At 69.4% G+C, this 56,393-nt stretch carries 50 protein-coding genes, 1 tRNA gene and 1 pseudogene (2 of these 52 running past the window's edge); 19 read left to right on the plus strand and 33 right to left on the minus strand.

Features of this window, described 5'->3' with window-relative positions:
• The 3 genes in view from PQI23_RS04615 to PQI23_RS04625 are tightly spaced (at most 9 nt apart) and all read left to right on the plus strand, a layout consistent with a single transcriptional unit that may run on beyond the window.
• Nucleotides 1–831: the end of an NADPH-dependent 2,4-dienoyl-CoA reductase gene (locus PQI23_RS04615; RefSeq protein WP_339972003.1), read on the plus strand. 1,197 nt of this gene lie to the left of the window's left edge; the window shows 831 of its 2,028 coding nt (coding positions 1,198–2,028); the start codon falls outside the window, past its left edge; its stop codon occupies nt 829–831.
• Between the two features lie 9 nt (nt 832–840).
• Nucleotides 841–2,184 (plus strand): M20/M25/M40 family metallo-hydrolase, encoded by a 1,344-nt coding sequence (locus PQI23_RS04620; protein ID WP_339972005.1) that lies wholly within the window; start codon nt 841–843, stop codon nt 2,182–2,184.
• A complete protein-coding gene (locus tag PQI23_RS04625; RefSeq protein ID WP_339972007.1) occupies nt 2,181–3,644 on the plus strand; it encodes an MFS transporter in 1,464 nt (487 codons plus the stop codon). Before PQI23_RS04620 ends, PQI23_RS04625 begins: the two co-directional genes overlap by 4 nt.
• Here the strand turns inward: PQI23_RS04625 and PQI23_RS04630 are convergent.
• The 4 genes from PQI23_RS04630 to PQI23_RS04645 form a co-directional block, all read right to left on the minus strand.
• Nucleotides 3,641–4,210, minus strand: a complete 570-nt coding sequence (locus PQI23_RS04630; RefSeq protein ID WP_339972009.1) for a TetR/AcrR family transcriptional regulator — start codon at nt 4,208–4,210, stop codon at nt 3,641–3,643. The two genes, PQI23_RS04625 and PQI23_RS04630, sit on opposite strands and share 4 nt — an antisense overlap.
• 48 nt (nt 4,211–4,258) lie before the next feature.
• Nucleotides 4,259–5,140: an SDR family oxidoreductase gene (locus PQI23_RS04635; RefSeq protein WP_339972011.1), complete on the minus strand. Its 882-nt coding sequence runs from the start codon at nt 5,138–5,140 to the stop codon at nt 4,259–4,261.
• A 66-nt stretch (nt 5,141–5,206) separates the two neighbouring features.
• Nucleotides 5,207–5,473: a DUF7218 family protein gene (locus PQI23_RS04640; protein ID WP_339972013.1), complete on the minus strand. Its 267-nt coding sequence runs from the start codon at nt 5,471–5,473 to the stop codon at nt 5,207–5,209.
• A gap of 93 nt (nt 5,474–5,566) precedes the next feature.
• A complete protein-coding gene (locus PQI23_RS04645; RefSeq protein ID WP_339972015.1) occupies nt 5,567–7,090 on the minus strand; it encodes an FAD-dependent oxidoreductase in 1,524 nt (507 codons plus the stop codon).
• A 259-nt stretch (nt 7,091–7,349) separates the two neighbouring features.
• Between PQI23_RS04645 and PQI23_RS04650 the strand changes: the two genes are divergently transcribed.
• Nucleotides 7,350–8,192, plus strand: a complete 843-nt coding sequence (locus PQI23_RS04650; protein WP_339972017.1) for a sigma-70 family RNA polymerase sigma factor — start codon at nt 7,350–7,352, stop codon at nt 8,190–8,192.
• Here the strand turns inward: PQI23_RS04650 and PQI23_RS04655 are convergent.
• Nucleotides 8,124–9,167: a glycosyltransferase family 9 protein gene (locus PQI23_RS04655; protein ID WP_339972018.1), complete on the minus strand. Its 1,044-nt coding sequence runs from the start codon at nt 9,165–9,167 to the stop codon at nt 8,124–8,126. The two genes, PQI23_RS04650 and PQI23_RS04655, sit on opposite strands and share 69 nt — an antisense overlap.
• A 143-nt stretch (nt 9,168–9,310) precedes the next feature.
• Here PQI23_RS04655 and PQI23_RS04660 point away from each other — a divergent pair, with 143 nt between their 5' ends.
• From PQI23_RS04660 to PQI23_RS04690, 7 genes are all read left to right on the plus strand, one after another.
• The gene (locus tag PQI23_RS04660; RefSeq protein ID WP_339972020.1) at nt 9,311–9,859 is read left to right on the plus strand and encodes a D-glycero-alpha-D-manno-heptose-1,7-bisphosphate 7-phosphatase; all 549 of its coding nucleotides are present in this window, start codon (nt 9,311–9,313) and stop codon (nt 9,857–9,859) included.
• The gene (locus PQI23_RS04665) at nt 9,856–10,944 is read left to right on the plus strand and encodes a glycosyltransferase family 9 protein (RefSeq protein ID WP_339972022.1); all 1,089 of its coding nucleotides are present in this window, start codon (nt 9,856–9,858) and stop codon (nt 10,942–10,944) included. The genes PQI23_RS04660 and PQI23_RS04665 overlap by 4 nt, the downstream gene beginning before the upstream one ends.
• Nucleotides 10,944–11,951: a glycosyltransferase gene (locus tag PQI23_RS04670; RefSeq protein ID WP_339972331.1), complete on the plus strand. Its 1,008-nt coding sequence runs from the start codon at nt 10,944–10,946 to the stop codon at nt 11,949–11,951. Before PQI23_RS04665 ends, PQI23_RS04670 begins: the two co-directional genes overlap by 1 nt.
• A complete protein-coding gene (locus PQI23_RS04675) occupies nt 11,948–13,228 on the plus strand; it encodes a glycosyltransferase (protein ID WP_339972024.1) in 1,281 nt (426 codons plus the stop codon). The genes PQI23_RS04670 and PQI23_RS04675 overlap by 4 nt, the downstream gene beginning before the upstream one ends.
• Entirely contained in the window at nt 13,225–13,845 is a 621-nt protein-coding gene (locus PQI23_RS04680; protein WP_339972026.1) for a D-sedoheptulose-7-phosphate isomerase, read from the plus strand. Before PQI23_RS04675 ends, PQI23_RS04680 begins: the two co-directional genes overlap by 4 nt.
• A complete protein-coding gene (rfaE2, locus tag PQI23_RS04685) occupies nt 13,842–15,197 on the plus strand; it encodes a D-glycero-beta-D-manno-heptose 1-phosphate adenylyltransferase (protein WP_339972027.1) in 1,356 nt (451 codons plus the stop codon). Before PQI23_RS04680 ends, rfaE2 begins: the two co-directional genes overlap by 4 nt.
• Before the next feature lie 64 nt (nt 15,198–15,261).
• A complete protein-coding gene (locus PQI23_RS04690; RefSeq protein WP_339972029.1) occupies nt 15,262–15,972 on the plus strand; it encodes an SDR family oxidoreductase in 711 nt (236 codons plus the stop codon).
• A gap of 29 nt (nt 15,973–16,001) precedes the next feature.
• Here PQI23_RS04690 and PQI23_RS04695 read toward each other — a convergent pair whose 3' ends face one another.
• On the minus strand, nt 16,002–17,177 hold the full coding sequence (locus PQI23_RS04695) for a glycosyltransferase family 9 protein (RefSeq protein WP_339972031.1): 1,176 nt from the start codon (nt 17,175–17,177) through the stop codon (nt 16,002–16,004).
• A gap of 122 nt (nt 17,178–17,299) precedes the next feature.
• Here PQI23_RS04695 and PQI23_RS04700 point away from each other — a divergent pair, with 122 nt between their 5' ends.
• Complete coding sequence (locus PQI23_RS04700) at nt 17,300–18,760, plus strand: PfkB family carbohydrate kinase (RefSeq protein WP_339972033.1); 1,461 nt, start codon at nt 17,300–17,302, stop codon at nt 18,758–18,760.
• Between the two features lie 23 nt (nt 18,761–18,783).
• Nucleotides 18,784–19,911: a DUF2795 domain-containing protein gene (locus PQI23_RS04705; RefSeq protein ID WP_339972035.1), complete on the plus strand. Its 1,128-nt coding sequence runs from the start codon at nt 18,784–18,786 to the stop codon at nt 19,909–19,911.
• A gap of 24 nt (nt 19,912–19,935) precedes the next feature.
• Here PQI23_RS04705 and PQI23_RS04710 read toward each other — a convergent pair whose 3' ends face one another.
• The 5 genes from PQI23_RS04710 to PQI23_RS04730 form a co-directional block, all read right to left on the minus strand.
• On the minus strand, nt 19,936–20,949 hold the full coding sequence (locus PQI23_RS04710; RefSeq protein ID WP_339972037.1) for a DNA topoisomerase IB: 1,014 nt from the start codon (nt 20,947–20,949) through the stop codon (nt 19,936–19,938).
• Nucleotides 20,946–22,058, minus strand: a complete 1,113-nt coding sequence (locus PQI23_RS04715) for a carboxylate-amine ligase (protein ID WP_339972038.1) — start codon at nt 22,056–22,058, stop codon at nt 20,946–20,948. The genes PQI23_RS04710 and PQI23_RS04715 overlap by 4 nt, the downstream gene beginning before the upstream one ends.
• Nucleotides 22,059–22,060: 2 nt before the next feature.
• Entirely contained in the window at nt 22,061–22,294 is a 234-nt protein-coding gene (locus PQI23_RS04720; protein WP_339972040.1) for a hypothetical protein, read from the minus strand.
• A gap of 61 nt (nt 22,295–22,355) precedes the next feature.
• Nucleotides 22,356–22,820: an SRPBCC family protein gene (locus PQI23_RS04725; protein ID WP_339972042.1), complete on the minus strand. Its 465-nt coding sequence runs from the start codon at nt 22,818–22,820 to the stop codon at nt 22,356–22,358.
• 179 nt (nt 22,821–22,999) lie between these two features.
• Nucleotides 23,000–25,300: a bifunctional alpha,alpha-trehalose-phosphate synthase (UDP-forming)/trehalose-phosphatase gene (locus PQI23_RS04730; RefSeq protein WP_339972044.1), complete on the minus strand. Its 2,301-nt coding sequence runs from the start codon at nt 25,298–25,300 to the stop codon at nt 23,000–23,002.
• A 151-nt stretch (nt 25,301–25,451) separates the two neighbouring features.
• Here PQI23_RS04730 and PQI23_RS04735 point away from each other — a divergent pair, with 151 nt between their 5' ends.
• The 3 genes from PQI23_RS04735 to PQI23_RS04745 are packed head-to-tail and all read left to right on the plus strand — an operon-like array spanning nt 25,452 to nt 29,976.
• Nucleotides 25,452–26,438, plus strand: coding sequence for an AAA family ATPase (locus tag PQI23_RS04735; protein WP_339972046.1), 987 nt, complete (start codon nt 25,452–25,454; stop codon nt 26,436–26,438).
• Between the two features lie 35 nt (nt 26,439–26,473).
• Nucleotides 26,474–27,574 carry a DUF58 domain-containing protein gene (locus PQI23_RS04740; protein ID WP_339972048.1) on the plus strand — a complete coding sequence of 367 codons (1,101 nt, stop codon included), beginning with the start codon at nt 26,474–26,476 and terminating at the stop codon, nt 27,572–27,574.
• A complete protein-coding gene (locus tag PQI23_RS04745; protein WP_339972050.1) occupies nt 27,571–29,976 on the plus strand; it encodes a transglutaminaseTgpA domain-containing protein in 2,406 nt (801 codons plus the stop codon). The genes PQI23_RS04740 and PQI23_RS04745 overlap by 4 nt, the downstream gene beginning before the upstream one ends.
• Nucleotides 29,977–29,995: 19 nt before the next feature.
• Here PQI23_RS04745 and PQI23_RS04750 read toward each other — a convergent pair whose 3' ends face one another.
• The 13 genes from PQI23_RS04750 to PQI23_RS04810 all read right to left on the minus strand — a co-directional run bounded on the left by PQI23_RS04750 (nt 29,996) and on the right by PQI23_RS04810 (nt 44,833).
• The gene (locus tag PQI23_RS04750) at nt 29,996–30,343 is read right to left on the minus strand and encodes a TraR/DksA family transcriptional regulator (RefSeq protein WP_339972052.1); all 348 of its coding nucleotides are present in this window, start codon (nt 30,341–30,343) and stop codon (nt 29,996–29,998) included.
• Nucleotides 30,340–32,604 (minus strand): heavy metal translocating P-type ATPase, encoded by a 2,265-nt coding sequence (locus tag PQI23_RS04755; protein WP_339972054.1) that lies wholly within the window; start codon nt 32,602–32,604, stop codon nt 30,340–30,342. Before PQI23_RS04755 ends, PQI23_RS04750 begins: the two co-directional genes overlap by 4 nt.
• The gene (locus PQI23_RS04760; protein WP_339972056.1) at nt 32,601–32,744 is read right to left on the minus strand and encodes a hypothetical protein; all 144 of its coding nucleotides are present in this window, start codon (nt 32,742–32,744) and stop codon (nt 32,601–32,603) included. The genes PQI23_RS04755 and PQI23_RS04760 overlap by 4 nt, the downstream gene beginning before the upstream one ends.
• 17 nt (nt 32,745–32,761) lie before the next feature.
• Entirely contained in the window at nt 32,762–32,971 is a 210-nt protein-coding gene (locus PQI23_RS04765) for a heavy-metal-associated domain-containing protein (protein ID WP_339972332.1), read from the minus strand.
• A gap of 193 nt (nt 32,972–33,164) precedes the next feature.
• Nucleotides 33,165–33,241 (minus strand) — tRNA-Pro (locus PQI23_RS04770).
• A 271-nt stretch (nt 33,242–33,512) separates the two neighbouring features.
• A complete protein-coding gene (locus PQI23_RS04775; protein WP_339972058.1) occupies nt 33,513–34,148 on the minus strand; it encodes a CG0192-related protein in 636 nt (211 codons plus the stop codon).
• A gap of 135 nt (nt 34,149–34,283) precedes the next feature.
• The gene (gene typA / locus PQI23_RS04780; RefSeq protein ID WP_339972060.1) at nt 34,284–36,188 is read right to left on the minus strand and encodes a translational GTPase TypA; all 1,905 of its coding nucleotides are present in this window, start codon (nt 36,186–36,188) and stop codon (nt 34,284–34,286) included.
• Nucleotides 36,189–36,292: 104 nt separating this feature from the next.
• Nucleotides 36,293–37,564: an imidazolonepropionase gene (gene hutI, locus PQI23_RS04785; RefSeq protein WP_339972062.1), complete on the minus strand. Its 1,272-nt coding sequence runs from the start codon at nt 37,562–37,564 to the stop codon at nt 36,293–36,295.
• A gap of 4 nt (nt 37,565–37,568) precedes the next feature.
• On the minus strand, nt 37,569–39,266 hold the full coding sequence (gene hutU, locus PQI23_RS04790) for a urocanate hydratase (RefSeq protein WP_339972064.1): 1,698 nt from the start codon (nt 39,264–39,266) through the stop codon (nt 37,569–37,571).
• Nucleotides 39,267–39,409: 143 nt separating this feature from the next.
• Entirely contained in the window at nt 39,410–41,125 is a 1,716-nt protein-coding gene (locus PQI23_RS04795; protein WP_339972066.1) for an ABC transporter ATP-binding protein, read from the minus strand.
• An 11-nt stretch (nt 41,126–41,136) separates the two neighbouring features.
• Nucleotides 41,137–42,120, minus strand: a complete 984-nt coding sequence (locus PQI23_RS04800; protein WP_339972068.1) for an ABC transporter permease — start codon at nt 42,118–42,120, stop codon at nt 41,137–41,139.
• On the minus strand, nt 42,113–43,039 hold the full coding sequence (locus PQI23_RS04805; RefSeq protein ID WP_339972070.1) for an ABC transporter permease: 927 nt from the start codon (nt 43,037–43,039) through the stop codon (nt 42,113–42,115). The genes PQI23_RS04800 and PQI23_RS04805 overlap by 8 nt, the downstream gene beginning before the upstream one ends.
• Nucleotides 43,040–43,219: 180 nt before the next feature.
• A complete protein-coding gene (locus tag PQI23_RS04810) occupies nt 43,220–44,833 on the minus strand; it encodes a peptide ABC transporter substrate-binding protein (RefSeq protein WP_339972072.1) in 1,614 nt (537 codons plus the stop codon).
• Between the two features lie 239 nt (nt 44,834–45,072).
• On the opposite strand from PQI23_RS04810, the gene PQI23_RS04815 reads away from it, so the two are divergent.
• Nucleotides 45,073–45,864 (plus strand): CPBP family intramembrane glutamic endopeptidase, encoded by a 792-nt coding sequence (locus PQI23_RS04815; RefSeq protein WP_339972074.1) that lies wholly within the window; start codon nt 45,073–45,075, stop codon nt 45,862–45,864.
• Between the two features lie 25 nt (nt 45,865–45,889).
• Here the strand turns inward: PQI23_RS04815 and PQI23_RS04820 are convergent, their stop codons facing one another.
• The 4 genes from PQI23_RS04820 to PQI23_RS04835 are packed head-to-tail and all read right to left on the minus strand — an operon-like array spanning nt 45,890 to nt 48,859.
• Nucleotides 45,890–46,600: a hypothetical protein gene (locus tag PQI23_RS04820; RefSeq protein ID WP_339972076.1), complete on the minus strand. Its 711-nt coding sequence runs from the start codon at nt 46,598–46,600 to the stop codon at nt 45,890–45,892.
• Nucleotides 46,601–46,609: 9 nt separating this feature from the next.
• Nucleotides 46,610–47,557 (minus strand): homocysteine S-methyltransferase family protein, encoded by a 948-nt coding sequence (locus tag PQI23_RS04825; RefSeq protein WP_339972078.1) that lies wholly within the window; start codon nt 47,555–47,557, stop codon nt 46,610–46,612.
• Entirely contained in the window at nt 47,554–48,348 is a 795-nt protein-coding gene (locus PQI23_RS04830) for a phosphotransferase (RefSeq protein WP_339972080.1), read from the minus strand. The genes PQI23_RS04825 and PQI23_RS04830 overlap by 4 nt, the downstream gene beginning before the upstream one ends.
• Nucleotides 48,349–48,388: 40 nt before the next feature.
• Nucleotides 48,389–48,859: a MarR family winged helix-turn-helix transcriptional regulator gene (locus PQI23_RS04835; protein ID WP_339972082.1), complete on the minus strand. Its 471-nt coding sequence runs from the start codon at nt 48,857–48,859 to the stop codon at nt 48,389–48,391.
• Nucleotides 48,860–48,910: 51 nt separating this feature from the next.
• Here PQI23_RS04835 and PQI23_RS04840 point away from each other — a divergent pair, with 51 nt between their 5' ends.
• Entirely contained in the window at nt 48,911–50,149 is a 1,239-nt protein-coding gene (locus PQI23_RS04840) for a multidrug effflux MFS transporter (protein ID WP_339972084.1), read from the plus strand.
• Nucleotides 50,150–50,215: 66 nt separating this feature from the next.
• On the opposite strand, the gene PQI23_RS04845 is transcribed toward PQI23_RS04840, so the two are convergent.
• Together PQI23_RS04845 and PQI23_RS04850 are read right to left on the minus strand one after the other, a co-directional pair.
• Nucleotides 50,216–50,956 (minus strand): GTP pyrophosphokinase, encoded by a 741-nt coding sequence (locus PQI23_RS04845; protein ID WP_445238404.1) that lies wholly within the window; start codon nt 50,954–50,956, stop codon nt 50,216–50,218.
• Between the two features lie 68 nt (nt 50,957–51,024).
• Nucleotides 51,025–51,258 carry a DUF4287 domain-containing protein gene (locus tag PQI23_RS04850; RefSeq protein WP_445238401.1) on the minus strand — a complete coding sequence of 78 codons (234 nt, stop codon included), beginning with the start codon at nt 51,256–51,258 and terminating at the stop codon, nt 51,025–51,027.
• 140 nt (nt 51,259–51,398) lie between these two features.
• On the opposite strand from PQI23_RS04850, the gene PQI23_RS04855 reads away from it, so the two are divergent.
• Nucleotides 51,399–52,880 (plus strand): peptide MFS transporter, encoded by a 1,482-nt coding sequence (locus PQI23_RS04855; protein WP_445238405.1) that lies wholly within the window; start codon nt 51,399–51,401, stop codon nt 52,878–52,880.
• Nucleotides 52,881–52,908: 28 nt separating this feature from the next.
• Here PQI23_RS04855 and PQI23_RS04865 read toward each other — a convergent pair.
• From PQI23_RS04865 to ychF, 3 genes and pseudogenes are all read right to left on the minus strand, one after another.
• A pseudogene (locus tag PQI23_RS04865) lies at nt 52,909–53,672 on the minus strand (SDR family NAD(P)-dependent oxidoreductase).
• Nucleotides 53,673–53,933: 261 nt separating this feature from the next.
• Entirely contained in the window at nt 53,934–55,418 is a 1,485-nt protein-coding gene (locus PQI23_RS04870; RefSeq protein WP_339972094.1) for an ApeA N-terminal domain 1-containing protein, read from the minus strand.
• A 72-nt stretch (nt 55,419–55,490) separates the two neighbouring features.
• A protein-coding gene (ychF, locus tag PQI23_RS04875; RefSeq protein WP_339972096.1) for a redox-regulated ATPase YchF crosses the window boundary here: on the minus strand, nt 55,491–56,393 show its 3' portion. The gene runs 171 nt beyond the window's last position; only the last 903 of its 1,074 coding nucleotides appear in the window; the start codon falls outside the window, past its right edge — the gene reads right to left on this strand; it ends in the stop codon at nt 55,491–55,493.

Here is a 56,393-nt window from a genome sequence, read left to right on the forward strand (position 1 = left end):
GGCCACGATGTGACGCTCTTCGAGGCCGACGAACGCATCGGCGGCCAGCTCAACGTCGCACTGCAGGTGCCCGGCAAGAGCGAGTTCCGGGAGACGCTCCGGTACTTCACGGTGCGCATCGCAGAAACCGGAGTGGCGCTTCGGCTCGGCGAACGGGCCGACGCCGCGACGCTCGCTGCTGAGGGGTTCGACGAGATCGTGCTCGCGACCGGCGTGCTTCCGAGGCGGCCCGTGATCGAGGGGCTCGATCACCCGAAGGTGGTCGGCTATCTCGATGTGCTGCGCGATCGCGTTCCGGTGGGCGATCGCGTCGCGATCCTCGGCGCCGGCGGCATCGGCTTCGACGTCGCCGAGTTCCTCACCTCGGAGACGGACGAGGATCCCGCGGACGTCGCGGGCTTCCTCTCGTACTGGGGCGTCGACACCGAGTACCGCCGCCCTGGGGGCCTGACCGTCGCCGTCGACGCGCCTCCGAAGCGCTCCGTCGTGATGCTGCAGCGGAGCGCAGGCAAGCTCGGCGCCCGCCTCGGGAAGACGACCGGTTGGATCCATCGGACGGAGCTCGCGCGCCGCGGCGTGCGCATGGTGGCCGGCGCCGAGTACCGCAGCATCGACGACCGCGGCCTGCACGTGATGCTCGACGGCGATCCGGTCTCCCTCGACGTCGACACCGTGGTGCTGTGCACGGGCCAGGATCCGTCGCGCGGACTGCATGACGAACTCGAGGCGCTCGGCATTCGGACGCACCTGATCGGCGGCGCCGACATCGCGGCCGAGCTCGACGCGAAACGCGCCATCGATCAGGGCACCCGCCTCGCGGCGAGATTGTGAGATGACCCCATGACGAATCATTCGGAAGCGGCCGAGCGCCTGTCGCGCATGATCCGGATCCCCACCGTCTCCGCGGAGCTCGACGAACGCGGGAGCGCGCCCTTCGAGGATTTCGTCGCGCTGATCGACGAGCTGTATCCGAACGTGCAGCGCAGCCTCCAGCGCGAGCGCATCACCGAGTTCGGCCTGCTCTACCACTGGCATGGCGCGGACGACTCGCTCGACCCGGTCGTGCTGATGGCCCACTACGACGTCGTGCCCGTCGACGAGAGCGATGCCTGGACGCACCCGCCGTTCGAGGGGCGGATCGCCGACGGATTCGTCTACGGTCGAGGCGCTCTCGACGACAAAGGTCCGCTTCTCGTGATTCTCGAGGCCGTCGAAGCCCTGCTGGCGGAGGGTTTCGTCCCGGCCCGCGACGTGTACCTCTCCTTCGGCGGCAACGAGGAGACCTTCGGAGCAGCGGCGCGCACCATCGCCGACGCGTTCTCCGCGAGAGGAATCATCCCCTGGCTCGTGCTCGACGAGGGCGGCGCCGTCGTCGACGCGCCGCTGCCGTTCGTGAGGGGGCAGGCCGCGATGGTCGGCGTCGGGGAGAAGGGACCGCTGACGCTGCGGCTGAGCGCTCGAGGCGACGGCGGACACGCCTCTGCTCCCCCGTCGCTCACCGCGGTCACCCGCGTGGCCCGAGCCGTTGCGCGCCTGAGCCCGGCCGCGTTCGCCGCCCGCACTCCCGTCGGCGTGAGCCGCATGCTCGAGCGCCTCGTTCCGAGCACGCGGGGGCCCGCCCGTCTGCTCTACCGTCTCCTGGCTTCTCGGCCGGGTCTCACCGCCCGACTGTTCGCCCGCCTCGGAGGAGAGCCGGCCGCGATGGTGCGCACGACCGTCGCCGCGACCATGCTCGAAGGCGGCACCGCTTCGAACGTCCTCCCGTCGCGCGCGAGCGCCACCATCAATCTGCGCATCGCGCTCGGGGAGACCGTCGCGTCGACCGTGCAGCGCGTGCGGCGCCGAGTGGCCGACCGGAGGGTACAGATCGACGTGGTCGACGGGGAGGATCCGTCGCCCGAGTCGTCGACCGAGAACGCGCAGTTCGCGGCCATCGCCGAGGCCGTACGCGCCTCCCATCCCGCGGCTCGGACCGTGCCGTACGTCATGATGGCGGCGACCGATGCTCGGCACTTCCATCGCTTCGCCCCCGCCGTCTATCGATTCGCGCCGCTCTCCATGTCGTCCGAGCTCCGCGCGACGATCCACGGCGTCGACGAGCGCGTGGCCGTCGACGAGCTCGAGCGCGGCGCCCGGTTCCACCGCGCGCTGCTCGAGGCCCTCCCACCTCGGCACCGCGCATGACTCGCGTGCGACTCGGCGCACTCGCCGGCGTCGTGGGATTCCTCGCGTTCGTGGAGTTCACCAGCGGGTTCCTCCAGGGCTACTACACCCCGATGCTCTCGAACATCGCGCGGCATCTCGACGTGCCCGATGCCGATGTGAATTGGCTCGAGGGCTCCCAGCTCATGCTGTCAGCACTGGTCGTGCCGGTGCTCGCCAAACTCGGCGACATGGTCGGGCACAAGCGGATCCTGCTCTGGTCGACCGCGATCACCGCGGTCGCCACACTCGCTCTGCCGTTCACCGACACCTTCCCGCTCTTCCTCGCGGCCTGGACCCTGCAGGGCGTGTACGTCGTCTGGCTGCCGCTCGAGATCGCGCTCATCTGGTCCCGCACCCGCAACCGAGAGGGACGCTCGCTACTCACGGCGCGCGCCGCCGGGATTCTGGTCGCCGCCCTGGAGGCCGGAGCGATCTCCGGTGCGCTCATCGGCGGAGCGCTCATCGATGCGCTCCCGATCCTCGGCGTGCTCCTGGTGCCCGGCGTGCTCGTCGCGGTGTGCTTCTTCGTCATCGCATTCGGCGTGGACGAGTCGCCGGTGGCACTCGGCGGCCGACTCGACTTCATCGGGCTCATGCTGATCACGGTCGCGCTGCTGGCGTTCACGGGAGGGCTCGGCCTGCTGCGCGTGCAAGGCCCGACGCACCTGCTCCCCTGGGCCGTGGTGGTGCTGGGTCTGCTGCTCTTCGTGCCGTTCGCGCACTGGGAGCTGCGGCATCCCGACCCGCTCATCGATGTCCGCCTCTTCCGCTCACCGGCTCTCGCCCCGGTCTTCGTGACCGCGGCGCTCTTCGGCATGAGCGTGCTCGGCGCGCAGGCTCCCCTGTCGACCTTCATCCGCACCGACCCGACCACTGCGGGTTACGGGCTCGGCATCGGCGGGTTCCCGACCTCACTGGTGATCGGGATGTACCTCATCGCGATGGTCGCAGGCGCACTCCTCTATCCGCTCGCGTCGCGGGTCTTCTCGCCGCGAGGCGCACTGGCTTCGGCGGCGCTGCTCGTCGCCGTCGGATACTTCATGTTCCTCCCGTTCCACACGACGTACCCGCACATGATCATCAACATGATGATCGCCGGATTCGGATCGGGGGCTCTCGTCGCCGCGCTGCCCGCCGCGGCCGCTGCCGGTGCGCCGGACCGGCTCACGGGGGTCGCCACGGGCCTGACGAACTCGACGAAGACCGTGGGAGGCGCGGTCGCATCGGCGATCTTCGGCATCGCCCTCGTGCACGGCGCCGCCGAGGCCGCGGGCTCTGATGCCGGTGGCACCGCAGGCTCGTTCACCGGGTACGTCGTCGTGTGGTGCGTGTGCGGAGGGTCGGCACTCGCCGCGGCGATCGCGCTCCGGTTCATCGTGCCGCAGAGCGCGTTTCAGGATCGCGGCACGGTCACCGCCGCCGACCCCGCAACGCCCTAGCTCGCCGACGCGAGCAGTTCGTCCGCGGTCTCCAGCGCGCCTTCGAGCATCTCGTTCAGCGAGTGCCGGCCCGCACCCAGCGCCGCCCAGCGCCAGACCGTTCCGACCAGGGCCGCCGCGTACCCGGCTCCCACGACCTCCGCACGCAGCGGATCGGCGCCGTCGCGCAGCAGACGCATTTCGATCGCCGACGCGATCCTCAGCTGTCGCGAGGCGCGCCCCGCCGCGAGTTCTTCCTCCACCCCCATGTTGCGGCTCTCTGCGATGACCAGAGCGAGCGTTTCCGGCGGTTCACCCGCCGCGAAGACGCGGAGAGCGCCGGCGGTGTCTCGAGACGCGCCCCGTAAAGCCGTTTCGAGGACTGTGACGCGGGAATCGAAGACGAACCAGAGCATCTCCGACTTCGAGGTGAAGTAGTTGAAGAAGCTCGAGCGGCTGACTCCCGCGCGTCGAGTGATCTCGGATACCGACGTGGCCTCGTATCCGCGCTCCAGGAAGAGCTCGCACGCGGCGTCCGCAAGCATCTCTCGTGAGGATGCGTGCGGACGCCCGCGGCTTGGAGACATGCCCACCACTGTAGCGAACGGGCCCGCGCCCCGACCGAGCGAGTGGTGTCAGAGGTGCTTCCCTCCGGTCACCGGCAGCACCGCCCCCGAGACGTACGATGCGTCCTCAGAGGCGAGGTAGACGTACGCTCCCGCGAGTTCCGCAGGCTGGCCGGGGCGACCGAGCGGCGTGTCCTCCCCGAAATGCACCTGCTTCTCGTCCCATCCCGTCGCCGGGATGAGCGGAGTCCAGATCGGTCCGGGCGCGACCGCGTTGACGCGCACGCCGCGCTCGCCCTGCTGCTCGGCGAGCGCCTGCGTGAACGCGACGAGGCCGGCCTTGGTCATCGCGTAGTCGAGCAGATCCGGCGACGGATTGTAGGCCTGCACCGACGCTGAGACGATGACGCTGGAGCCGGGCTGGAGGTGCGGGGCCGCCTCGCGGAAGAGCAGGATCGGAGCCACGAGATTGGTCGAGAAGACATTCTCGATCGCGTCGCGCGTGATCTCGGCGTCCGGCTCGCGCTCGCGCTGGGTGGCGGCGTTCAGCACGAGAATGTCGAGCCCGCCGAGCTCCGAGACCGTTCGGCTGACCGCCTCGACGCAGTCGGTCTCCTGGCGCAGGTCGCCGGGGAGGAGCACGCCCTTCCGATTGGCCTGCTCGATCTGCTCGAGCGTCGCCTGCGCGTCCTCGTGCTCCTCGGGAAGGTACGCGATGGCGACGTCGGCGCCCTCGCGCGCGAACGCGATCGCCACCGCGCGCCCGATGCCCGAGTCACCGCCCGTGATGAGCGCGCGCATGCCTGCGAGCCGTCCGTTGCCCGTGTACGTATCCTCGCCGTGATCGGGCTCCGGCTGCATCGGCGCGGTGAGTCCGGGCTGCGATGCCTGCTCCTGCTGAGGCAGCGGAGCCTTCGGGTACTTCGTGCGCGGGTCCATGTTCGGGGTCATGCGTCCTCCTCGGTATTTCCGGTTCTGCGAAATGGTCGGCAGCCGTTCGCGGCCTCTGCGGAGCGCTCAGTGCGAGCGCAGCAGCTCGATGAGCTCGTTCTTGCGCATCTTCGAATAGCCCGAAAGCCCCAGCTCCTTCGCCCGGCTCTTGAGCTCGTCGACGGTGCGCTCTTCGTAGTCCTCGGCGTGGCCGCCGCGCTCGCCCACCTTCGAACGGCCGTCACGGGCGGCAGCATTCGAGATGCGCGCGGCCTTCTCGGCTGACGCCCCGTCATCGCGAAGCTTGTCGTACAGTTCGGGATCCTTCAGCTGCGGGGTCTTCGATTTCGGCATCGATTCGTCCTCTCCATCGGGTCATCCGTACGTCTCGACGGTACGCTCTCAGTGCACGAGGGTGCAGGGCCTCGACAGCTCCGCGGGCGATCGCTAGCCTTCGGCGCCCGCCCGATCGTCGCGCGCCTGCGCGAGATCCCGGACCGCCGGGCCCTCGAGCACCTCTCCCGCCGCCGAGAAGCGCGACGCGTGCAGCGGGCAGTCCCAGCTGCGCTCCGCCGGGTTCCAGTTCAGAATGCCTCCGAGGTGCGTGCAGACCGCTGACACGCGGCAGACTCTGCCGTCCACCCGCGACTCCGCAACCGGATGCGCACCTTCGCGCACGACTCGGCCCTCGCCCTCGGCGAGATCGACGGCACCCGACCCGCTCAGCACTGCCCGCGTCCAATCCCCCGCGACGTGCGCCGCCACCTTCGCGTTGACCCGCACCGCATCGGCGACACCGGCGACCCCCGGGCCGGCGTGGCGCATGGTCTTCGCCCAGTCGAGACGTCCACCCAGCATCTGCGAGACGATCGCGAGGCTCGCGGCCACGGCATTGGTCATACCCCATTTGTCGTACCCGGTCGCCGTGTAGATTCGGCCGTGCCCGCCGGCGAGTGGGCCCGCGTAGGGCAGGGATGCGTGCCGCTGGTAATCCTGAGCCGCCCACCAGCTCACGCGGGGGCCGGCGCCCAGCTGTTCCTGCGCCCACGCGTCGAGCTCTGCGAGCGTGCGCACCGTGTCGCCGCCGCGCCCGGTCGTATGGCCGCCTCCGCCCACCAGCACGAGCGTTTCTCCTCCGGTGCCCCGCGCGGTGCGCAGCGAACGGTCAGGGGCATCGATCGAGACGTGCATTCCGCGCGGAATCCGGTCTTCGGGAACGTCGTACGCGGTGACGAAGGATCGCGAGGGTTCGAGCCTCGCGAAGAAGAGTCCCCGATCGAGGAACGGCACTCCGGTCGCCAGCACGCACCGCTCTGCCGCCACGGTTCCCGCCGAGGTCTGCACCTCGAGCTCGTCGCCATTCTCCTCCACCCCCTGCACCCGCATACGTTCGTGGATCTCTCCTCCGCGCTCCAGCAGCTCGGCGGCGAGCGCGGCGAGCACGTCGATGGGCTGCAGCTGCACCTGCTGCTCGAGCGCGATGGCCCCCGCCGTGGCGAACGGGAGCCCGGTGTCGTCGGCCCATCGCGCATCGACGCCCGCGACCCGGCAGGCGTCGAGCTCGCGCTCGAGATCGTCGAGGCTCGCCTCATCGTTCGCGAAGGTGACCGCGTCCCGCCGATCGACCGGCAACCCGAGGCGTTCCAGCTCTCGGATCATCCAGGCCTGACCTTCACGGTTGGCCTCGGCGTACGCGCAGAGCGCATCGTCGCCCACGTGCTTCCGCACCTGGGAGTACACGCTTCCCTGCAGAAGGCTGAGCTTGCCGGAGGTGTGCCCCGTCGTCACGGCGCCCACGGTGCGGGCCTCGAGCACGGCGACGCGCTGACCGGCCCGGGCGAGAAGCACGGCGGTCACGAGTCCGGTGAGACCCGCACCGACGACGACCGAGTCAAAGCGGCGGCCGAACGGTGACGGATCGGCGGGAGAGACGGGAATGGTGGGGCCGGTGAGGTGCCACAGTGCAGTCATGCTGCCACGCTACGGAACCGGGCGAGTCGGGAGGCAGACCCTTGACAGCGGGGCGGGAAGCCCCGTCACTCCACCGGCGGGAGCCGCTCCTACCGCCGGAGCGAACAGCTGATGGTAGGCGAAGTGCTGCTCGGATGCAAGGTGCTGCCCGGGCGAGAGGCCCACCGAGATGCTGGTGCCGTAGTCGTTCGGGATGTCGCACGCGCGCGCCCGACGTTCAACGTCGGCCCCGGCCGTCGTCTCTCATTGGAGGAGGCCCATGCTCGCACCGAACCCCGCATTCGCGGCCACGACCGCTCCCGCCGCCGCGGGCGACCGCGACGATCGAGCCGCTGCCGACGAGGCGCGCAACGCTCACGCGATCGCGCTGCTGGCGGCCGCTCAGCGCGCCGATGCTGCGGGACGTCGACGTCTGCACCAGCGGGTCGTCGTCGAATACCTCGACCTCGCGCGTTCCATCGCGCGGCGGTACCGGGTACGGCAGCAGGACGCGGCCGATGTGATGCAGGTGGCGTGCATCGGGCTCGCCAAGGCCGTCGAGCGCTTCGACCCGGATCTCGGCGACGACCTCGTCTCATTCGCAGTTCCCACGATCGCCGGCGAGATCAAGCAGTATCTGCGCGACACGTCCTGGTTCGTGCGACCTCCGCGCAGACTGCAGGAGCTCGCGATCGAGGTACCCGCCGTCCGAGAGGTGCTCGAACAGGAACTGGGCAGGGCGCCCCGAGTCGCCGAACTCGCAGATGTGCTTCGACGTCCGCAGGCCCTCGTGGCGGAGGCCGTGCAGTGCCACTCGGCCAGGCAGGCGATCTCGCTGCACACGCCCATTCCCGGAGCCTCCGAGGACCTGACGCTCGCCGATTCGCTTCCATATCGCGAGACCGAGTTCAACCGAACAGAACTGGCGCTCACACTCGAGCGCGCAACGCGGACGCTCTCCGAGGAGGAGCGTCGGATCGTGCGCCTGCGGTTCGACGACCAGATGACGCAGGCGGAGATCGCACTCGAGTGCGGTGTCAGCCAGATGCAGGTGTCACGCCTGCTCTCGAGCATCCTCCAGCGCCTTCGCGCTGCGCTCAGCACCGACCTCGCCTGCCGGTAGACCCGATTCCGGCACTCGCATCACGCTCCGGGCGGCGGCGAGCACCTCCTCGGCTGTCACGGCGAGGAGCGCAGGATCGGGGTCGCTCGCGAACGCTTCACCGCGACGCATCGCGGCGCCCGTGAGCACGACGTGCGGCCCCGGGGGCGGCCCCCACTCCTCCGGCGGTGCCGGGCCGAAGATCACCACCGACGGCACGGCGTACGCGGAGGCGAGATGCCCCGCCCCGGTATCCGCGGTGACGACGAGCTGCGCTCGGGCGATGACGGCGGCGAACTCGGCGAGGCCGATCCTGCCCGCGAGCACGTCTTCATCCGGCAGCCCCGCCGCCTCCGCGACCGCAGCCGCCCGCGGCTGATCGCGCTCGTCGCCGGTGACCACAACGCGGTGCCCTGCGGAATGCAGACGCCGGGCCACTTCGGCGAACCGTTCCACGGGCCACTGACGCGAACCGTAGAACGCGCCGACGTGCACGACGACCGCGCCCGTCACCGGAGGCACCGCCTCGGGCACCGCGATACGCACCTCGTCGGGATCCCCCTCGGCGCCGAACGCCGACACCAGTCGCACCCAGCGCTCGCGCTCGAGCATGCCGTCGACCCAGTCGGGCCCGGGCTCGACCTCTGCGCCGGGGTCCGGGTCCGGATCATCGGGGAGCCGATGCGCGAAGCGCAGGCGCGCCTCGAGTGCTGCGATGACGTCGCGGCTCTCGGGGCCGTTCCCGTGCAGATTCACGGCGATATCGACACTGCCCGGCTCGAGCGGGAGCGGCGCATCGAGGCCGGGTGTCGGGAGGAGTTCATCGACCGCGTCGACGAGCCTGACGATCGGCGAGAGCCACCCCGGCGCCGCGAGCACGATCCTGTGCTCCGGAAATGCTCGGCGCAGAGCGCGCAGGGCCGGGACCGCGACCAGCAGATCCCCGAGCTTCAGCGTTCGGAGCGCGAGCAGCACAGGCCGATGCCGTCGGGTCATAGGTCGTTTCCCCTCTCGTGTGCTCCGGCCCGAGATCCCCTCGTCCACCCGAAGCATCTCCCACTGGACTACCGCAGTCGCAGGTGGGGCGCAAGGGGTCGGGCACTCGGTTTACTCCTGCTTCTTCGGGGCATGAGAGAGGTATGAATGAACCTGCAGTGCCCGTGCACGCTGTGCTGTTCGACCGCGACGACACTCTCATCGTGGACGTTCCGTACAACGGAGATCCGGAGGCGGTCGAGCCGATGCCGACGGCTCGCGCTGCGGTCGACCGCGTGCGCGCAGCCGGCATCCCGGTCGGGGTCATCAGCAATCAGTCGGGCATCGGGCGCGGGCTGCTGACCCGCGAACAGGTGCAGCGCGTGAACGACCGCGTCGAGCAGCTGCTCGGACCCTTCGACGTATGGCGCTTCTGCCCGCATGCTCCGCGCGACGGCTGCGAGTGCCGCAAGCCGCGGCCGGGAATGATCCTCTCGGCGGCGGCGGCCCTGTCGGTCGCCCCGGAGAACGTCGTGATGATCGGGGACATCGGTGCCGACGTCGATGCCGCCGAGGCCGCCGGAGCGCGCGGCATCCTCGTGCCCACTCGACTGACGCTGCAGCAGGAGCGTGACGATGCGACGACGGTCGCGGAGACCATCGACGCAGCGGTGGACATCGCGCTCGGGTACAGGTCGGAGGAGGCGCGATGAGGGGCCCGGTACTGGTGGCGCGCCTGGACAGCATGGGCGACGTGCTCGTCTCCGGGCCCGCGATCCGTGCCGTCGCTCGTCAGGCGGAGGTCGTGATGCTGTGCGGCCCCCTCGGCGTCGGCGGCGCAGCGCTGCTGCCCGGCATCAGCCGCACGATCGTGTGGAAGGCCCCGTGGATCTCCGATCCCTGGCAGGAGGCGACTCGTTCGCACACGGAACAGCTCATCGAGAGCGTTCGCGAGTCCGGAGCCCGTGAGGCCGTCATCCTCACCTCGTTCCACCAGTCGCCGCTCCCCCTCGCGCTGCTCCTCAGACTGGCGGGTGTCGAGCGCATCACCGGGGCGTCGGTCGATCATCCCGGATCACTGCTCGACGTGCGCCTCCGACCCGGCGAAGATCTCAGCGAAGATCTTCCCGAACCGGAGCGCGCGCTCGCGATCGCGGAGGCGGCGGGGTTCCCGAGCGAAGATGACGGTCGGCTCGCCGTCGTGCCGACGCCCGATACCCGAGCGCTGACGGGGCGCGGTCCCTATGTCGCGCTGCATCCGGGCGCCGCGGTCCCCGCCCGCCGCTGGCCGGTGCAGCATTTCGCTCGCCTCGCGCAGATGCTCACGGATTCGGGGCGCACGGTCGTACTCACGGGGAGCGCGGGCGAGTCGGAGCTGACCGCCCGCATCCGCGCCGAGGCACCGGACGCCGTCGATCTCGCGGGAAGGTGCTCGACGCTCGAACTCGCCGGAGTGCTCTCGGGCGCGAGCGTGCTCGTCTCCGGCAACAGCGGCCCCGCGCACCTCGCGGCGGCGGTCGGCACGCCGATCGTGAGCCTGTTCTCACCGGTCGTGCCCGCCGTGAAGTGGGCGCCGTACGGCGTGCCGGTGCGATTGCTCGGCGACCAGAACGCGCCGTGCAAGGATTCGCGCGCCCGGGAGTGCCCGATCGCAGGGCACCCGTGCCTCGCCGGCGTGGCTCCCGAGGCCGCGCTCGCCGCCGTTGCAGATCTCGAGTCGCTGCGACGAGACGGCGCTCGACGTGCAGAACCACCGCGCGCGGCTCAGCCGGCGCGGGTCGGAGAGGAAGGACGATGATGAGGATATTGGTGTGGTACTTGCACGGAGGCTGGATGCAGGCCTTCCTGAGCGGATCGCATGAGTACCTCGTGCCCGCGGAGGCCGGGCGCGATATGCCGCCGCTCCCCGACGGCGCCCGGCGCGTCGACGCCGGTGGACTGGCCGACGACGACGTCGATCTGGTCGTGCTGCAGCGCACGGAGGAGCTCGAATGGGCGGAGTCCCTGCTCGGACGGCGGCTCGGACGTGACATTCCCGCGGTGTTCGTCGAGCACAATACGCCGAAGCACTCGCCGGTCGCGGAGCAGCACTTCCTGAGCGATCGCACCGACATCCCGATCGTGCACGTGACCCACTTCAACCGGCTCGTCTGGGACTGCGGGTCGGCTCCGACCGTCGTCATCGAGCACGGCATCCCGGATCCGGGACAGCAGTACACCGGCGTCGTCGATGCACTGGGGGTGGTGATCAACGAGCCCGTGCGCCGGGGCCGCGTCACCGGCACCGACCTGCTCACCGCGTTCGCGAGCGCCGGTCGGCTGGATTGCTTCGGGATCGCGACGGATCGGCTCCCCGGGGCGCTCGACCTCGGTCCCGACCGACTGCGCGTCGTCGGCGACCTTCCGACCGAGCACCTGCACGGCGAACTCGCGCAGCGCAGGGCGTACGTGCATCCGATGCGGTGGACCTCGCTCGGCCTCTCGCTGCTCGAGGCGATGTTCCTGGGGATGCCGGTGCTCGTGCTCGACGCCACCGAGGCGAGTCGCGCGGTGCCGCCCGAGGCGGGCGCCCTGTCGGCCGACCCCGCGGAACTGGTCGCCACTGCCGACATCCTGCTGCGCGACCCCGAGGAGGCGCGTCGCCGAGGCGCGATCGCCCGTGAGGCGGCCGTCGCGCGCTACGGCCTGCAGCGCTTCCTGGACGACTGGGATGCGGTGCTCGCGGACACGCACGACGCGCACGTGAAGCGAGCCCGGTCGCGCGTGAGCGCGCCGAATCTGATGACGGAAGGAGTCGCATCATGAAGATCGCCATGGTCTCGGAGCACGCCAACCCGCTGGCGACGCCGGGGAGCGTCGACGCGGGCGGGCAGAACGTGCACGTCGCCGCACTCTCGCGGGCGCTGGCGGAGCGCGGTCACCGGGTGACGGTCTACACCCGCCGCGACGACCCGACCACGCCGACCCGCGTCGCGCTCTGCCTGGGAGTCGATGTCGTGCATCTCACCGCCGGCCCCCAGAGCCACGTGCCGAAGGACGAGCTGCTGCCGCATCTTCCCGCGCTGTCGGAGGGACTCGCCGCGGCGTGGCGGTTCGATCGACCGGATGTCGTGCACAGCCACTTCTGGATGTCGGGCATCGCGGCGCTCGATGCAGCGGCGGAGCGCGGAACCGGGCATCCGCCGGTACTCCACACCTTCCACGCACTCGGCTCCGTGAAGCGACGGTTCCAGGGCGCGGCGGATACGAGCCCGCCGGAGCGGGAACGACTCGAGCCGCTCGTCGGGCAGCGCGTCGACACCGTGATCGCCACCTGCCCGGACGAGGTGTCGGAGCTGCGCGCACTCGACATCCCGAGCGACCGGATCGACATCGCGCCGTGCGGTGTCGATCTCGAGATGTTCCAGAACGTCAGTCGTCCGTCGACACCGCGAGGCGCCTTCCGAGTGCTCAGCCTCGGACGGCTCGTACCGCGCAAGGGCGTCGACATCGCGATCCGCGCGCTCGGACTGCTGCGGGAGCAGGGCATCGCCGATGTCGAACTGCACATCGTCGGAACCGGCGACGCCCCCGCGGGCGAGCACGGCCCCGATGCCGAGACCCGGCGTCTCGCCTCCCTCGCCGAGTCACTCGGGGTGAGCGAACAGGTGCGCTTCCTCGGCCGCGTCCCGCGGGAGGACGTACCCGCGCTCATCCGGGACGCCGATGCCGTCGTGTGCACTCCGTGGTACGAGCCCTTCGGCATCGTCCCTTTGGAGAGCATGGCGTGCGGCACACCGGTCGTCGCCGCGAACGTCGGCGGGCTCGGCGACACCGTCGTCGACGAGGTCACCGGGCTCCTCGTGCCGCCCCGGGACCCCGAAGCGGTTGCCGAGGCCTTCGGGCGGCTTCGCGCGGACTCCGCATTCGCCGCGGCGCTCGGAGCCGCGGGGCGTCTGCGCGTGGAAGCGCGCTACAGCTGGGAGCGCGTCGCCGCCCGCACGGAGCGCATCTACGAGCGCACGCTCCAGCAGCGCCTGCACCCCACCAGACCACGTACCGACAGCGCCTCGAGCGCTCACCTCGCGGAGGCCGCACTATGACGACGCCCACACTCACCCCGACCATCGACGTGGAACCGACGACGGCGAACGCCGTCACGGATCACTTCGACACGCTCGCGCAGACGCTGACGCAGGCGCGGCGGCACGCGGCCCACCTCGAGGCGTGGGGCAGGGAGCTCGCGAATCGGCTGGGGGTCGGACGCCGCCTGCTCGTCGCGGGCAACGGCGGCTCGGCTGCTGAGGCGCAGCACCTCACTGCTGAGCTCGTCGGGCGCTATCGCGAGGATCGCGGGGCGTACTCGGCGATCTCACTGCACGCGGAGACCTCGAGCGTCACGGCGATCGGCAACGACTACGGGTTCGACCAGGTGTTCGCGCGACAGGTGCGGGCGCACGCTCGCTCCGGTGACATCGTGCTGCTCCTCTCCACGAGCGGAGGCAGCCCGAACCTGCTCGAAGCCGCGCGCGCCGCGGAGGATTCGGGTGCGACGAGCTGGGCGCTCACCGGCCCGGGCCCGAATCCCCTCGCCCGACTCTGCGATGACGCGATCTGCCTGGACGGACTCTCGCCGCATGTCCAGGAGTGCCAACTCGCAGCGATTCACGCCATGTGCGAAGTGTTCGACGCGTGCGTCGGAAAGGAGCCCCAATCATGAAGATCGTCATCGTCGGCGACACCCTCCTCGATGAGGACATCGACGGAATCGCCGAGCGATTCCAGCCCGACGCGCCGGTGCCGGTGGTCGACGTGCATTCCCGCCGATCCCGCGCCGGTGGAGCCGGACTCGTCGCGCAGATGCTGCTCCACGACGGGCACGACGTGACCCTGGTCACCGCGCTCTCCGCGGATGCGCCCTCGGAGCGACTGCGCGAGCACCTCGACGGGATCCGCGTCGTCGCCGGGGTGCTCCCGGCGCCGACACCCGTCAAGACGCGGCTGCGCGCAGCGGGTCAACCCGTGGCGCGCATCGACGACGGGTGCGGCGATCCGGTGCTGCCCCACGTCACCCGAGAGATGCTCACCGCCATCGCCGAGGCCGACGCGATCATCGTCTCCGACTACGGTCGAGCCCTCACCGCGCACCCCGAGATCCGCGTCGCCCTGCACCGGCGCGGCACCCGGGTGCCGCTGGTCTGGGATCCGCACCCGCGCGGAGCCGACCCCGTACCGTCCGCGCGGCTCGTGACCCCGAACCTCTCCGAAGCGGCGAAGGCCGCGGGCACTCCCGCCGACGCGGCGTCGGCGGCCGACGCCGCTGCTCGTCTGCGCGAGCGCTGGGGATGCGTCGCCATCTCGGTGACGCTCGGATCCGAGGGGGCGCTCCTGCTCGATGCCGATCATGCACCGGCGCTGATCCCCGCACGTCCGGTCGACGCGGCGGACGCCTGCGGAGCGGGTGATCGGTTCGCGGCTTCGGCGCTGCTCGCGCTCGCCGCCGGAGCTCCGCTCCCCGAGGCGGTGCGCAGCGGCGTCGACGCGGCCGGTGATTTCCTCGCCGCCGGGGGTGTCGCAGCGCTCGGAGCCACGGGCCTCCCGCGCGCCCGTGCCACCGGCGCAGACGCCTTCGCGGTCGCCGAGCAGGTGCGCAGCACGGGCGGGACCGTCGTGGCCACGGGAGGCTGCTTCGACCTGCTGCACGCGGGGCACGTCCGCACACTGACGGCCGCTCGCGGGCTCGGCGACTGCCTCATCGTGTGCCTCAACTCCGACGACTCGGTGCGCCGCCTCAAGGGCGCGGAGCGACCCCTCATCAGCGAGCACGACCGAGTCGAGCTGCTGACGGCGCTCGCCTGCGTCGATGCCGTCGTGGTGTTCGAGGAGGACGGGCCGCAAGCCGTCCTCGATCGCCTACGGCCCGATGTGTGGGTCAAGGGCGGCGATTACAGTGCGCAGTCGCTGCCCGAGACCGAGCTCGTCGAGTCCTGGGGCGGCCGGGTACTGACGCTCCCCTACCATCTCGGGCGATCCACGACCGCGCTCGCCGACGCCATTGCGCGGGTCGGCTGACTGCATCGCAGCGCCCTCCGTCCTGCTGAATCACCACATCTCTCCACCCCCGAAAGGACCCTCGATGACCCTCTCCACCACTCCCACACCGGTCGGCCGCGTGCTCATCACCGGCGGCAGCTCCGGCCTCGGCGCCGCAGTCGCGCACGCCGTCTCCGAGGCCGGGGGCACGCCGGCGATCATCGACCTGGACGTCAGTTCGTGGAATGAGCGCGGCGTCGCCCAAGCGGCCGACGTATCGGATCGCGGCCAGGTCGAGCGCGCCGTCGCCGCGATCGCTGAAGAGCTCGGCGGAATCGACGCGGTCGTCACCGCCGCCGGAATCGATCGATGCGGGCGACTGGAGGATGTCGCGGCCGAGGAGTGGGAGCGCGTCATCGGGGTCAACCTCCTCGGCACCGTCTCAACCGTGCGTGCTGCCCTGCCGCACATCGAACAGGTGCACGGTCGAATCGTCACGATCGCCTCCTCGCTGGCGCTGCGCGCGCTTCCCGAGGCGACGGCGTACTGCGCGTCGAAATTCGGCGTGCTCGGGTTCTCCCGCGCGCTCGCCGCGGAGACCGCTGGTCGCCTCGGTGTCACGACGCTCATCCCAGCAGGCATGCAGACGTCGTTCTTCGACGACCGCCCCGAGCAGTACCGGCCCGCCGCCGACGCACAGCTCAACGATCCGGCGAACGTCGCCCGCGCCGTGCTCTTCGCCCTGCAGCAGCCGGCGCGCTCCGAGGTACGCGAACTCGTGATTGCGCCGGAGGACGAACCGTCGTGGCCGTGATCGCGCTGCTCGGCCGCCCTGCGCGCTCGTCAGCGCGCGGGGAGGTCGAGCAGCGCGCGCGCGTCGGCGAGCACGGCCTCCGTGCTGACATCGGCTACGAACGAGACGTCGTGCTCGCACCTCGGCGCCGTCCAGCCCACCTGCGTACTATCCCGGCCGCACACCGGGCAGTTCGTCGTCCACGACAGCTGTGCACGGTGCTCGCCGCGGCCCAGCGGGCCGGCGTTGAGCATGTTGCCGCACCAGAACACCGACGCGGTGGTCGTGCCGACGGCCTGGGCGAGGTGGCGCGGCCCGCTGTCGTTCGCCACGCAGAGGTCGGCGGCGGCGAGCACTCCGGGCAGGTCGCCGAACGGCAGCTCCCCAGCCAGGTTGATGGGCGCCGCCGCACCCGCGGCGACGGCGGCGGCGACGACCGCGTCGGCGAGCGATCGCTCGGAGGCGTCCCCGATCACGGCGACGCGCACGCCCGAACGCGTCAGTTCCGCAGCGACCGCGCCGAAGCGCTCGGCGGGCCAGCGGCGCCGCGGGTCGGTTGCGCCGGGATGCACGACCACGGTCGGCCCGGAGGCGCCCCCCAGGCGTTCGCGCCCGCGGTCGACCTCCGCGGGGGTCACGGCCAGTCGCGGTTCGAGATCGACGGGCGGCGCTCCTACGAGGGCGACGACCTCGAGCCAGCGCATCACCTCGTGCTGGAAGTAGACGTACGGCAGCGAGCGATCGAGCTCGAGGGCGTCGTCCGTGCGCGTGCCGATCGTGCAGCGCGCACCGAGCTCGACCAGGAACGGGTTCGAGAATCTCCCGCCCCCGTGCAGCTGAGCGGCCAGGTCGTACCCCTCCTCCCGCTGGTCCGCGAGAAAGCGCTCGACCGCAGCGGGGTCGGCTGCGACGCCTTCCCGCTCGTGGACCCCCTCCGCGATGGGGAGTTCGACGACACGGTGCGGCGCCCCCGCGCGCCCCTCGAGCAGCCTCGCGGAGGGAGCACCGAGCAGCGTCACCTCGGCCTCGGGGTACGCCGCGGAGAGCGCAGTGATCGCCGGCAGCGCGAACAGCAGGTCGCCGATGCCGCCGCCCCGCAGCACCGCGATCTTGCGCACCCCCTCCAGCTGCTCGCGCGGCACCCCCACAACCGGTCGCCGCGCGCCCACCCCGCTCCCGTCGGCGAGCGGCGATTCATCGACGGTGCGGTACGGGTCATGCGGCATGTGCTGCTCCAGTTCACGAGTACGTATTCGACATCGGGCGCGCGCTGCGCCTCCTCTCCTTCTGCCCGCTTCCGACCGGTTTCAAACGGACCGGTCATCGATCCCCCAGAAAGGCGGTCGTGATGAACCCGCTCGACAGCATCTCTCGCATTCGAGCTCACCGGCCCCGCATCGCGGTGCTCGGCGACTTCCTGCTCGACCGGTGGTGGCACGGCACCGTCGACCGAGTGGCACGGGAGGCCCCGGCCCCGGTGGTCGAACTCGCCGGCGCGTCCGATCTCCCGGGCGGCGCCGCGAACACGGCGCGCAATCTCGCCGCGCTCGGCGCTCGCGTCCGAGCGTTCGGGGCGATCGGAGCCGATGAGCCCGGCGACCGCCTTCGCGAGCGCCTGTGCGAGGCGGAGGTCGACGTCGACGCCCTGCAGCGGGTCGAGGGAGCGCGCACGACGACGAAGGCGCGGGTATCGGTCGCCGATCAGGTGCTCATCAGGCTCGATGACACTCAGCGCGAGCCCTGGCCGGAGCCGGTGCGGCGGCGGCTGCTCGACGATCTGCGCGAGGCGCTGTCGGAGTGCGATGCGCTCGTGATCTGCGACTACGGCGCGGCGCTGCTCGACGAAGCGATGATCGCGGAACTCGCCGGCCTCCCACGCGCCGCGCTCCTCGTCGTCGACGCGCACGAGCCGGCTCGGTGGGCCGCCCTCCGACCCGACATCATCACTCCGAACGCCGGCGAGACGGAGCGGTTGCTCGGCGACCGTCTCGGCTCGGGCGAGGATCGCGTCGCCTCCGCGGTGTCGGCGCGCGACGCGCTGCACCGGCTGAGCGGGGCGACGTCGGTGGTCGTGACGCTCGACCGTACGGGGACGGTGCTGCTGACCGATGATGCTCCTCCCCATCGAACCCGCGCTCACGCGGCTCCCGAGCAGCAGGCGTCCGGAGCCGGGGATGTGTTCGTCTCCGCGCTCGCCGTGGCCCGGGCAGCCGGCTGCGGGCTCGCCGACGCGGTGGACCTCGCGCAGCTCGCGGCCGACATCGCCGTTGAGCGCACCGGAACGTGCCGATGCTCGCTCGACGAACTCGAACTCCGCGCATCGGCGGCTCCCGACCCGCAGATCTCGGTGGCGGATCTCGCCCAGCGTCTGGAGGTGCACCGCCGCGCCGGCGAGCGCATCGTCTTCACGAACGGGTGCTTCGACGTGCTCCACCGCGGTCACACGGCCTCGCTGAAACAGGCGCGAAGACTCGGCGACGTGCTCGTCGTCGCGCTGAACAGCGATGATTCCGCTCGGCGCCTGAAGGGCCCGGGTCGACCCGTGAACGGCATCCGCGACCGCGCGAACGTGCTGTCGGAGCTGTCGTGCGTCGATTACGTCACCGTGTTCGGCGACGACACCGCGTGCGCCACGATTCGGGAGCTTCGACCCGATGTCTACGCGAAGGGCGGCGATTACACTCCGGAGATGCTCGAGGAGTCCGCCGAGATACGGCGCATCGGGGGTGAGGTCGTGATCCTCGATTACGTGCCGGATCATTCGACGTCCGAGCTCATCGATCGCTTGCGCACGACGGCCGAGGCATGACGCCGCAGTCGAGAGGGACGCCCGTGGAGCGAGATGATCGCGTCCGCCGCGAGCGGCCGCACCGCAGCCGACGCGGCGCGGCGCACTGGGCGCGTCCGGCGCCGCAGCACACGGCCGCCGTCGACGTCCTGATCCCGACGGCGGATCGCGGCGCCGAACTCGCAGTCGCGCTCGCCGGCCTCGCGGCGCAGGACGACCCGCCGTTCCGCGTGGTCATCAGCGATCAGTCCGAGCAGCCGGTGGAGCACGTTCCCGCCGTGCGCGGCATCATCCGCGTGCTCCGGGCGCAGGGACGCAGTGTCGAGGTGCGACGGCATCTGCCCAAGCGGGGCCTGGCCGAGCAGCGGGACTTCCTCTTCAGCTGCGCGTCGTCGCCGCGAGTGCTGTTCCTCGACGACGATGTGTGGCTCGAGCCCGGAGCGCTGGCCCGGCTCGACGCCTCCCTGTCGGAGCAGCAGTGCGGGTTCGTCGGATACGGGGTGCAGGGGCTCTCGTTCCTGGACGACCCGCGACCCGACGAACTGGCCCCGTTCGAGCCCTGGCCGCCCGCGAGCGTGCACCCGGAGCGTGTGCGCCCCGACACCCCCGAGCACGATCGGTGGCCTCTGCACAACGCGGCGAATCTCGCGCACCTCGCCTCCCGGCTCGAACTCGACGACGACGATCGTCTCGCGTATCGGGTGGCGTGGATCGGGGCGTGCGTGCTGTTCGACGCCGACGCGCTGCGCGAAGCCGACGGTTTCGCCTTCTGGCGGGATCTGCCCGAGCACCACGTCGGCGAGGATCGCGTGGCGCAGTGGAAGGTGATGGAGCACCGCGGTGGTGCTGGCATCCTTCCGAGCGGCGCGGTGCACCTCGAGGCCCCCACGTCCATCGTCGATCGCCGCGTCGAGGCGAGCGACGAGCTGTTCCCGGAGTCGGGATCCGCCCGACCCGAGCCCCGAAGGAAAGGAGAACACATGTCAGAACCGCAGAACCCCATCGAGGTGCAGCGCTACCTCGGCGGTGTCGACTACCCCGCTGACCGCTCGACGCTGGTCGAGGCGGCGCGCGACTCCGGTGCCCCGGACGACGTCGTATCAGCGTTGGAGGGTCTTTCCGACACCACGTACGACGCGCCGACGGACGTCAGCGAGGCGCTCGGGCAGTGACCCCGCGCCCGGCGGGCTCCGCACTCATCGCGGTGCCCGCCGGGCCAGCAGGGCCAGCAGGCACTGCTCGTCGACGCTGAGGTGCGACTGAGGCCGCATCTTCCTTCGCGCCTTGCGGAGCCGCTCCCGAGCAGCGGGGTCCTCCGCGAGCGCGAGCACGCGGGGGTCGATGTACGACGACTTCGTGACGGCGGGAGTATTGCCGAGCCGCTCCGCTGCAGCGCGCACCGCCTCCCGGGCTGCAGACGCGGCGCGCGTCTGCGTGCGAAACGCATCCTCGTCGTGCTCGAGCAACGACGAGAGGGCGAGCCGGCTGCCGCCCCACGTGCGGAAGTCCTTGGCGGTGAACTCCTCGCCCATCACCCGCTTCACGTACGCGTTGACGTGCTTGCTCCGCACTTGGCGCGATACTCCGGTGTCTTCGAAGAAGCGGAACACCTCGTCACCGGGCAGCTCTTCGAGGCGCGCGATCAATCGGGCGACCCGGGGGTCGGCGACACGACGGGCGTGCCGCTTGCCGCTCTTCCCGACGAAGTCGAAACGCACGGAACTGCCCGTCGCATCGATGTGCTCCTCGCGGAGCGTCGTCACCCCGTAGCTGCCGTGCTTCGCCGCGTACTCCGCGTTGCCGACGCGGAAGAACTCGAGATCGATGAGCCGGATCACGCACGCGACCACGCGCTCCCTGCCGAGGCGCTTGCGGCGCAGGTCGCGATCGACGCGGGCGCGCAATTTGGGGAGCGCTGCGCCGAACCGTCCGAGCCGAGCGAACTTCTCGCGCTCCCGCCGCTGCCGAAAACGCGGGTGGTAGATCATCTGCGTCCGGCCCGCCGCGTCGATGCCGCGCGCCAAGACTTTGGCGGAGGGCCCCCGGGCGATCCGCACGTCCGTCCAGGCGGGCGGGATCGCGAGCGCCTCGATCCGCGCGATCTCCTTCGCGGCGGTCACTCGACGCCCATCGCGACGGTAGATGAAGCCGTCGCCGTCGACCTCCCGGGTGATCGGGCCGCCGCGGCGTCGGCGACCCGACCCGCTCATCGGGCCCCCTGCTCCCCGGCAGCGCGGTAGAGATCCAGCAAGCCGGCGATGCCCTGCTCGCGGAAGCTCGAGAGCTGCCGCTGCGCGGGTCCGCCGAAGGTGCGCAGATCGCTCAGGTACCGATCCACTCGGTCCGCGTCGCCGAAGCGTTCGAGCGATGGCTCCGCGTACGAGAACATCTGCTCGAGCAGTGCCGCGGCCGGCTGGGCGACGCCCTGGACGGGATCGATGACCGACGACGAGAGCCCGTCTCGCGCTGCCATCCATATCGCACCGTTGACGAGACCGGGAGTGGCCGGCTGCTCCTCGACGCCGCTCTCGGCGTCGGCGAGCACTCGATCGACCAGGCCGCGCACCAGGAGTGCGAACGACACCGCCGACTCCGGCGCGAGCTGGGCGTCCGCGATGCGGAGCTCGATCGTCGGAAATCGCTCGGAGAGCCGTGCGACCCAGGTGACGATGCCCGGGTCGATGAGCACTCCCGTGTCCACGAGTCGCGCGACCGTCCGCTCGTACTCGTCGCCGGAGGTGAACTCCGGCGGATACCCCGCGAGGGGCCACGACATGCTCTTGATGTGGCGCCAACTCGCGAGACCGGTCTCTTCACCGCACCAGATCGGCGAGTTCGCCGTGATCGCGAGGAGCGCGGGCGCCCACCGCGCCAACCCGCGCAGCGCGGTCACGCCGGCGTCGCGAGAGGGCACCGACACGTGCACGTGCGTGCCGGTCACGTACTGGTGCGCAGCGGCTGCGCGAAGCTCCGATCGGATCTCCCGATAGCGCGCCTTCGGAGTGACCGACCCCTCGTGCTCCCCTCCGACGGGGGGCAGGCCGGTGCCGGCGAGCACCGCGCCCTCCTCCTGGGCCGCGGCGCCCGCCACTGCACGGAAACTGCGCAGTGCATCATCGGCCTCCCCGGCCTCGGTGCACACCGGCGAGGCCGTCTCGAGCTGGCTGGAGAAGAATTCGCGGTCGGCTTCGCGACGCAATTCGGGGCGACGCTCAACGATCTGAGCGGCTCGATCGATGGGGGCGCCGCTCTCGGCGTCGAGAAGGAGGTACTCCTCCTCGACGCCGAAGCTGCGAATCTCTGACTCGGTACGGCTCACGCTCAGAGGGCCTCTCCGGCCTCGGCATCAGTCTCCGTGTCCTCGGCGCGCCGAGCGGGCGACGAGGCGACGTCCTCGCCGAGCTCCTCGAGCGCTTCCCGGGGATCATTCGTCGTCGTCTCTACCGCCTGCTCGTCGTCAGCCGTCACGAGCGGGCGATCCTCGTCGCGGTGATCGGTGACCGTCAGGTCCTCATCGCCGTCAATCTCGTCGGTCGGCTCCCAGATTTCGGCCATTGCCGTCCCCTTTCTTCAGTGGTGCGTGCAGCTGCGGAGGGTCCGCGGGGCTGCCGTAGTGTCAGACGTCGCTCGGGCGGTCGACCGAGCCGCGCCAGGCCCCCGACTCGAACCCGTTCGATTCGAGCAGACGGGCGAACTCCTTCAGGTCCTTGCCGACCTGTGCGTCGTCGAGCTGGAGAACAGCCCCGGCGCGCTCGACGAACCCCTCCGGCTCCCAGTCGAGCTGCAGGCGCACTCGCGTCTTGTTCTCGTCGAGCCGATGGAAGGTGACGACCCCGGCGTGCGAAGGACCCGAGACGCTGTTCCATGCGATGCGCTCATCGGGAACCTGCTCGGTGATCTTCGCGAGGAAGTCCCGCTCCACGCCGCCCACGGTGACCCGCCAGTTCAAGGTGGTCTCGTCCACCTGCTTCACCTCTTCGACACCTCCCATGAACGCCGGGAAGTCCTCGAACTGCGTCCACTGGTTGTAGACGGTGCGGACGGGAAGGTCGATATCGATGTCGCTGCTGACAGTATTCATTTCGGGTCACTCCTATCGTCGTGTCGAAGAATCGATCTGAGATGATCATCGATTCGTTCACGAGCGTATTGCGCTGCGCCGGATGCTGTCTGCGGGGTTGATTTCGCAGGCGCCCGTCACTATTCGCGGGCGCCGGCGCTGCTTCGAGCTCGCTCTGGAATCGGCCCCTTCCGCGCAGCTCAGTCGGAGCCGATGACGATGCCGGTGCGCAGTTCCACCAGGCGAGCGAGCACCGCCGCTACCGCCGCCGGATCGGGCACGCGCTCGGCGGCGGCCGTGTCGCCCTCGCCGACCTTGATGCCGAGATCGTCGGGCCCGAGCACGGCGAACGCGTCCTCATCGGTGACGTCATCGCCCAGGAACAGGACGGGGCCCGCGGGCAGCGCCTCGCGAATGCTCTGGAGCACCGTTCCCTTGTCGGAGGCGCGCACCGAGAACTCGCGCACCTGCTTACCCTCGCGCACGTGCAGCCCTTCGGCGACGCCGAACTCGACCGCTGCGGCCAGCAGCTCGCGCCCGTACTCGGGATCGGCGACCTCTCGCGTGTGCACGGCGACGCCGAACGGCTTGCGCTCGAGCCGCACCCCGGCCTCCGATCCGAGCACTCGTTCGAAGCGACGAGTGATGCGATTCAGGCGTTCCGTCTCCTCATCGGTGGGCTCGCCGGAACCGCCTCCCCCGGCGATTCCCGAGACGTCGAAGCCGGTCAACTCGGACCCGTGCGAGCCGGAGATGATCCAGCCCTCGCTTCCCGTTCCGGTATCGGCGAGACCGCCCAGCGAGCGTCCGGTCAGCAGCGCCACGCGCACGCCGGGCGCGGCGCTCAGCATCTCCAGCGCCTGGCGCGCCCGCGGCAGCATGCGCGCATCCTGCGGGCGCGGCACGATCGGGGCGATGGTGCCGTCGAAGTCCGTCGCCACGAGCAGGGATGAGGCGGTTGCGATGCGGCGCAGACGGTCGCCCACGCTGCGCGGAACGAAGGCCTGCGGTACGAGCGACACCGGTCCGGTCGCGCCCTCCGGTGTGCCACTGGCCTGGGCGGCCGCCCGGGTCTCGGAGATCGAGGTCATCGACCCGAGGAACCCTGCGGCCCAGTGCTCGACGTCGTTGTCGTGAACGGCGCGTCGGAGGCCGTGCATGCGACGCCGCTGCTCCTCCTGCGGCATGTGCGTCGCACGCAGGAAGGCCGCCTTGAGCCCCTCGATGTCGTGCGGGTTGACCAGCAGCGCGTCCTTCAGCTCGTCGGCGGCACCGGCGAACTCGCTCAGCACCAATACCCCCTGCTCGTCCTCGCGGCAGGCGACATACTCCTTCGCCACGAGGTTCATGCCGTCGCGGAGCGGCGTCACGAGCAGCACGTCGGCGGCGAGATAGAGCGCCACCATCTCCTCGCGCGAGTAGCCGCGGTGCAGGTAGACCAGCGGCGAGTGGCCGATCGTGCCGTGCTCGCCGTTCAGGCGCCCGACTGTGAGTTCGACCTCGTTGCGCAGCTGGCGGTATGCGTCGACCTGCTCCCGACTCGGGCTCGCCACCTGCACCAGCACGATCTCCGACGCGTCGATCTCGTCATCGGCGAGCAACTCGTCGAACGCCTTCAGACGGTGCCGGATCCCCTTGGTGTAATCGAGCCGATCGACTCCCAGCATGACCGTCTTCGGGTCTCCGAGCTCGGCGCGGATCTCGCGGGCGCGCTGCTGCGTCTCGGGGCGCCGAGCCACTTCGGCGAACGCGGCCGCATCGATCGAGATCGGGAACTCCTGCGCGAGCACCGTGCGCCCCGGGGCGTCGGCGGTCGCGGGCAGCACCATCGTGTTGCCGAGGGCCTGCGTGTGCGTGTACCGCTCGGCGATGGTGCGGAAGCTGATCGCGTCGGGAACGCGCTGGAAGCCGATCACGTCGGCGCCGAGCAGCCCCTGAATGATGCTGCGACGCCACGGCAGCTGCTCGAACAGCCCTCTCGGCGGGAACGGAATGTGCAGGAAGAACCCGATGGTGAGGTCGGGGCGGAGCTCGCGCAGCATGGCGGGAACGAGCTGCAACTGATAGTCGTGGATCCACGCGACGGCGCCCTGCGCGGCCGTCTCGGCGACGCGCTCCGCGAACCGGCGATTGACCTTCACATACCGATCCCACCACTGCCGGTGATACTCCGGCGATGCGATCACGTCGTGGTACAACGGCCACAGCGTGCCGTTCGAGAACCCCTCGTAGTAGCGCTCCACGTCGTCGCGCGACAGATCGACCGGCTCGAGCCGCATGCGCCCGATCTCGAACGGCTCGATGTGCTCGTCGGCGCTGCCCGCCCACCCGACCCACACGCACCCGAGCTGCTCGACGATCGGTTCGACCGCGGTGACGAGGCCCCCGGGCGAGGTGCGCCACGAGGTCGTCCCATCCGCCGCGATCACCCGGTCCACGGGCAATCGGTTCGACACCATCACGAGCTCGCGCCCTCCGGTCAAATCCTTCATTCCGGTCATCGCACCTCCCAGCGGCTTCACTCGAAGTCTAGTCAGCCCCGTCACGAGTCGCTGCCCCTTGACGAGCCCGGGGCGCGCAACACAGCAATCCCCGGGTTGATGTGGCAAGCTTCGAGTGACTGCGAAGCGAAGAAGGGCAGACACGATGTCGATGACCGAACTGTCTCACGAACCGGTTCCGGCCGCTCACGCCCTCGACGTGCAGCCCAGCGCACTCGCAACGCGCATCGGCGACGCACTCTCGCAGGTCATCCAGGGCCAGCGAGACGTCATCGAGACCGTGATCACCACGGTGCTCGCGGGCGGCCATCTCCTGCTCGAAGATGTGCCGGGCGTGGGCAAGACGACGCTGGCGACGGCCCTCGCCCGATCCATCAGTGCGGATTCGCGCCGCATCCAGTTCACATCCGACATGCTGCCCACCGACGTGACCGGGCTGTCGGTGTACGACCAGGAGACCCGCCGCTTCCAGTTCCACCCGGGCCCGATCTTCGCGAACATCGTGATCGGCGACGAGGTGAATCGTGCGACGCCGAAGACGCAGTCGGCTCTGCTCGAGGCCATGGAGGAACGGTCGGTCACCGTCGACGGGAGCACTCACCGCCTCCCCGGGCTGTTCGTCGTGGTCGCGACGCAGAATCCGGCGGACATGGAGGGAACCTTCGCGCTTCCCGAAGCGCAACGAGATCGGTTCATGACGCGCATCTCGCTCGGGTACCCCGACCCCGCATCCGAGCTGCGCATGCTGCTCTCGAAAGCGGACCAGGATCCCCGAGACGCCGCCACTGCCGTCGCGTCGGTCGAGGAGGTGCGCGCTGCGCAGCGGGCAGCAGCGAGCGTGCACCTCTCCACGGAGGTGGGCGGCTACATCGTCGACCTGATCAACTCCACGCGTTCGCACGCCGGAATCGCGCTCGGTGCGAGCCCCCGCGCCTCCGTGCACCTGAGCCGCATGAGCCGCGCCCGCGCCGCCGTGCTCGGCCGCGACTTCGTCTCCCCCGACGACGTGGCGAGACTCGCGACGACCGTGCTCTCGCACCGTCTCGTGCCGCACGGCCGGTTCGCCCGCGCGGACGAAGCCGCTCGGGCCGCGACCGGAATCGTCGAGGAGATCGTCGCTCGAACGCCGCTGCGCTGATGCACGGCACGGGGCGGACCTCTTCGGAGTGGTCGATGACGCTGACACCCCGCGGATGGGCGTGCACAGTGGCCGCCTTCGCACTTGCGGTGGGGTGGTACGCGATCGGCCTGCGCGACATCTGGTACATCGCCTGGCTGCTCGCCGCGCTGGTCGTCGTCGCGCTCATCGGCGCCGCCGTCGGCGGCCGTCTCGCCCGATTCGCGGTCGGCGTGCGGCTCGATGAGCCCGCGCCTTTCGTCGATTCGACCGTGGACTGCACCGCATCCGTCACGCACCGGCTTCCGGGCTCTGCGCGCGGGCGCGCGGTCTGGAGCTCCGACGGAAGGCGCACCTCGATGACCATTGCGTTCGACCGCGGGGCGCCTACGATCAGTGTCTTCGAGTGGACGGCGTCAGAGCGAGGTCCCCATGACATCGGTATCGCCGCGATCGGACTCGTCGATCCCCTGGGCCTCGTGCGCTTCGATGCGTACGTCGCTGCCACCGCCACGACGCTGGTACTGCCGCGCCCGCTCACCGGGCTCGCCGCCTCCCTCGACGCGGAATCCGCCTCCCGTCATGGGGACGACACGGGCGCGGCCGCGAACGGCACCGGCGAGGGCACCATCGGTGGAGGCGCATTGCGCGAGTACCGGCGCGGAGATGCATCGCGGCAGATCAACTGGAAGCAGAGCGCTCGACAGGGAGAGTGGCTCGTGAACCTTCCGGAGCCCGCGACCCGCACGGAGCGCGCGCTCCGGCTCGACTGCGACGCCGATGCGTACCGGTCGCCCGCCGACTTCGAGACCGCGGTATCAGCGGCGGCGGCGGTCGTCGTGCACTGGGCGCAGTACGGGCACGTGATCGAGCTGCAGCTCGGAGGGGTGCTCGCCGCAGTGAGCGACTCGATCGACCCGCTGCTGCGCGCGCTCGCCGGCGCGCGGCTCGGACCCGGTGCTGCTGGCGAGTCGCCGCGGAACGCCTCCCCGGCGGCGCACCCGCTTCCCGCAGTCGTCGTCTCCGGCACGGTGCACCGGCGGCTCCGCGACGCCCTCGCAGCGTCTCCCCGCAGCGGCACGCTCTTCACGGTCGCGCCCGTGCCCGATGAGCTCCCGGGCGGCTGGCGCTCGGTCACGATTCCGGAGGCGTCATGAGCGCTGCTGCGGCCACGACAGGCGGACAGCGCCAGAGCGACGCGGTGGATCGCGCTCCCGCGATCCGGATCTTCGCCGCGGGAGGCCTGCTCCTGGTGCTGTGGGTCCTCGCGCTGGCCGCTCTGACCCCGGTCTTCGTCTGGGGAGCCTGGTGGCCCTCCGCCCTCGGCATCGTCGCGGTGACCATCGTGGCCGCATGCGCGATGCGAGCCCGCTCGCCGAGGCGACGAGTGCTGGCCGGCTTCGTCGGGTTCGCCGCGGGCCTGACCATGTGGCTGCTGCTACTGCTGTTCAGCGGCCGAATCGGCGACTGGGTCGGTGACCCTGTCGCAGTGTTCGAGCAGGTGCAGCTGCGCATCGTGGGGGGATCCGCTCCGCTCACCGTCGCCGGCCCGCTGACGGACCTGCTGCTCGCGATCGTGCTGCTCGTCGCCGCTGCGACGACGATGCTGCTCGTCGCAGCCGACCTGCCGGTGTTCGCAGGAGCGTTGGTCTCGCTGGTGCTGGTCGTGCCGTCCGCTGTGACCGGCGTCTCGATCGGAATGCCCGTATGGGCCGCGGCGCTCGCAGCCCTCGGACTGCTCGTCTGGGTCAGCGCGGGGACGCCGCGGTGGTACGGGGCTGCAGCCGGAGTCGTCGCGGGCGCACTCGCGATCGGCGGAATGGCGGTGACTCCGGCGACGCAGGATCGCATCTGGAACGATTCGCTCTTTCCCTCCCCCGTCTCCCGCACCGTGCCCGACGTCACGCTCGCCCTGGCCGAAGATCTCCGCGAGCGCAGCAGCGCGCCGGCGTTCAGCTTCACGAGCTCGGCTCCCGGACCGTTGCGGTTCACGCTCGCGACGCTCGCCGAGTTCGAGGGCGGGCAATGGCAGCCGCAGCAGGAGCTCGCCGCGGGCAGGCCCGATGTGACCCAGGCGCGGTCCGCAGCGACGCTTCCGCCGGAACCCTCGGAAGCGGCTCCCTCAGCGCCCGCACGCTCCGTCACCATCACCATCGACGGGTTGCTGAGCTCGTGGCTCCCGCTGCCTCAATCGACCACGCTCGTGCATCCGAGTCGAGACGACGACGAGTTCCGGGCGGAGCGATGGGTATGGTCTGCGGAGTCGAACACCGCGCAGACCGAGCGGGACATCACCCGGCGCGGTTACGAGTACACCGCTGCAGCGGCGCCGCTCGACGCCGGGCAGCTTCCGGCGGACGGACTCGCCTCACTGCCCGAAGAGGCGACGGCGCTCGTCACCGATGCGGATCCCGGCTCGGCGATCGCCAGGTACCTCGAGCTGCCCGAGGGCGTGCCCGAGGCGGTGTCGTCGGCCGCAGTCGAAGCCGCCGGGGGCCGCTCGAGTCGGCTCGCGGTGGGACGGGCGCTCCAGGACTGGTTCCGCAGCAGCGCGTTCACCTATGACGAGGCCGCGCCGTATCAGCCCGGCGCCGACCCCGGCGACCCGTACGCGGTGATGACCGAGTTCCTCGAGACCCGGAGCGGGTTCTGCGTCCACTACGCGGCGACCTTCGCGGTGATGGCGCGCGATCTCGGTGCGCCGACGCGTGTCGCCGTCGGGTACGCGACCCGGGCCGAACGGGACGAGAGAACGGTCGTGCTGGGCCGGGAGCTGCACGCCTGGCCCGAGATCTACGTCGACGACGTGGGGTGGGTCGCGTTCGAGCCGACGCCCGGTGGCGCCGGTCTGATCGCCGACGGCGACCGCCCCCAGCGTGCGGACCAGACCGACGCGCCCGATCCCGCTGCAGCACCGGATGACGAGTCGGCCGAGCTGCCGCAACCCGACGAAGCGCCCTCGGAGGATCCCGCCGACGCGGTGACGGAGGGGGCCGATCCCGCCGAGATCGCCGCAGCGCCCACCTCGGCCGTGGGCATGTGGGTCGTCTCGACTGCCGCCGCACTGCTCGTTCTACTGGTGATGTGCGTTCCCGCCGCGCGACGCGCGTGGCGGAGGCGGAGACGCATGAGAGCGATCGCCGTCTCGCCCGCCCCGGCGACTGCCGCTTGGGAGGAGCTGAAGGACGCTGTGCTCGATCTCGGCCTCGGTGCGTCATCCGGGGTACCTGTGGTGCCTCGTGCGCAGACCGCCGATGCGCTGCTCGAGCACTGGGAGCGGGCGGGCGCGCTCACCGGCGCCTCCGCTCTCGCCGCGCGCGAGATCGCGGCGGACATGACGGCGGAGCGCTACGGGGCTGCTGCTCCTGCGCGCGATCTGCGCGGCGACGGGGAACGCCGACTCGGGATCGAGCGTCGCCTCGTCACGTGCATGACGGCACTGCGCGCCGCAGCGACTTCCGCTCAACGCATTCGGGCCCGCTGGATGCCGCGGTCGGTGCTGCGCGAACGCGGCGCCGCGTCGGGCACGGTCGCTCGGAGGACGGCCGCGGCCGACTGATCCTTCGCCCTCGGCCTGCTCAGGGTGTGCACGCGACGCAGCGCTCGCGGAAGGGCCGCACCTCGAGCTGCCCGATCGGGATCGGCTCTCCGCAGGCGGCGCACGCCCCGTACCGCCCCGCTTCGAGGCGACGCAGTGCCTCGGCCGACTGTCGCGCGTCGTCGCGGGCGGACTCCAGCAGCCCGGCGAGCAGCGACCACCGCGCGGAGAGGGGCTCCCCATCGGGGTCGTGCTCGTCGTCGTCGACCGAGCTGCGGCGCGCGCTCGTGAGCGCCGCGATGTCGCGCTCCAGTTTCGTCGCGCGCCCATCGATGCGCACCTGCTCGGCGATCAGCAGATCGCGAATGCGACGTTCAGAGGCGGTCATCGAGTCACGCTCCGGAATCTGCGCAACCGGAGGCTGTTCCCGACGACGAAGACGGACGAGAACGCCATCGCCGCGCCGGCGAGCATCGGGTTGAGCATGCCCAGGGCCGCGACGGGGATCGCGGCGACGTTGTAAGCGAAGGCCCAGAACAGGTTCGTCTTGATCGTCGAGAGCGTCTTGCGCGAGAGCCGGATCGCGTCGACCGCGGATCTCAGGTCCCCACGGACGAGCGTGATGTCAGCGGCCTCGATTGCGACGTCGGTGCCCGTACCCATTGCGAGCCCCAGGTCGGCCTGCGCGAGGGCGGGAGCGTCATTCACGCCGTCGCCGACCATCGCGACGACCTTGCCCTCGCTCTGCAGTCGAGCGACGACGTCGACCTTGTCCTGCGGCAGCACCTCGGCGATCACCTCGTCGATGCCGACCTCGGCGGCGATCTCACGGGCAACGGCCTCGTTGTCGCCGGTCAGCAGCACCGGGGACAGACCGAGGCGTTTCAGGTCGGCGATCGCCTCTGCACTGCTGGGCTTCACCGTGTCGGCGACCATCAGCACGCCGCGCGCCTGCCCGTCCCAGCCGACGGCGACGACCGTCTTGCCCTCGCGCTCACCACGCGCCTTCGCCTCCGCGATCTCGGCGGAGAGCTGCTGCGACCAATCGGCGAGCAGCGATTCGCGGCCGACCACCACCGCGGTGCCGTCGACGATGCCCTGCACCCCCGTGCCTTCGACATTGGCGAAACTCTCCGGTGCGGGCAACGGGCCGACCTCACCGGCAGCGCCTGTGGCGATGGCCTGCGCGATCGGGTGCTCGGAGGCGTTCTCCAGTGCGCCGGCGTAGCGCAGCAGCTCGGCCCGGTCGACACCGGGCTCGGTGATCACGTCGACCAGGGTCATCCTGCCGCTCGTGACGGTTCCGGTCTTGTCGAGCACCACGGTGTCGACCTTCCGGGTCGATTCCAATACCTCAGGGCCCTTGATGAGCACGCCCATCTGCGCGCCTCGGCCGGTCCCGACCAGCAGCGCGGTCGGGGTGGCGAGCCCGAGGGCGCAGGGGCAGGCGATCACGAGCACGGAAACTGCCGCGGTGAGTGCGGCTGCGGCCGGGAACCCGGCGCCGAGCCACGCGCCGAGCGCGGCGACGGCGATCACGATCACGATGGGCACGAAGACCCCCGAGATCCGGTCGGCCAGGCGCTGCACCTCGGCCTTCCCCGCCTGCGCGTCCTCGACGAGCTTCGCCATCTGCGCCAGCTGCGTATCCGAGCCCACACGAGTGGCCCGCACGACGAGGCGCCCGCCGGCGTTGACGGTCGCTCCGGTCACCGTGTCGCCCTCGACGACCTCGACGGGCACGGACTCGCCGGTGAGCATGGACGCGTCCACGGCGGAGGTGCCCGACACGATGACGCCGTCGGTGGCGATCTTCTCTCCCGGACGCACGACGAACTCATCGCCGACTGCCAGTTCCGACGTCGGGATCTTGACCTCGGCGCCATTGCGCAGCACGGAGACCTCTTTCGCCCCGAGTTCGAGCAGAGCGCGCAGCGCAGCGCCGGCCTGGCGCTTGGAGCGCTTCTCGAAGTAGCGGCCGGCGAGGATGAACATCGTCACCCCTGCACCGACCTCGAGGTAGATGTTTGCGGCGCCGTCCGAGGGAGCGATCGTGAATTCGAACGCGTGCGTCATCCCCGGCGTCCCTGCCGTGCCGAGGAACAGCGCGTACAGCGACCACAGGAACGCCGCCGCCGTGCCCATCGAGATGAGCGTGTCCATCGTGGCGGAGCCGTGCTTCAGGTTCGTCCATGCCGCCTTGTGGAACGGCCAGGCCGCCCACACGATCACCGGAGCGGCCAGTGCGAGGGAGGCCCACTGCCAGTACGTGAACTGCAGGGCGGGGATCATCGACATCGCGATCACGGGTACCGTGAGCACGATGGATCCGACGAGCCGCTGCCGCAGCGCGGTGAGCTCCGGATCAGCACCGTCTTCAGCTCCGGCCGTGGACGCACCGGTCGCGGGCTTCGGCTCCGGGAGCACGGCCGTGTACCCGGTCTTCTCGACCTCGCTGATCAGCAGCGCCGGGTCGTACCCCTCCGGAACGCTCACCCTCGCCTTCTCAGTGGCGTAGTTGACCGTCGCGGAGACCCCGTCGAGCTTGTTCAGCTTCTTCTCGATCCGATTCGCGCAGGAGGCGCAGGTCATCCCGCCGATCTCCAGTTCGATGCCGGCACCCGGCGCCGGCGATGTGTGCGTGCTCACTGCGCGCCCCTTCCTTCACCGTGCTGGTCCATCTGACTGTGCTCACGCCACGACTCCACGGCGCTGTCGGGAACGATGATTCCGGCCAGCCCGTAGGCCCCGCCGAACGCGACCGCCAGCGCGGCACCGTAAAGAGCCATACGGACTGGAGTTCTCATCAGACTCGCGCCGCCTGGTATCCGGCCTCTTCGACTGCCGCCAAGATCTGCGCGTCGTCGATCTCGCCGTCACCGGTCACGACGAGCCTCCCGGTCTGCGCGCTGACCTGCACGTCGGCGACACCGGCGACTTCGCCGACCTCTTCTCGGACAGACATCTCGCAGTGCCCGCATGTCATCCCGGTGACCTGGTACTCGCTCGCAGCCATCATGATTCCTTCCTCGTGCGTACCGATCTGGGTTCGCTATCAGAAACAACGGTATACCCCCTATGGGTATTCCAGCAACGGATTCAAGAGGGAATGGGAGTTAAGGGTGTCGATGCATTCTCGCTTCATATGCGCCCGGCGCCCTTCGGGAAACCGAAAAAGCCGCGGAAACCCTTGAGTTTCCGCGGCTTTGTGGTCGGGATGACAGGATTTGAACCTGCGACCCCGTCGTCCCGAACGACGTGCGCTACCAAGCTGCGCCACATCCCGATTGCGTTTTTCACGCAAGGAATACTCTAGCGGTTTCTCCCCGAAACACGAAAACGACGCCCCACGCCGCCCACCCCCGTCCGCCCATCGCGGCCCACCTTGCTCCCCTTGCGAGCGGGGTCACTTCCGGAGTGTGTCGCAGGGCGCACACCGTCTGACACCCTCCGAAAGTGACCCCGCTCCGGAAATGGGGCGGGGCAAGGCGGCAGGGCGGGACGGGTCGGCGGGACGGGTCGGCGGGACGGGGCGGGTCGGGGCGGGTCGGGCGGCGTCAGAGGCGCAGCGATGCCAGCAGCGCATCGACGGTGCCGGGCCACTCGCCTCGCAGGCTCAGGGTGCCTGCAGGATCATCGCCGGCCTCGACCGCCGCCACGCGGTGCAAGGCGAGCAGAGCGAACTCGGTCTCCGCGATCGACGCCGCGCCCTCCGAAGCCACCCGCACGGCGGCGAGCTCGGGAACCGGGCCAGACGTCGCCCCGCTGCCGTGCACGCGCACCGAGGGCTCGCGCTCGGCGGCGTTCCCCTCCGCGTCGTGCGTGAATTCGCGGCTGCCGCGCTCACCGCGGACGATCGCACCCGCAAGCACCGCGCGGAAGACCGGGTCGCCGATCGCGTCGTACGCCCAGCGCGTGCCGAGCACGCCGTGCTCCATGGTGCCGACGAGGAAGTCATCTCCGTCTTCGAGCCCCGCCCCGCGGTACGACAGCGGCACGTGATAGACCGTTTCATCCCCGGCCGTGAGGACGTGGCCCTCGAGGCCGACTTCACCCTCGGGGTCGTCGAAGCGGTAGGCGCCGATCGGGTCGAGCTGCCCGGGGTCGCCCGTGAACCACGGCTGCGCCGGCAGCCAGGCGGCGAGAAGTTCGTACTTCGACGGGCTCAAAGTGGTGCGGTGGATGATGGCCATGGTCCGATCCTACGACCGCTCCGCCGAAATGGTCGAGGCGCATCGAGGTTCGACCTCGCCCCTCGAGGCGCCCCGCACACGCAGAGGCCCCGGACCGCGCGAGTGCGCGAACCGGGGCCGTCAGAGCGAAGCGCGTTACTTCTGGTTCTTCGCCCGCGAGGCGGTGCGTGCGCGCATCGAAGCCGCGAGCTCGACCTTGCGGATGCGCACGTTCTCGGGCGTCACCTCAACGCATTCGTCTTCGCGCGCGAACTCGAGGCACTCCTCGAGCGTGAGTTTGCGAGGCGGCGTCATCGACTCGAAGGTATCCGCCGACGCCGAACGCATGTTCGTCAGCTTCTTCTCCTTGGTGATGTTCACGTCCATGTCTTCGGAGCGCGAGTTCTCACCGATGACCATGCCCTCGTAGACCTCTTCCGTGGGCTGCACGAAGAAGCTCATGCGCTCCTGCAGGTTGATGATCGCGAACGGAGTCGCCACACCGGCGCGGTCGGACACGATCGAGCCGTTGTTGCGGGTCGTGATCGTGCCGGCCCACTCGTCGTATCCGTGCGAGATCGCGTTCGCGATGCCCGTTCCGCGAGTGATAGTCATGAACTCCGAGCGGAACCCGATGAGGCCGCGCGACGGGACGATGAACTCCATGCGCACCCAGCCGGTGCCGTTGTTCACCATGTTCTCCATGCGGCCCTTGCGCGCCGCCAGCAGCTGCGTGATCGCGCCGAGGTGCTCTTCGGGCGTATCGATCGTGAGGTGCTCGTACGGCTCGTGCTTCTTGCCGTCGATCTCCTTCGTCACGACCTGCGGCTTGCCGACGGTCAGCTCGAAGCCCTCGCGGCGCATGTTCTCGACGAGGATCGCGAGCGCCAGCTCGCCGCGGCCCTGCACCTCCCAGGCGTCGGGGCGTCCCACATCGAGGACGCGCAGCGACACGTTGCCGATGAGCTCGCGGTCGAGGCGATCCTTGATCATGCGCGCAGTGAGCTTGTGCCCCTTCACCTTGCCGACGAGCGGCGAGGTGTTGGCGCCGATGGTCATGGAGATCGCGGGCTCGTCGACCGTGATGGTCGGCAGCGGGCGCACGTCCTCCGCGTCGGCGATGGTCTCGCCGATCGTGATGTCCTCGATGCCCGCGATCGCGACGATGTCGCCGGGACCGGCCTTCTCGGCGGGGTAACGGGTGAGCGCCTTGGTGAGCATGAGCTCGGTGACGCGCACGTTCTGCACGGTGCCGTCGTGCTTGACCCAGGCGACGGTCTCGCCCTTCTTGATCCACCCGTGGTGCACGCGCAGCAGCGCGATACGGCCGAGGAACGGCGAGGAGTCGAGGTTCGTGACGTGCGCCTGCAGCGGGAAGGTGTCGTCGAACTGCGGTGCGGGAACGCGCTCGAGGATGGTCTGGAACAGCGGCTCGAGATCCGGGTTGTTCGGCAGGTCGCCGTCAGCGGGGCGCTCGTGCGATGCGGCGCCGGCGCGGCCCGAGAGGTACACCGTGGGAACATCGAGCACGGCGTCGACGTCGATATCGGGGTGATCCTCGGAGAGGTCGGATGCGAGACCGAGCAGGAGATCCTGCGCCTCACCCTCGACCTCTTCGATGCGCGCATCGGGACGGTCGGTCTTGTTGACCGCGAGGATCACGGGGAGCTTCGACTCGAGCGCCTTGCGCAGCACGAAGCGGGTCTGGGGCAGCGGCCCTTCCGACGCGTCGACGAGCAGCACGACGCCGTCGACCATCGAGAGCGCGCGCTCCACCTCGCCGCCGAAGTCGGCGTGGCCGGGTGTGTCCACGACGTTGATGACGATGGGGCCGCCCGAGGCGTGCTTCCCCTCGTACGAGATGGCCGTGTTCTTGGCCAGGATGGTGATGCCCTTCTCGCGCTCGAGGTCGTTCGAGTCCATGACCCGATCGTCGACCTCGGCGTGCGCGTCGAAGGAATTGGTCTGACGCAGCATGGCGTCGACGAGCGTGGTCTTGCCGTGGTCGACGTGTGCGACGATGGCGACGTTGCGGAGGTCTTCGCGTGTGGCGAGAGCCATAAGTAGGTGAGTCCTAACGAGACGAGGGAGCGTCGGCACGGCGGGATGCCGGCCACGGAGCGGGATCGCCCCGCGGTGACGCCGAAAGACGCCGACGCACTATTCTAGCGGGTCTCTCCGTGAACGCTCGGCGAACCCTCGTGCACGATGCGTCGACCTGCGCGCCAGACGCCGTCCACAAGGGGCATGCCCGGCCGGTAGGCGAGGTGCGTCACCGACGGCGCCGCGAGCAGCTGCAGATCGGCGCGGGCGCCGGGTGCCAGACGACCGACGGCACGCTGCGGCACACCACGGGGGTCGCGCCAGCCGTCGCGATCCGCTCCGAGCGCGATCGCGCCGCCGAGCGTCGCCGCGCGCACCGCCTCCTGCACCGTGAGCCCCATCTGCAGCACCGCGGTGGCGACGCAGAACGCCATGGAGCTGGTGTACGACGTGCCCGGGTTCGCGTTCGACGCGATCGCGAGCACCGCCCCCGCGTCGAGCAGCGCCCGAGCTGGCGCGAGCGGCATGCGCGTGGAGAGATCGCACGCCGGCAGCACGGTCGCGACCGTTCCACGCGCGCCGGCGCGTCCGTCCCAGTCCCTCCACGACCCGGCGAGCGCCGAGACGTCATCGTCGCTCAGAAATCCGAGGTGGTCGACGCTCAGCGATCCGGCAGCCACCGCGAGCCGCACCCCGGGCCCGTGCCCCAGTTGATTGCCGTGCACGCGCGTCGCCAGACCGGCGTTCGCGGCCGCGGCGAGCACCCGCTCGGTCGCGGCCTCATCGAACGCGCCGGTCTCGCAGAACACGTCGACCGCGCTGACGTGCGGTGCGACCGCGTCGAGCATGGTGCCGGTCACGAGGTCGAGATACGCACCGGCGTCGGCTCCCGAGGGAACGACGTGCGCACCGAGGAACGTGACCGCGTCGACGTGCCGACCGGCGAGCACGGCGGCGCGCCGCTCATCGTGCACCGTGAGCCCGTAGCCCGTCTTCGTCTCGATCGTCGTGGTGCCGCCCCGACGCGCCTCGTCGACCAAGCGCTCGAGGTTCGCCTCGAGCACGGCGTCGGAGGCCTCGCGCGTCGCGTTCACCGTCACGTTGATGCCCCCGGCCGCGTAGGCCTCGCCCGCCATGCGCGCTTCGAACTCGGCGGTGCGGTCACCGGCGAAGACGAGGTGCGTGTGCGAGTCCACCCACCCCGGCAGCACCGCTCGCCCCGCCGCATCGAGACGCTCGTCGGCGGGCGGTGCGCCGGCGGCGGGCCCCACCCAGGCCACGCGATCCTGCTCGATCACCACGGCGGCGTCGTGCAGCCGCCCGCCGTTCGCATCATCGTTGGTCGTGAGCTCGCCGATGTTGTCGATGAGCAGACTCGCGCGCTCGCGGGTCATCCCGTCACCACGCCTGGTCGGTGTTGCGGATGACCGGAGTCACCGGGACGCGCACTCCGCGCTCCCCCGCGACGTCGACCGCGCGCTGGTAGCCGGCGTCGACGTGACGGATCACGCCCATGCCGGGGTCGTTCGTCAGCAGCCGCTGCAGCTTCTCGGCGGCGAGCGGCGTGCCGTCTGCGACCGAGACCTGGCCCGAGTGCTGCGAGCGGCCGATGCCGACGCCGCCGCCGTGGTGCAGCGACACCCACGTCGCGCCGGAGGACGCGGCCGTCAGCGCGTTGAGCAGCGGCCAATCGGAGATGGCGTCGGAGCCGTCGGCCATCGACTCCGTCTCGCGATAGGGCGAGGCGACGGAGCCGGAGTCGAGGTGGTCGCGCCCGATCACGATCGGGGCCGAGAGCTTGCCCTCGGCGACGAGCTCGTTGAACCGCACTGCAGCCTTCGCCCGGTCGCCGTAGCCGAGCCAGCAGATGCGAGCGGGGAGGCCCTCGAACTCGACGCGATCCTGCGCCGCGCGAATCCAGCGGTGCAGGTGCTCGTTCTCGGGGAAGAGCTCGAGGATCGCCTCGTCGGTCACGCGGATGTCTTCGGGGTCGCCGGAGAGCGCCGCCCAGCGGAACGGCCCGAGCCCCTCGCAGAACAGCGGACGGATGTACGCGGGCACGAAGCCCGGGAATTCGAACGCGCGATCGTAGCCGCCCGCGCGAGCCTCGTCGCGGATCGAGTTGCCGTAGTCGAAGACCTCGGCCCCGGCGTCCTGGAACTCGACCATCGCTCGCACGTGCGCCGCCATCGCGGCCTGCGCGTCGCGCGTGAACCGCTCGGGGTCGGCCTCGGCGCGCGCCAGCCGCTCGTCCACGTCGTATCCGATCGGCAGGTAGCTCAGCGGATCGTGCGCGCTCGTCTGATCGGTGACCACGTCAATGGTGATCTCACCGGCGCGGTGGCGGCGCAGGATCTCGGGGAAGACCTCGGCTGCGTTGCCGACGAGCCCGACGGACCAGCCGCGCTTCTCCGCCTTCGCCTGCTGCACCTTATCGAGCGCTTCGTCGATGCTGGTGACGACCTCGTCGAGGTACCGCTTGCCGACCCGGCGCTCGAGGCGGCTGCGGTCCACGTCGACGATCAGACACGCACCGTCGTTCAGCGTCACCGCGAGGGGCTGCGCGCCGCCCATGCCGCCGCAGCCGCCGGTCAGCGTGATCGTGCCCGCGAGGGTGCCACCGAACCGCTTGCGCGCGACCGCGGCGAACGTCTCGAACGTGCCCTGGAGGATGCCCTGCGTGCCGATGTAGATCCACGATCCCGCGGTCATCTGCCCGTACATCGTCAGCCCCTCCGCTTCGAGGCGCCGGAACTCGGGCCAGTTCGCCCAGTCGCCCACGAGGTTCGAGTTCGCGATGAGCACGCGCGGCGCCCAGACGTTCGTGCGGAAGACGCCGACGGGTTTGCCCGACTGCACGAGCAGAGTCTCGTCGTCCTCCAGGTCGCGTAGGGTGTCGACGATCGCGTCGAACGCCTCCCAGCTGCGCGCCGCCCGGCCCGTGCCGCCGTACACCACGAGATCGTCGGGGCGCTCGGCGACCTCGGGATCGAGGTTGTTCATGAGCATGCGCAGCGGGGCCTCCGTCTGCCAGCTCTTCGCAGAGAGTTCGCTGCCGCGCGGTGAGCGGACGGGGCGTGCGCCGGGAAGTGCCATCATGGGACCTTTCGCTGAAGTGCCGGATCGCGGGGCGTCGCCCCACTCCCCCTATCCCAGCCGGTCGGCGGCCCACCGACAACGCAGCGACGCCCGCGCCTGTCCGGAGTGCCAGACAGGCGCGGGCGTCGCATTCGGGCGGGTCAGCGCTCTTGGCCGAGCTCGATGTGCGCGCCCGGAATCGCGGCCAGCAGGTTCTTCGTGTACTCCTCGCGGGGATTCTCGAAGACCTCATCCGTGGTCGCCTGCTCCACGATGCGCCCCTGCTGCATCACGCACACGCGATCCGCGATGAGCCGCACGACGGCGAGGTCGTGCGTGATGAACAGGTACGTGAGGCCCAGCTCGCGCTGCAGCTCCGCGAGCAGATCGAGGATCTGCGCCTGCACGAGCACGTCGAGCGCCGACACGGCCTCGTCGAGCACGAGGATGTCCGGCTTGAGCGCGAGGCCGCGCGCCACGGCGACCCGCTGCCGCTGACCGCCGGAGAGCTCGTTCGGGTAGCGGGTCGCGAGCTCGCGCGGCAGCGACACCTGATCGAGCAGCTCGTATACGCGGGCCTTGCGGCTGGCCGCGTCGCCCACCTTGTGGATCTTCAGCGGCTCCATGATGGTGCTCGCGATGTTGTTGAGCGGATCCAGGGAGCCGTACGGATCCTGGAACACCGGCTGCAGCGTGCGCCTCAGATCGAAGAGCCTCCGCCCCGACAGGTCAGCGGTCTCCTGGCCGTTGATCCGGATCGAGCCCGACGACGGCTTCTCGAGCTGCAGCACCATCTTCGCGATCGTCGACTTGCCGGAACCCGACTCGCCCACCAGCGCCATCGTCTCGCCCCGGTTCACGGAGAACGTCGCTCCCGCGACCGCGTGGAAATCCTCCGTCCCGAAGTTGCCCTTGCGGATCTTGTAGATCTTGCCGAGGTCCGAGACCTCGATCATCGGCTCCCCGTGCTTCACCACCGGCTTCGCATCCTCTGCGAGCGCAGAGAGGTCGAAGGACTCCGTGGGCGCCGCGGGGAGTTCCGCGTCGGATCCGATGCGGCGCGACGCCAGGCTCGGCGCGGCCGAGACGAGACGCTTCGTGTACGGGTGCTGCGGCCGTTCGAGGATCTCGCGGCTGGGCCCCGACTCCACGATGTTGCCCTTGTACATCACGATGAGCTTCTCGGCGCGCTCGGCTGCGAGACCGAGATCGTGCGTGATGAACACCACGGCGGTGCCGAGCTTCTGGGTCAGCCCTTGCAGATGGTCGAGCACCACGCGCTGCACGGTGACGTCGAGGGCGGAGGTCGGCTCGTCGGCGATGAGCAGCTGCGGGTTCGCCGCCAGCCCGATGCCGATGAGCGCGCGCTGCTTCATCCCGCCCGAGAACTGGTGCGGGAACTGCTTCATCCGCTGTGCGGCGTTCTGGAGGCCGGCCTGCTCGAGCACTTGGACGGCGCGCTCGCGCACCTCCTTCTTGCCCTTCGCGAGGCCGTTGGCGCGCACCGCCTCCTCGACCTGGAAGCCGACCGACCACACCGGGTTCAGGTTCGACATCGGATCCTGCGGAACGAGACCGATCTCACGACCGCGGATGCGCTCCATCTCGCGGCGACCGAGCCCGACGAGCTCTCGCCCGCCCCACTTCACCGAGCCCTCGGTCACGCGTCCGGTGCCGGGCAGCAGGTTGATCACCGCGTGCATCGTGGTCGACTTGCCGGAGCCGGACTCGCCGACGATGGCGACGGTCTCTCCCGGATACACATCGAAGTCGATGCCGTGCAGCACTTCGTTCATCTTCCGGTCGACGGTGAAGCCGACCTTCAGGTCGCGCACGCTCAGCAGCGGCTGCATGAATTCCTGCGGTGTCTCAGTCATGTTCGCTTCGCTCATCGACGTGCTCTCGCCTTCGGATCAAGGGCATCTCGCACCGACTCGCCGAGCAGGATGAATCCGAGCACGGTGATGGTCAGCGCGAGGGACGGGTAGATCAACGGCATGGGGTCCGTGCGTAGCGACAGCTGTGCGGCGCTGATGTCGTTGCCCCAGCTGATGAACTCGCCGGCGGGGAGCCCGACGCCGAGGAACGACAGCGTCGCTTCGGCCACGATCGCGGAGGCCAGCGAGAGCGTCGTCACCACGATCGCCGGCGCGATCGCGTTCGGCAGCACGTGCCGCAGCAGGGTGTTGAAGCGTGAGAGCCCCAGGGATTCCGACGCCATGACGAAGTCGGCGTTCTTCACCCGGAGGATCTCGCTTCGCACGATGCGCGCGGTGATCGGCCACGAGAAGCCGCCGATCGCGAGTGCGATGACGAGCGGATTGCGGTGGTCGGAGAGCACGCTCATGACGACGACGGCCGCGAGGATGTAGGGGATCGAGAAGAAGATGTCGCCCACGCGCGAGAGCACCGTGTCGACGAAGCCCCCGAAGAAGCCTGCGAGGGCGCCCATGATCGTGCCGACAACGAACGTGATCGCGATGACCAGCAGGCCGACCGACACCGAGGTGGACGTACCGTGGATGATCCGCGAGTACACGTCGCAGCCCTGCTTGTTGTACCCGAGCGGGTGCCCGGTCGAGGGCCCCGCGTTCGAGAACGAGAGTGCGCAGGCGCGCGGATCCGCCTGGCTGAAGAGCCCCGGGAAGAGGGAGATCAGCACCACCGCGAAGATGATCACAGCGGAGATCCAGAACATCGGGCGACGACGCATGTCGCGCCAGGCGTCGAGCCAGAGCGTCGACTTCTTCTCGGCGATGCGCACCGCGTCGACGGCGACGACGGGAGTCTCGTCGATCGGTGCCACGAAGTGCGTGATGGGCGGCCGCGCGCGGCGGTTCGACGCGGAGGAGGACTGTGGTGACTCAGGCATAGCGGATCCTCGGATCGAGTACGGCGTAGAGCAGGTCGACGGCGAGATTGACGCCGAGGTAGATCAGCACCATGACGGTCACGAACGAGACCACCGTCGTGTTCTCGCCCTTGAGGATGGCGTTGAAGAGCACGTTGCCGACGCCGGGCACGTTGAAGATGCCCTCCGTGACGGTCGCACCGACCATGAGCGTGCCGAAATCCGTCGCGGTGTTGGTGATGGTCGGAATCAGGGAGTTGCGCAGCACGTGCACCGGGATGACGCGGCCCCGGCTGAGACCCTTGGCGTACGCGGTGCGCACGAAATCCTGGTTGAGCGTGTCGATGACCGAAGCGCGGGTGAGGCGCATGCTGGTCGCGTAGAGCGAGACTCCCAGCACGATCGCGGGCAGCAGAAGATCCTGCAGCGGTGCGCCCGCACCGACGGTCGGATTGAACCAGCCCAGTTTGAGCCCGAGCCCGTACTGCCCGATGAAGGCGACGACGAAGATCGGGATGCTCAGGAACAGCAGGCCGATGATGAGGTTGATGTTGTCGAAGAACCGGCCCTTGCGCAGGCCCGAGAAGAGCCCGATGACGACTGCGAGCACGAGGGAGATCGCGATCGCCATGAGGGCGAGCTTGATCGTCACGGGGAACGTGCGCGCGAGGATCTCGGAGACGGGTTCACCCGAGAAGCTGATGCCGAAGTCGCCGACGAAGAGGCCCTGCAGGTAGAGCAGGTACTGGATGAAGAACGGCTTGTCGAGGTTGTACTGCTCGCGCAGTCGCTCGAGCACCGCATCGCTCGGCACCTTGTCGCCGAACATCGCGGCGACGGGGTCTCCCGGCATGGCGAACACCATGAAGTAGATGAGGAATGTGGTGCCCAGAAGGACTGGAATCACCTGAAGGATTCGGAAGAGGATGTATCTCAGCATGCGCCGCTCCCCCGTTCGCTGGTCGTAGACATGGTGCGTTTTCTCTCGCAATCGTGGCGCGGAACCGTATTCGGGACGCCGGTGTCCCTGACGCGCCGGAAATGAACTCGCCCGCACGGCAACGGCGCACGGACGAGGGTCGGGCCCCGAACATCGCGTTCGGGGCCCGAGTGAACTCGATCAGTTCTTGGTGATCTCGTTGAACAGGGGAACCGAGTTCCAGCCGAAGGCGACGTTGTCGACGCCCTCGCTGTGCCCACCGGTCGTGCCCTGGTACCACAGCGGAATCGAGGGCATGTCCTCGAGGAGGATCTCCTGCGCCTCGTTCAGCTTCTCGACGCGCGCATCGTGATCGCTCTCAGCAGCGGCCTCGTCCAGCAGCGCGTCGAACTCCGGGTTCGCGTAGAAGCCGTGGTTCGAGCTCGCGCCCGTGTAGTACAGCGGCTGCAGGTAGTTGTACGCACCCGGGTAGTCGCCCTGCCAGCCGGCGCGGAACGGACCGCCCACGACGTCGGCTTCGCGATCATCGAGGAACGCCTGGAAGGTCGGGTACAGCTTCGGAGCCGCCTCGATCTCCAGGTTGTTCGCCCACTGGTTGGCGACGGCCTCGACCCACACCTGGTGCGGGCCGTCGGAGTTGGTGGCCACCTCGAGCGTTCCCTCGAACGGGCTCATGGCGTCCGCCTCGGCCCACAGCTTCTGCGCCTCTTCGGGGTTGAACTCGAGCTTCTCCGCGCCTTCGAGATCCTCGGCGTAGCCGTCGACCACCGGTGAGGTGAAGTCCTTGGCCGGCACGTTCGTGCCCTCGAAGATCACGTCGATGATCTCCTCGCGATCCAGCGCCATCGAGAGCGCCGCGCGGCGGAGCTTGCCCTCCTCGCCGGAGAAGTGCTCGAGGTTCTCGGAGATCGCGAGCGTCGTGGTGAGCGCGCCCGCCTGGTTGATCGCACGGTCGCCGAGCTCGTCCTGGAACACCGCGAACGAGGTGTCGGGGATCTGATCGAGCACGTCGAGGTTGTTGCCGAGCAGATCGGTGTACGCCGCGTCGAGCGACGCGTAGATCTTGAAGTCCACGCCGTCGTTGGCCACCTCGCGGGGGCCGACGTAGGTGTCGTTCTTCACGAGGCTGATGGACTCGTTGTGCTTCCAGGCGTCTTCGCCGTCCATCTTGTAGAGGCCGTTGCCGATGGGGTTCTGGCCGAACGCCTCCATGTCCTCGAACGCGACGTCGGGCAGCGGGTAGTACGCCGAGTATCCGAGACGATCCGGGAAGTCGGGGGTCGCCTTCACCGTAAAGGTGTAGTCGTCGACGATCTTCAGACCCGACATCGCCTCGACCGGCTCGGTCTCGCTGAAGCCCTCGATGGTGCTGAAGAAGTACTGGTTGCCCATCGCGTTGTCGACGTTCGCCGCGTAGTTCCACGCGTCGACGAAGTTCTTCGCCATGACCGGCGTGCCATCGGAGAACACCGCGTCTTCGCGGAGCTTGATGGTCCAAGTCGTGTTGTCGTCGGATTCGATCGACTCGGCGACGCCCATCTGGGTCACGCCGTCGATGTCGTAGTAGACGAGGCCCTCCCAGAGCGCGTCGACGACCTTGCCGCCGCCGACCTCTGTCGTATCCGCGGGAACGAGCCCCTTCTGCGGCTCGGTGTTGTTCACGGTGATGATGCCGCCGCCCGAGCCGGCATCTCCGCCGCCCGTCTCTCCACCGCTCGACGAGCAGCCGGAGAGTGCGAGTGCACCCGCGGCCGCCAGGGCGATGAACGTGTAGCCGATCCGTGATCGCTTCACAGGTTTCCTCCTTGAAATGTCCCCCGGCATGCTGAAAGAACTCTCGCTCGATACGCACCCGAAAGATTCGATAGTACGGAACCAGACTACAGACCTGTCAGACCGGATGCGCACAATTCGGGTCGGCGTAACTCCTTCGTAACCGAGGCTTGTAGCTCTCCGCGAAAGTTGCGAGGCGTGGCGGCTCCGCGCTGTGGCGACCCGACACATTCCTGAGAGTCCGGCGATACGCTGACGCTATGACGACAGCTCGCCACCGCACTCGCCTCCGCTGGGAGATCGCCATCGTGCTCGCGCTCTCCTTCGGCGCCTCAGCCGTGTACGCGATCGTCTCGATCGTCGAGCGACTCACGCGCGAGACGGCGCTGTCGCAGCAGACCGCGACGATCAACCGCCCGCTGTCGGATCGCCCGATCTTCGATCTCGTCTCCCAGCTGCTCTCGTTCGCCTTCGGGCTCGCGCCCGTCGCGCTGGTCGTCTACCTGCTCTGGTCGAACTCGCGCCCGCACCTCTCGAGACTCGGACTCGGCAGACCGATGCACGGCGGGCCGCGGTGGTGGGGGCGCGAGACCGGCGGCGGCGTGCTGCTCGCCGCCGCGATCGGCATCCCGGGCCTCGCGTTCTACCTGTTCGCCAAAGCGATCGGCATCAATACGACCGTGGTGCCCACGGCGCTCGACGCCGCTTGGTGGACCGTACCGCTGCTCGTGCTGCAGGCTCTGCGCGCCGCACTGGGCGAGGAGCTGATCGTCGTCGCGTATCTGTTCGAGCGGTTCAGACGACTCGGCGTCGGTCCATGGGCGACGATCGTCGCTAGTGCGCTGCTGCGCGGCAGCTACCACCTCTACCAGGGCTTCGGAGGATTCATCGGCAACGTGATCATGGGCGTCGTCTTCGGCTGGGCGTATCAGCGGTGGGGTCGTGCACTCCCCCTGATCATCGCCCACTGGATCCTCGACATCGTGAGTTTCGCGGGCTACCCCCTCGCGCTGGCGCTCTGGCCGGCGCTCTTCGGAGCGCCGGCCGGGTGAGCGATGTCTGGAGCCGAAGATCCCGTCAGCCGACCGGCGTCACGCTCTTCGCGAAGGCGTCCGTCAGGCCCCAGAGCTCGTCGTACAGTTCCGGCGCCGCCTCGCAGGTCTCCGCGGGCTTAAGCACGGAGTACGTGCCGTCGCTGCCCTTCGTCACTCCCCACTGCGTGCGCATCGCCGCGCACTCCTCGGGCAGCGAATCGATGAGCGGGCTGCTCAGCTGCAGGTTCACATTGTCGGGAATGACGTAGCTCGTCATCCCGAACTTCTGGCTGAGCTCCGACGTCACGCCCCATGCGGGGATGTCGAGCGTACTGGTCGGCCCCACCTCCACCGCCGGAACCTCGTTCGGATCCGCCGCATCGGCGTCGTCGGACCCGTCCGGGTCGTCGTCCGCCTCGTTCGACGGCGATGGCGATGGCGTCTCATTCGGAGCCGATGTCGTCGTCGGCTCCTGGTCGGCAGCGTTGTCACTGCTCGTGCCCCCGCGAACCGTGTTCACGAGCACGATGCACACGATGATCGCGATGACCGCCACTGCGCCGACGACGATCCACGGCAGGGCCTTGGGAGCGCCTCGCGTCCCCTGACGCCGAGGCTCGGTCTCGAGCTGCGCCGTGCGAACGCGCTCGGCCTGCTCGTACGACAGCCGCTCGCGGGCCGGAACGGGTCGCGGCTCGGCCGGCGGGTCGGCGTCTGCGGGCCCGAAGAGTTCCTCGAATGGGTCTTTACTCACGTCGACAGCCTATCCGCGCTTGATGGGAGCCTCATTCGCATCGTCCGCGATGCCGTCGCTCCGCCCCAGTGCAGCCAGTGAGGCGATATGCGGAGCATCGGTGCCGCAGCACCCGCCGAACACCGCCGCCAGCGGAGCGAGTTCTCGCAGCGCGAGCTCCGCCTCGGCGAACGCACGAGGCTCATCCCCGGCTCCCGAGTCCCCGGTCGCGGCGGCGTTCAGACGGAAACCGACGATGCGCTCGAGTTCACCAGCGCCCGCATTCCGCGCCAGGCCGGTCGCCACCTCGCTGGGGTGGGCGCAATTGATCAGGTAGCCTTCCGGAGCACTGCCGGTCTCGCGGTCGACCTCCGCGATCGCCTCGGCGATCGAGCTGCCGTCGGCGAGCATGCCGTCGGCGTTCACGACGAACGACACGAACGCGGGAACGCGCGCCGCGACGGCGGCCCGCACGACCCCGATGGCCTCCGCCGCATCGAGCGTGGTCACCGAGGTGACGCGGTCGACCCCCGCTTCGGCGAGCGCGCGCACCTGGGCGGAGTGATACTCCTCCGCCTCATGCGCGCTCATCCGCTCGTCTCCGACGAAGTCGTCGAACCGGGGCCCTACGCAGCCGTTCACGATGATCTCCGGGGCTGCATCCGGCGCTCCCGTCGGCTCGACCTCGTCGAGCTCCCGCACGAAGGCGACGGCGTCCGCATTCACGCGCGCGAGATCGTCGACGCCGTACCCGAGGCGGTCGCCCCAATCGATGTTCGCGCGCCAGGTCGGCGTATCGAGCACCAGGGGCAGGTCGTGCTCACGAGCGACCGCGAGGAACGGCGCGTAGTAGGCGCGCAGCGCGATCCGGCCCTCCGCGGAATCGAGCAGCACGAAGGCGGCGAACTCCGGCAGGTGCTGCTCGAGCCGATCGGTCAGCGCCGTCTCGATGCCGCCGTCGGTCACAATGATCGTCATAGTGCCTCCTCCTCGTTCTGCAGTGCGCCTTCCGCCTCCAGCACCGCCGTGATCTCAGTGCGGCGCCGCAGGAACTCCTCGACACGTCGATGATGCCGATCCATGATGCCCGCGTCTCGCAGTGCGAGGGTGCCCGGATCGCCGCGCTCGATCCCATCCCGCCATCGCGCGGAGATGAGCGACATGCGCGCTTCGACCGCGATCAGCAGCTGCTGCGCGGTCACGCCGCCGTAGGTCTCCGCCGCCAGGACGAGCCGCCTCGCGGCATCGCTCGGCGCGGTCTCGCGCAGCAGCGGGATCGACGACCAGCACATGAAGGCCAGATCGTCGACCGGATCGCCCGGGCCGGCGCGATCCCAGTCGATCATTCCGGCGAACGTGCCGTCCACCACCATCCAGTTGTAGAGCCCGGGATCGTTGTGGCACACGACCTGGCCCGCTTCGAGTCGCTGCACTCCCTGCCGCCACTCGAGCACGCCGGGGGTGAAGTGGCGCACGGCATCGTGGAATCTGCGCAACCACGACACCGCCGCAGCCAGGGCGGCGTCATCGACGCTGTCAACCTCGGGGTCGAGCGTGCGCCCGGGGAGATAGTCGAGGATCTCCTGACCCTCGCCGTCGAAGCCGTGCACCCGAGGAATACCGTCGAGGCCCCGCGCGTCGAGGAACGCCAGCAGTGCGTGGACCGCCGGGGTCCAGGGCCCTGTCGGACGATGCACGCGCGTGACCCCGTCCGCCTCCCGCACGCGCCACACGCCGCCGGACCCGCCGGGAAGATGCTCGCGCTCCATGTCACTCACCGTACCCGAACCGGACGGCGAGGCGGCAGGATCACGTCCGCGCGCTGCGCTGTTCGACGAGGGCCTGGGCCATGCGCTGCAGCATGATCGCGACGCCCGCCGTGTCGAGCCCCTCCGGAGCGACCGCTTCGAGCACCTCCGACCAGCGCGCACGCACGCGCGAGAGGTTCTCCGCTGCGAGCGGAGTGGACCGCACGAGCACCCCGCGACCGTCCGGCCTGGAGCGGCGTCGCTCGACGAGCGCCTTCGATTCGAGTCCGCGCAGCGCCGTGCTGAGGTTGGATCGCTGCAGACCGAGCCGCTCGGCGAGCTCCCCCGGTGCGGATTCGCCGTGCCGGTCGAGGGTGCTCAGAACGAGCCGCTCGGTCTGCGTCAGCGAGATGAAGTCGGCGTGCTCGTGCCGGAACTCGATTTCGCGAGAGAGAGACACGACGGCGCCGGCGAGGTCCGCGAGCGCCTCCGACTCGGGTGATAAGGCGTCGGGGGCAGAAGGGTCGTGCATGTACTCATCGTAGGCCAGATGCCGTAAATATTTATAGTAAGATAACTACTCATGTCATCGTCTTCACCCGCCCTTCCGACGCACTCGTCGGACCCGACTGCTCAGAGCCGGGCGCTCGGCCCCGCGCTCCTCGTGGTTCTCGGTCTCCTCGCAGCAGTCGCCCCCTTCGGCATCGACCTGTACCTCCCCGCATTTCCCGCCATCGCAGGTGATCTCGGCACGAACGCCACCGGCGTGCAGCTCACGCTCACCGGCTTCCTCGTCGGCATCATGGTCGGGCAGCTGGTCTTCGGGCCGCTCTCGGATCGCTACGGCCGTCGCCTTCCACTGCTCATCGGCTCCGTCGTGCTGATCATCGCGAGTATCGCGGCCGTCGTCGCACCGAACCTCGGCGTGCTCGTCGCGGCTCGTGTTCTGCAGGGGGTCTCCGGAGCCGCAGGCATGGTGCTCGGGCGCGCCATCATCTCCGATCTCGCTACGGGCGCAGTCGCAGCGCGAGCGATGAGCCTCATGATGATCGTCAGCGGAGTCGCGCCCGTCGTCGCGCCGCTGATCGGCGGCGTACTCGCCGAGCCGCTCGGCTGGCGCGGGGTACTCGCAGTGCTGCTCGTCATCGCGCTCGTGATGCTCGGAGCCGTCATCTGGGGCGTGCGCGAGACGCTGCCGGCCGAACGCCGCGCGCGGATCGCGGAAGAGCGCCGCAGCCGCGGTTCTCTCCTGCACCAGCTCGTCTCACGGCAGTACCTCGGCCACACGGTCGCGTTCGCGGCGGCATTCACGGTGATGATGTCGTACATCTCGGCGTCGCCGTTCCTGTACCAGTCCATGCTCGGGGCGAACGAGCTCCAGTACGGGCTGCTGTTCGGATTGAACGCGCTCGCCCTCGTCGCGACCAGCGCGGTGTCGGCTCGCCTGGTCACGCGCGTCGGGCCGCGCAGGCTCGCGCTCATCGGGCTCTGCGGCGTCGCGATCGGCTCGCTCGTCATGCTCGGCGCAGCCCTGCTCGCCGCCTCCCCCTGGGTGCTCGCAGCTGCCGTCTTCGTCGTCGTGGCATCGCTCGGATTCGTCATGGGCAACGTCACCGCACTCGCACTCTCGGCCGTCCCCGGTGCGGCCGGAACCGCCTCGGCGCTGCTCGGCGCGCTGCAGTTCGGGCTCGCTGCGGCCGCATCGCCCTTCGTCAGCATCGGCGGCGAGCGCACCGCGCTGCCGCTCGCGATCATTATGGTCGGTGCTGCGGCGATCGCCCTCGTCGCGTTCTCCGCCGGCCGAGCGCGCGTCCGTTCCTGACGCGGAGCGCCGGGCTCCCGTGGAGCACGGGGCGCCGACCCGAGTGGTCCATGCGCCCCGTTCGCCCTACACGCGGTGGATGCGGTCGCGCACTGCGCGCAGGTCGAGCGGGGCCGTATGCAGGGGCGGCTCGCCGTGCATCTGCACGTGGAGCCGCTCCATGCGCGTGTCGAGCTCGGCCGCGGTCTCCGCGGCGTGCTTCAGTTCGCGAATCAATGTATCGGGCACCTGGCGCTCGTACTTGTAATAGATCTTGTGCTCGAGGCTCGCCCAGAAGTCCATGGCGATCGTGCGGAACTGCACCTCGACCGGCACGTCCACACGACCCGTCGACAGGTACACGGGGACGGAGATGATCGTGTGCAGACTCTTGTACCCGTTCGCCTTCGGCGTCTCGATGTAGTCCTCGACCTCGAGCACCGTGATGTCGTCCTGCTGGGTGAGCAGGTCGAACAGCTGGTAGACGTCGCGGATGAACGCGCACGTCACCCGTACACCCGCGATGTCGTAGATCTGCGTGCGGATCACCTCGAAATCGGTGCCGATGCCGCGCCGCTCGAGCTTCGCCACCAGACTCTCGACCGACTTCACCCGGCTCGAGACATGCTCGATCGGGTTGTACTCGTGCATGTGGAGGAACTCCTCGCGCAGAATCGCGAGCTTCGTCTCGACCTCCTCCATCGCGAACCGGTACTCGAGCATGAACCGCTGCATCTGATCGCCGAGCGTGCGCAGCGCACTCGGCGAGATCGTGATCTCATCATCGGCGGGGTTTTCGCGCGCGTTCTCGTTCTGCGCGGAAGCCATCGGAGTACTCATGAATTCAGGCTATCTCTCGGGCGCCTGCGCCACCTGGGATCGCACGCACCGGCCGGTCAGGCGCCATCATGCTCGGCTCGGAACACGTGCACGAGCGCATTCGCGTGACCGTGCCCCATTCCCTGTTCTTTCAGGAAGGCGACCTGCTCCATATGCTTCTGCCCGGCGAGCGGGCGGAGACGCTCGATCCACGTGTCGATGCTGAGCCCGTACTTCTGCTCGATCGACGGGAAGTACGATTTCGGACCAGTGACCTTCTCCGTCATGGTCGCCTCCTCTGCGAGTGCCATCGCGCGAACCGTATCAGGTGCGGTGCCGCACGGCCACGGTAGCACGTCGAGCTCTCCCAGCGAACGGTCGGCAGTAGGCTGGTGCGCGAATCTGCACAACGACGACATCCGCCTGAGATCGACGGAAGAGCAGGGGCATGATGACGAAGCATGAGCACGCCGCGACGGCGATGACGACGGCGAAGCAGGAGCGCGGCTTCTTCGGGCACCCGTGGGGGCTCGCGAACCTTGCAGGGGTCGAGATGTGGGAGCGATTCAGCTTCTACGGCATGCAGGGCCTGCTCGCCTTCTACATCTACTACTCGCTCTCGCAGGGCGGCCTGGGCATGTCGGAGGCGGCCGCGACCTCTATCGTCGGAGCCTACGGCGGGCTCGTCTACCTCTCCTCGGTGCTCGGCGGGTGGGTCGCCGACCGCGTGCTCGGCGCCGAGAAGACACTGGTCGTCTCAGCGGTCGTCATCATGTTCGGGCACATCGCCCTCGCTGTCATTCCCGGGGTCGTCGGCCTCGGTGTCGGGCTCGTGTGCGTGGCCCTGGGAGCGGGATCACTCAAGACCACGACGTCGACGGTGCTCGGCGATCTGTACGATCCCAAGGACATGCGCCGCGACGCCGCGTTCTCGATCTATTACATGGGCGTCAACATCGGCGGCTTCATCGGCCCTCTGCTCACCAGTCTCGTCTGGGGTTGGCAGGGCTTCCACTGGGGCTTCGGTCTCGCCGCCGTCGGCATGGCGCTCGGCCTCCTGCAGTATCTGCTCCTGCGCCGGCACACGGTGACCGAGTCGGGCTCGCACCCCACGAACCCGTTGACGCGAGCGGAGGGCATGCGGTGGATCGTGATCCTCATCGCAGCCATCGCCATCATTGCGGCCGCTGCCCTGCTCGGATTGCTGCGCGCCGAGAACCTGGCGGTCATCGTCGTCGCACTCACCATCGTCTCGGCGATCGCGGTCTTCTCGGTGATCGCTTCGAGTGCTCGTGTCACGGCGGAGGAGCGCAGCAGGGTGTTCTCGTACATCCCGCTCTTCATCGCCTCCGCCGTGTTCTGGACGCTGTTCCAGCAGCAGTTCACCGTGATCGCGATCTACTCGGATCAGCGCCTCGATCGCAATCTCTTCGGATTCGAGCTCGCGCCGAGCGTCGTCACTTCGATCAACCCGGTGTTCATCATCATCTTCGCGGGCGTCTTCGCCGCCATGTGGACGCGACTCGGCGAGCGCCAGCCGAGCACCCCGATCAAGTTCGCACTCGGCACCGTGATCATGGGCCTCGCGTTCCTCGCGTTCATCCCCTTCTCCGGTGGAGCGGACGGCTCGGTCCCCTTCTACGCGATCGTGCTGATCCTCCTGCTCTTCACCTTCGCGGAGCTCTGCATCTCGCCCGTCGGCCAATCGCTCGCGACCAAACTCTCACCGCACGCGTTCCACTCCCAGATGGTGGCGCTCCACTTCATCTCGATCGCACTCGGCTCCGCCGGCGCCGGTGCGCTCTCGGGCTTCTACTCCACCGACGACGAGGTGCCGTACTTCCTCACGATCGGGCTCATCTCGATCGCGGTCGGCATCGTGCTCGTAATGGTGCGCGGGCCGATCCTGCGCCTGATGCGCGGAATTCGCTGAGCGAATCGACCGAGACGCGGCAGCGCGCTCAGTGCACGGAAAAGCCCCCGTCGACCGGGATGGTCTGTCCGGTCACGTACGCTGAGCCGGGGCCCGCGAGAAACACTGCGGGTCCCATGAAGTCCTCGGGGGCGCCGTTTCGCCCGATGAGCGTTCGCGCCTCGAGGGCGCGCACGGCATCGGGGTCGGATGAGAGCCGCTCGTTCAACGGTGTGCGCACGAAGCCGGAACGAGCACATTCGCAGTCACCCCTCGCGGCGACCACGCCTCCGCCTGCGATCGCGCCAGGGCTTCAAGCCCCGCTTTCGAGACGCCGTACGCACCGCTCGATGCGAACGGGCGCTGCGCCTGCTGCGAGCTGATGTGAATGATGCGTCCGTACCCGCGCTCCGCCATGCGCGGTGCGAGTCGCTGCCCCAGGATGAACGGGGCGTCGAGATTCACCCGCATCGTGCGGTCCCACGTCTCCTCGGTGAGTTCGGGCAGCGGCGGGCGCAGATTGATTCCCGCGGAGTTCACGAGCACGTCGATGTCGCTGACGCGATCGGCAAGCGCATGAGCGCCGGATCGCTCGGCCAGGTCCGCCACCGCGCCCTCCGCCGACCCGCCTCGGTCGACGATATCCGCGACCGTGGCGTCGATGGTCGCCGGTGTTCGCGCTGCAACGATCACATGAGCTCCGGCGGCGGCGAGCGCCGTCGCGATCGCGCGGCCGATCCCGGAGCTCCCGCCCGTGACGAGCGCTCGACGTCCGTCGAGGGAGAAGAGGTTGCTCAGCGCGTCGTACTGCATGTGGTCACTCTAGCGACGCACACGGCGGCACAAGCCATAGAGCCCCCGGCACTCTTCGCCGCTGGCACGTCGCCGCTTCGAGAAACGTCAGGTTCCCCCAGCTTTGCCCTCTTCGAGCATTCCGTGCCGCGGTAATTCATGGCAACACACCAAGAACGGGTTCGGACCTCAAGCCCAATATGCCCGCGGTCAGGCGGGGCGGCTACTTTAAGGGGACAGAGTCTTGAGTGCTCATGCGACCGCCTTCTGGCAGGAGGTCGCTTAGGAATCGAATCCCGGAGCCATCAGCCATTCCCTCGCCGTTCGCGACGTCGCCCTCAGCTGCGGGTGCTGCTGCACGATCTCGCGTTGACGCTCGGCCGGCAGACCAAGCTCGTGCAGCAAGTTGAGGATCACGACCGCCGTCGTCACCTCCACGACGGCGAGCAATTCCTCGAAGGAGTGGTTCGATGTCCTGCCCTCGTGTGTGAGGTCATTGCGGGCCCACGTCGTCCTCCTCGCCCAATAGTCGACGTCCGGCACGAGGAACGCGATTGCTTCCCGATCAGGGCGCTCGACGAGGGCGTGGAGCCGGTCCCGGAGCGTTGGATCGTTCCGGATGGCGCCTTTGAACTTGTCCCGGTATTCATCTGGGACCTGCGCCAGCATCGCTTCACGCATCGTCGTGAACTCCGCTTTGGGAAACGGCTTCTCGTCGATGCGCAGGCCGCGATGTAGAACCTCGGCCGCACCGACAGCAGTCAGGAGATTGTTCTCGACGAAGAGGGCCGGCGCGTATCGGAGGCCAAGGATCATATTGGTCGCCGCTTGCAGGCGGCCATGTGCCTCGCACCAGCGGGGCAAGACCTCTTCGAACGGGAGCGAGTCACAGGTAAAGAACAGACGGCGATGGTCGACCGCCTTCGCGTCGTGCTTGCCAAGCGCTGCGGGAGAGTAAAGAACGTCGGCCCGCCGCGGCGGCAGGGACTTTCCGTCCGGAAGGGCCGATTCGGTCCCGGCCACTTCCAATCGAAGCCAAATCACGCCTGCGGCGCAGTGCGTTGCTAAGGCGATCAAGTCCTGTATCAGACTCGCCGCCTTTAATGCAGCGCTCAATGACAACGGTTCGGATGGAGCGACTCGGACCGAGACCTTGTCCGTCATGCGCCCCACTGTTTCTCCCTTGCGCTGGTCGAGGGAGGGAAGCGTATACGTGTGTACCAGGCGATACTCGGTACCGTCGACCACGACAGACTGCGCATCGACTGGCTTCACCGAGATCTGCCCGGTCCCGTCCAACCTACCGTCGGGAGCACCGTGGAAGCCCTCGAACACCGACGATGCCGCCCAGTAACCCAGGTCCTCGACCGAGATCTCGGCCGCCGAGAAGGCCGCGTCCTCCTCACCCTTGAGGTGCGCGCCGATGATCGCGATCGACGCAATCACAGTCTGTTTGTCCGGGCTCTTTACCCGCGCGAACATGGTCCGCTTCCCGCCAGTGGGGACACAGTCGAGGAGAGTGACCTCGCGCTGCTCAGCCGCCCCGTGAATAACCTTCCACGTTCTCGTGCCTTCTTGGAACACAGTCATCCCGGGAGCAGGCTTCGACATGATGCGATCCTCGAACGCGCCTATCAGCGAGAGCGAAAGGCCTTCCTCGGCGTCATACCGAAGGATGCCTGGAATACGCTCGTCCGGGTCATCCGGCAGCCACCACAAGCCGGCCCATTCGCCAGCCTCGTCAAGGCTCAGTGGATCGTTGGCCATCGCTATCCCTGCTCGGGGACTACTTCTTCCCAATTCCGGCGGTTTCTCCGGGTCGGAACCCCGCCACGGCGATCAGACGTTAAACCGCCACTCGCAGACGTCGCCGTCCTGCATCACGTAGTCCTTGCCCTCCATGCGGGCCTTGCCCTTCGCGCGCGCTTCGGCCACCGACCCGGCCTCGACGAGGTCGTCGAACGAGATGATCTCGCCCTTGATGAAGCCCTTCTCGAAGTCCGTGTGAATCGCGCCCGCCGCTTGCGGCGCCGTGGCGCCCCGCTTGATCGTCCAGGCGCGCGCCTCCTTCGGGCCCGCAGTGAGGTACGTCTGCAGCCCCAGGGTCTCGAACCCGACGCGCGCGAGCTGATCGAGGCCGCTCTCCTCCTGGCCGATCGACGCGAGCAGCTCCGCTGCGTCCTCCGCGTCGAGCTCGATGAGTTCGCTCTCGATCTTCGCGTCGAGGAAGATGGCGCGGGCCGGCGCGACGAGCGCGGCCAGCTCGTCGAGCTGCGCCCGATCCTGCAGCACGGTCTCGTCGACGTTGAACACGTAGAGGAACGGCTTCGCAGTGAGAAGACCCAGCTCCCGGATCAGCTCCAGATCGATGCCCGACTGCGAGAGCACCTTCCCATCGTTCAGCGCGGCCTGCGCCGCCTTCGCCGTCTCGACGACCGAGGGGTCGATCTTCTTGTTCTTCAGCTCCTTCTCGAAGCGCACCAGCGCCTTCTCGATGGTCTGGAGGTCGGCGATGATGAGCTCGGTGTTGATCGTCTCCATATCGCCGGCGGGGTTCACCGCGCCGTCGACGTGGATGACGTCGGGATCCTGGAAGCCCCGCACCACCTGGGCGATGGCATCGGCCTCGCGGATGTTGGCGAGGAACTGGTTGCCGAGCCCCTCCCCCTCGCTCGCGCCGCGCACGATGCCCGCGATGTCGACGAAGCTGACCGGCGCCGGGAGAATGCGCTCGGAGCCGAA

The sequence above is a fragment of the Leucobacter sp. USCH14 genome (genome assembly GCF_037619215.1).
In the GTDB taxonomy this organism is placed as follows: domain Bacteria; phylum Actinomycetota; class Actinomycetes; order Actinomycetales; family Microbacteriaceae; genus Leucobacter.

Bases quoted from the DNA above. Each gene is read 5' to 3' on its own strand.
- PQI23_RS04725 (WP_339972042.1), bottom strand. From the start codon at position 22,820: ATGAATACTGTCAGCAGCGACATCGATATCGACCTTCCCGTCCGCACC.
- PQI23_RS04740 (WP_339972048.1), top strand. From the start codon at position 26,474: ATGACGCTGACACCCCGCGGATGGGCGTGCACAGTGGCCGCCTTCGCA.
- PQI23_RS04735 (WP_339972046.1), top strand. From the start codon at position 25,452: ATGACCGAACTGTCTCACGAACCGGTTCCGGCCGCTCACGCCCTCGAC.
- rfaE2 (WP_339972027.1), top strand. From the start codon at position 13,842: ATGAAGATCGTCATCGTCGGCGACACCCTCCTCGATGAGGACATCGAC.
- PQI23_RS04670 (WP_339972331.1), top strand. From the start codon at position 10,944: ATGAGGATATTGGTGTGGTACTTGCACGGAGGCTGGATGCAGGCCTTC.
- PQI23_RS04855 (WP_445238405.1), top strand. From the start codon at position 51,399: ATGACGAAGCATGAGCACGCCGCGACGGCGATGACGACGGCGAAGCAG.
- PQI23_RS04630 (WP_339972009.1), bottom strand. From the start codon at position 4,210: ATGTCTCCAAGCCGCGGGCGTCCGCACGCATCCTCACGAGAGATGCTT.
- PQI23_RS04870 (WP_339972094.1), bottom strand. From the start codon at position 55,418: ATGGCCAACGATCCACTGAGCCTTGACGAGGCTGGCGAATGGGCCGGC.
- PQI23_RS04835 (WP_339972082.1), bottom strand. From the start codon at position 48,859: ATGCACGACCCTTCTGCCCCCGACGCCTTATCACCCGAGTCGGAGGCG.
- PQI23_RS04625 (WP_339972007.1), top strand. From the start codon at position 2,181: ATGACTCGCGTGCGACTCGGCGCACTCGCCGGCGTCGTGGGATTCCTC.
- PQI23_RS04700 (WP_339972033.1), top strand. From the start codon at position 17,300: ATGAACCCGCTCGACAGCATCTCTCGCATTCGAGCTCACCGGCCCCGC.
- PQI23_RS04825 (WP_339972078.1), bottom strand. From the start codon at position 47,557: ATGACGATCATTGTGACCGACGGCGGCATCGAGACGGCGCTGACCGAT.
- PQI23_RS04620 (WP_339972005.1), top strand. From the start codon at position 841: ATGACGAATCATTCGGAAGCGGCCGAGCGCCTGTCGCGCATGATCCGG.
- PQI23_RS04815 (WP_339972074.1), top strand. From the start codon at position 45,073: ATGACGACAGCTCGCCACCGCACTCGCCTCCGCTGGGAGATCGCCATC.
- PQI23_RS04800 (WP_339972068.1), bottom strand. From the start codon at position 42,120: ATGCCTGAGTCACCACAGTCCTCCTCCGCGTCGAACCGCCGCGCGCGG.
- PQI23_RS04710 (WP_339972037.1), bottom strand. From the start codon at position 20,949: ATGAGCGGGTCGGGTCGCCGACGCCGCGGCGGCCCGATCACCCGGGAG.
- PQI23_RS04805 (WP_339972070.1), bottom strand. From the start codon at position 43,039: ATGCTGAGATACATCCTCTTCCGAATCCTTCAGGTGATTCCAGTCCTT.
- PQI23_RS04645 (WP_339972015.1), bottom strand. From the start codon at position 7,090: ATGACTGCACTGTGGCACCTCACCGGCCCCACCATTCCCGTCTCTCCC.
- PQI23_RS04650 (WP_339972017.1), top strand. From the start codon at position 7,350: ATGCTCGCACCGAACCCCGCATTCGCGGCCACGACCGCTCCCGCCGCC.
- PQI23_RS04660 (WP_339972020.1), top strand. From the start codon at position 9,311: ATGAATGAACCTGCAGTGCCCGTGCACGCTGTGCTGTTCGACCGCGAC.
- PQI23_RS04640 (WP_339972013.1), bottom strand. From the start codon at position 5,473: ATGCCGAAATCGAAGACCCCGCAGCTGAAGGATCCCGAACTGTACGAC.
- PQI23_RS04695 (WP_339972031.1), bottom strand. From the start codon at position 17,177: ATGCCGCATGACCCGTACCGCACCGTCGATGAATCGCCGCTCGCCGAC.
- hutU (WP_339972064.1), bottom strand. From the start codon at position 39,266: ATGGCACTTCCCGGCGCACGCCCCGTCCGCTCACCGCGCGGCAGCGAA.
- PQI23_RS04655 (WP_339972018.1), bottom strand. From the start codon at position 9,167: ATGACCCGACGGCATCGGCCTGTGCTGCTCGCGCTCCGAACGCTGAAG.
- PQI23_RS04830 (WP_339972080.1), bottom strand. From the start codon at position 48,348: ATGGAGCGCGAGCATCTTCCCGGCGGGTCCGGCGGCGTGTGGCGCGTG.
- PQI23_RS04775 (WP_339972058.1), bottom strand. From the start codon at position 34,148: ATGGCCATCATCCACCGCACCACTTTGAGCCCGTCGAAGTACGAACTT.
- PQI23_RS04675 (WP_339972024.1), top strand. From the start codon at position 11,948: ATGAAGATCGCCATGGTCTCGGAGCACGCCAACCCGCTGGCGACGCCG.
- PQI23_RS04845 (WP_445238404.1), bottom strand. From the start codon at position 50,956: ATGGCTTCCGCGCAGAACGAGAACGCGCGCGAAAACCCCGCCGATGAT.
- PQI23_RS04665 (WP_339972022.1), top strand. From the start codon at position 9,856: ATGAGGGGCCCGGTACTGGTGGCGCGCCTGGACAGCATGGGCGACGTG.
- PQI23_RS04850 (WP_445238401.1), bottom strand. From the start codon at position 51,258: ATGGCACTCGCAGAGGAGGCGACCATGACGGAGAAGGTCACTGGTCCG.
- PQI23_RS04840 (WP_339972084.1), top strand. From the start codon at position 48,911: ATGTCATCGTCTTCACCCGCCCTTCCGACGCACTCGTCGGACCCGACT.
- PQI23_RS04720 (WP_339972040.1), bottom strand. From the start codon at position 22,294: ATGGCCGAAATCTGGGAGCCGACCGACGAGATTGACGGCGATGAGGAC.
- typA (WP_339972060.1), bottom strand. From the start codon at position 36,188: ATGGCTCTCGCCACACGCGAAGACCTCCGCAACGTCGCCATCGTCGCA.
- PQI23_RS04765 (WP_339972332.1), bottom strand. From the start codon at position 32,971: ATGGCTGCGAGCGAGTACCAGGTCACCGGGATGACATGCGGGCACTGC.
- hutI (WP_339972062.1), bottom strand. From the start codon at position 37,564: ATGACCCGCGAGCGCGCGAGTCTGCTCATCGACAACATCGGCGAGCTC.
- PQI23_RS04760 (WP_339972056.1), bottom strand. From the start codon at position 32,744: ATGGCTCTTTACGGTGCCGCGCTGGCGGTCGCGTTCGGCGGGGCCTAC.
- PQI23_RS04680 (WP_339972026.1), top strand. From the start codon at position 13,225: ATGACGACGCCCACACTCACCCCGACCATCGACGTGGAACCGACGACG.
- PQI23_RS04635 (WP_339972011.1), bottom strand. From the start codon at position 5,140: ATGACCCCGAACATGGACCCGCGCACGAAGTACCCGAAGGCTCCGCTG.
- PQI23_RS04795 (WP_339972066.1), bottom strand. From the start codon at position 41,125: ATGACTGAGACACCGCAGGAATTCATGCAGCCGCTGCTGAGCGTGCGC.
- PQI23_RS04690 (WP_339972029.1), top strand. From the start codon at position 15,262: ATGACCCTCTCCACCACTCCCACACCGGTCGGCCGCGTGCTCATCACC.
- PQI23_RS04730 (WP_339972044.1), bottom strand. From the start codon at position 25,300: ATGACCGGAATGAAGGATTTGACCGGAGGGCGCGAGCTCGTGATGGTG.
- PQI23_RS04750 (WP_339972052.1), bottom strand. From the start codon at position 30,343: ATGACCGCCTCTGAACGTCGCATTCGCGATCTGCTGATCGCCGAGCAG.
- PQI23_RS04745 (WP_339972050.1), top strand. From the start codon at position 27,571: ATGAGCGCTGCTGCGGCCACGACAGGCGGACAGCGCCAGAGCGACGCG.